General features: G+C 63.1%; 49 protein-coding genes. 17 read left to right on the top strand and 32 right to left on the bottom strand.

All coding sequences use genetic code 11. The features are described from left to right. Positions 1-359: 359 nt before the first annotated feature. The 10 genes from POM99_RS19095 to POM99_RS19050 form a co-directional block, all read right to left on the bottom strand. Positions 360-1,280, bottom strand: coding sequence for an SDR family NAD(P)-dependent oxidoreductase (locus POM99_RS19095; protein WP_277280281.1), 921 nt, complete (start codon positions 1,278-1,280; stop codon positions 360-362). 167 nt (positions 1,281-1,447) lie between these two features. Beyond that, positions 1,448-2,209, bottom strand: coding sequence for an SDR family NAD(P)-dependent oxidoreductase (locus POM99_RS19090; protein ID WP_277280280.1), 762 nt, complete (start codon positions 2,207-2,209; stop codon positions 1,448-1,450). Between the two features lie 109 nt (positions 2,210-2,318). Next, entirely contained in the window at positions 2,319-3,320 is a 1,002-nt protein-coding gene (locus POM99_RS19085; protein ID WP_277280279.1) for an NmrA family NAD(P)-binding protein, read from the bottom strand. Beyond that, the gene (locus POM99_RS19080) at positions 3,268-4,008 is read right to left on the bottom strand and encodes an enoyl-CoA hydratase/isomerase family protein (protein ID WP_277280278.1); all 741 of its coding nucleotides are present in this window, start codon (positions 4,006-4,008) and stop codon (positions 3,268-3,270) included. The genes POM99_RS19085 and POM99_RS19080 overlap by 53 nt, the downstream gene beginning before the upstream one ends. A gap of 280 nt (positions 4,009-4,288) precedes the next feature. Further along, the gene (locus POM99_RS19075; protein ID WP_277280277.1) at positions 4,289-4,894 is read right to left on the bottom strand and encodes a TetR/AcrR family transcriptional regulator; all 606 of its coding nucleotides are present in this window, start codon (positions 4,892-4,894) and stop codon (positions 4,289-4,291) included. Positions 4,895-5,086: 192 nt separating this feature from the next. Continuing rightward, positions 5,087-5,872, bottom strand: a complete 786-nt coding sequence (locus POM99_RS19070; protein ID WP_277280276.1) for an SDR family NAD(P)-dependent oxidoreductase — start codon at positions 5,870-5,872, stop codon at positions 5,087-5,089. A 27-nt stretch (positions 5,873-5,899) separates the two neighbouring features. Continuing rightward, positions 5,900-6,337, bottom strand: a complete 438-nt coding sequence (locus POM99_RS19065; RefSeq protein ID WP_277280275.1) for a nuclear transport factor 2 family protein — start codon at positions 6,335-6,337, stop codon at positions 5,900-5,902. Positions 6,338-6,352: 15 nt separating this feature from the next. Next, positions 6,353-7,195, bottom strand: coding sequence for an SDR family NAD(P)-dependent oxidoreductase (locus tag POM99_RS19060; protein ID WP_277280274.1), 843 nt, complete (start codon positions 7,193-7,195; stop codon positions 6,353-6,355). A gap of 110 nt (positions 7,196-7,305) precedes the next feature. Next, positions 7,306-8,088 (bottom strand): SDR family NAD(P)-dependent oxidoreductase, encoded by a 783-nt coding sequence (locus POM99_RS19055; protein WP_277280273.1) that lies wholly within the window; start codon positions 8,086-8,088, stop codon positions 7,306-7,308. Between the two features lie 95 nt (positions 8,089-8,183). Beyond that, positions 8,184-9,338, bottom strand: a complete 1,155-nt coding sequence (locus POM99_RS19050; RefSeq protein ID WP_277280272.1) for an amidohydrolase family protein — start codon at positions 9,336-9,338, stop codon at positions 8,184-8,186. Positions 9,339-9,418: 80 nt separating this feature from the next. On the opposite strand from POM99_RS19050, the gene POM99_RS19045 reads away from it, so the two are divergent. Next, positions 9,419-10,228, top strand: coding sequence for an IclR family transcriptional regulator (locus POM99_RS19045; protein WP_277280271.1), 810 nt, complete (start codon positions 9,419-9,421; stop codon positions 10,226-10,228). Between the two features lie 8 nt (positions 10,229-10,236). Here the strand turns inward: POM99_RS19045 and car are convergent, their stop codons facing one another. Continuing rightward, on the bottom strand, positions 10,237-13,647 hold the full coding sequence (gene car / locus POM99_RS19040) for a carboxylic acid reductase (protein WP_277280270.1): 3,411 nt from the start codon (positions 13,645-13,647) through the stop codon (positions 10,237-10,239). A gap of 211 nt (positions 13,648-13,858) precedes the next feature. Between car and POM99_RS19035 the strand changes: the two genes are divergently transcribed. The 7 genes from POM99_RS19035 to POM99_RS19005 all read left to right on the top strand — a co-directional run bounded on the left by POM99_RS19035 (position 13,859) and on the right by POM99_RS19005 (position 20,966). Beyond that, complete coding sequence (locus tag POM99_RS19035) at positions 13,859-14,956, top strand: hypothetical protein (protein WP_277280269.1); 1,098 nt, start codon at positions 13,859-13,861, stop codon at positions 14,954-14,956. Between the two features lie 15 nt (positions 14,957-14,971). Further along, positions 14,972-15,460: a VOC family protein gene (locus POM99_RS19030; RefSeq protein WP_277280268.1), complete on the top strand. Its 489-nt coding sequence runs from the start codon at positions 14,972-14,974 to the stop codon at positions 15,458-15,460. A gap of 102 nt (positions 15,461-15,562) precedes the next feature. After that, entirely contained in the window at positions 15,563-16,558 is a 996-nt protein-coding gene (locus tag POM99_RS19025) for a phytanoyl-CoA dioxygenase family protein (RefSeq protein WP_277280267.1), read from the top strand. A 103-nt stretch (positions 16,559-16,661) separates the two neighbouring features. Next, positions 16,662-17,861, top strand: a complete 1,200-nt coding sequence (locus POM99_RS19020; RefSeq protein WP_277280266.1) for an MFS transporter — start codon at positions 16,662-16,664, stop codon at positions 17,859-17,861. A gap of 31 nt (positions 17,862-17,892) precedes the next feature. Continuing rightward, positions 17,893-18,630: an NUDIX hydrolase gene (locus POM99_RS19015; protein WP_277280265.1), complete on the top strand. Its 738-nt coding sequence runs from the start codon at positions 17,893-17,895 to the stop codon at positions 18,628-18,630. 34 nt (positions 18,631-18,664) lie between these two features. Beyond that, entirely contained in the window at positions 18,665-19,426 is a 762-nt protein-coding gene (locus POM99_RS19010; RefSeq protein ID WP_277280264.1) for an SDR family NAD(P)-dependent oxidoreductase, read from the top strand. Between the two features lie 16 nt (positions 19,427-19,442). After that, the gene (locus tag POM99_RS19005) at positions 19,443-20,966 is read left to right on the top strand and encodes an AMP-binding protein (protein ID WP_277280263.1); all 1,524 of its coding nucleotides are present in this window, start codon (positions 19,443-19,445) and stop codon (positions 20,964-20,966) included. Between the two features lie 597 nt (positions 20,967-21,563). On the opposite strand, the gene POM99_RS19000 is transcribed toward POM99_RS19005, so the two are convergent. From POM99_RS19000 to POM99_RS18955, 10 genes are all read right to left on the bottom strand, one after another. Further along, positions 21,564-23,177: a GMC family oxidoreductase gene (locus POM99_RS19000; protein WP_277280262.1), complete on the bottom strand. Its 1,614-nt coding sequence runs from the start codon at positions 23,175-23,177 to the stop codon at positions 21,564-21,566. Between the two features lie 129 nt (positions 23,178-23,306). Then, positions 23,307-23,801 (bottom strand): VOC family protein, encoded by a 495-nt coding sequence (locus tag POM99_RS18995; protein ID WP_277280261.1) that lies wholly within the window; start codon positions 23,799-23,801, stop codon positions 23,307-23,309. A gap of 370 nt (positions 23,802-24,171) precedes the next feature. Beyond that, entirely contained in the window at positions 24,172-24,969 is a 798-nt protein-coding gene (locus POM99_RS18990; protein ID WP_277280260.1) for an SDR family NAD(P)-dependent oxidoreductase, read from the bottom strand. A 147-nt stretch (positions 24,970-25,116) separates the two neighbouring features. After that, entirely contained in the window at positions 25,117-26,292 is a 1,176-nt protein-coding gene (locus tag POM99_RS18985; RefSeq protein WP_277280259.1) for a DUF1214 domain-containing protein, read from the bottom strand. A gap of 74 nt (positions 26,293-26,366) precedes the next feature. Continuing rightward, complete coding sequence (locus POM99_RS18980) at positions 26,367-27,950, bottom strand: GMC family oxidoreductase (protein ID WP_277280258.1); 1,584 nt, start codon at positions 27,948-27,950, stop codon at positions 26,367-26,369. 54 nt (positions 27,951-28,004) lie between these two features. After that, on the bottom strand, positions 28,005-29,468 hold the full coding sequence (locus POM99_RS18975; protein ID WP_277280257.1) for an aldehyde dehydrogenase family protein: 1,464 nt from the start codon (positions 29,466-29,468) through the stop codon (positions 28,005-28,007). Positions 29,469-29,480: 12 nt separating this feature from the next. Next, complete coding sequence (locus POM99_RS18970; protein ID WP_277280255.1) at positions 29,481-30,290, bottom strand: SDR family NAD(P)-dependent oxidoreductase; 810 nt, start codon at positions 30,288-30,290, stop codon at positions 29,481-29,483. Between the two features lie 11 nt (positions 30,291-30,301). Further along, the gene (locus POM99_RS18965; RefSeq protein WP_277280253.1) at positions 30,302-31,069 is read right to left on the bottom strand and encodes an SDR family NAD(P)-dependent oxidoreductase; all 768 of its coding nucleotides are present in this window, start codon (positions 31,067-31,069) and stop codon (positions 30,302-30,304) included. A 51-nt stretch (positions 31,070-31,120) separates the two neighbouring features. Beyond that, positions 31,121-31,591, bottom strand: a complete 471-nt coding sequence (locus tag POM99_RS18960; RefSeq protein WP_277280251.1) for a hypothetical protein — start codon at positions 31,589-31,591, stop codon at positions 31,121-31,123. 2 nt (positions 31,592-31,593) lie between these two features. Continuing rightward, positions 31,594-32,823: a cytochrome P450 gene (locus POM99_RS18955; protein ID WP_277280249.1), complete on the bottom strand. Its 1,230-nt coding sequence runs from the start codon at positions 32,821-32,823 to the stop codon at positions 31,594-31,596. Positions 32,824-33,005: 182 nt separating this feature from the next. Here POM99_RS18955 and POM99_RS18950 point away from each other — a divergent pair, with 182 nt between their 5' ends. Then, complete coding sequence (locus tag POM99_RS18950; protein ID WP_277280247.1) at positions 33,006-33,650, top strand: TetR/AcrR family transcriptional regulator; 645 nt, start codon at positions 33,006-33,008, stop codon at positions 33,648-33,650. 3 nt (positions 33,651-33,653) lie between these two features. Here POM99_RS18950 and POM99_RS18945 read toward each other — a convergent pair whose 3' ends face one another. The 5 genes from POM99_RS18945 to POM99_RS18925 form a co-directional block, all read right to left on the bottom strand. After that, positions 33,654-34,412, bottom strand: coding sequence for an SDR family NAD(P)-dependent oxidoreductase (locus POM99_RS18945; RefSeq protein ID WP_277280246.1), 759 nt, complete (start codon positions 34,410-34,412; stop codon positions 33,654-33,656). A 56-nt stretch (positions 34,413-34,468) separates the two neighbouring features. After that, positions 34,469-35,680, bottom strand: a complete 1,212-nt coding sequence (locus tag POM99_RS18940; protein WP_277280245.1) for a sulfotransferase — start codon at positions 35,678-35,680, stop codon at positions 34,469-34,471. Position 35,681: 1 nt separating this feature from the next. Further along, a complete protein-coding gene (locus POM99_RS18935; protein WP_277280243.1) occupies positions 35,682-36,974 on the bottom strand; it encodes a DUF1214 domain-containing protein in 1,293 nt (430 codons plus the stop codon). Between the two features lie 108 nt (positions 36,975-37,082). Continuing rightward, complete coding sequence (locus tag POM99_RS18930) at positions 37,083-38,297, bottom strand: cytochrome P450 (protein WP_277280242.1); 1,215 nt, start codon at positions 38,295-38,297, stop codon at positions 37,083-37,085. 156 nt (positions 38,298-38,453) lie between these two features. Then, a complete protein-coding gene (locus POM99_RS18925) occupies positions 38,454-39,671 on the bottom strand; it encodes an amidohydrolase family protein (RefSeq protein ID WP_277280240.1) in 1,218 nt (405 codons plus the stop codon). Positions 39,672-39,956: 285 nt separating this feature from the next. Here POM99_RS18925 and POM99_RS18920 point away from each other — a divergent pair, with 285 nt between their 5' ends. Together POM99_RS18920 and POM99_RS18915 are read left to right on the top strand one after the other, a co-directional pair. Further along, positions 39,957-40,802 (top strand): acyl-CoA thioesterase, encoded by an 846-nt coding sequence (locus POM99_RS18920; protein ID WP_277280238.1) that lies wholly within the window; start codon positions 39,957-39,959, stop codon positions 40,800-40,802. A gap of 123 nt (positions 40,803-40,925) precedes the next feature. Next, positions 40,926-41,822 (top strand): crotonase/enoyl-CoA hydratase family protein, encoded by an 897-nt coding sequence (locus POM99_RS18915; protein WP_277280236.1) that lies wholly within the window; start codon positions 40,926-40,928, stop codon positions 41,820-41,822. Between the two features lie 22 nt (positions 41,823-41,844). Here the strand turns inward: POM99_RS18915 and POM99_RS18910 are convergent, their stop codons facing one another. The 5 genes from POM99_RS18910 to POM99_RS18890 form a co-directional block, all read right to left on the bottom strand. Further along, positions 41,845-43,203 carry an NAD-dependent succinate-semialdehyde dehydrogenase gene (locus POM99_RS18910; RefSeq protein ID WP_277280234.1) on the bottom strand — a complete coding sequence of 453 codons (1,359 nt, stop codon included), beginning with the start codon at positions 43,201-43,203 and terminating at the stop codon, positions 41,845-41,847. Between the two features lie 86 nt (positions 43,204-43,289). Further along, complete coding sequence (locus POM99_RS18905) at positions 43,290-44,888, bottom strand: GMC family oxidoreductase (protein ID WP_277280232.1); 1,599 nt, start codon at positions 44,886-44,888, stop codon at positions 43,290-43,292. Further along, positions 44,876-45,988: an NAD(P)/FAD-dependent oxidoreductase gene (locus POM99_RS18900; protein WP_277280231.1), complete on the bottom strand. Its 1,113-nt coding sequence runs from the start codon at positions 45,986-45,988 to the stop codon at positions 44,876-44,878. The genes POM99_RS18905 and POM99_RS18900 overlap by 13 nt, the downstream gene beginning before the upstream one ends. After that, on the bottom strand, positions 45,985-46,437 hold the full coding sequence (locus tag POM99_RS18895; protein WP_277280229.1) for a PaaI family thioesterase: 453 nt from the start codon (positions 46,435-46,437) through the stop codon (positions 45,985-45,987). The genes POM99_RS18900 and POM99_RS18895 overlap by 4 nt, the downstream gene beginning before the upstream one ends. 10 nt (positions 46,438-46,447) lie before the next feature. Beyond that, the gene (locus tag POM99_RS18890; RefSeq protein WP_277280227.1) at positions 46,448-47,218 is read right to left on the bottom strand and encodes an enoyl-CoA hydratase/isomerase family protein; all 771 of its coding nucleotides are present in this window, start codon (positions 47,216-47,218) and stop codon (positions 46,448-46,450) included. 185 nt (positions 47,219-47,403) lie between these two features. On the opposite strand from POM99_RS18890, the gene POM99_RS18885 reads away from it, so the two are divergent. From POM99_RS18885 to POM99_RS18860, 6 genes are all read left to right on the top strand, one after another. Continuing rightward, positions 47,404-48,543 (top strand): acyl-CoA dehydrogenase family protein, encoded by a 1,140-nt coding sequence (locus tag POM99_RS18885; RefSeq protein ID WP_277280226.1) that lies wholly within the window; start codon positions 47,404-47,406, stop codon positions 48,541-48,543. Positions 48,544-48,547: 4 nt separating this feature from the next. Beyond that, positions 48,548-49,522 (top strand): acyl-CoA dehydrogenase family protein, encoded by a 975-nt coding sequence (locus tag POM99_RS18880; protein WP_277280224.1) that lies wholly within the window; start codon positions 48,548-48,550, stop codon positions 49,520-49,522. A gap of 47 nt (positions 49,523-49,569) precedes the next feature. Further along, positions 49,570-50,748, top strand: a complete 1,179-nt coding sequence (locus POM99_RS18875) for an acetyl-CoA C-acyltransferase (protein WP_277280223.1) — start codon at positions 49,570-49,572, stop codon at positions 50,746-50,748. 168 nt (positions 50,749-50,916) lie between these two features. Next, complete coding sequence (locus POM99_RS18870) at positions 50,917-51,903, top strand: thiamine pyrophosphate-dependent dehydrogenase E1 component subunit alpha (RefSeq protein ID WP_277280221.1); 987 nt, start codon at positions 50,917-50,919, stop codon at positions 51,901-51,903. Then, on the top strand, positions 51,900-52,901 hold the full coding sequence (locus POM99_RS18865) for an alpha-ketoacid dehydrogenase subunit beta (RefSeq protein WP_277280220.1): 1,002 nt from the start codon (positions 51,900-51,902) through the stop codon (positions 52,899-52,901). The genes POM99_RS18870 and POM99_RS18865 overlap by 4 nt, the downstream gene beginning before the upstream one ends. Positions 52,902-52,914: 13 nt before the next feature. After that, positions 52,915-53,145 carry a biotin/lipoyl-containing protein gene (locus POM99_RS18860; RefSeq protein WP_277280218.1) on the top strand — a complete coding sequence of 77 codons (231 nt, stop codon included), beginning with the start codon at positions 52,915-52,917 and terminating at the stop codon, positions 53,143-53,145. Positions 53,146-53,687: 542 nt separating this feature from the next. Here the strand turns inward: POM99_RS18860 and POM99_RS18855 are convergent. Beyond that, a complete protein-coding gene (locus POM99_RS18855; RefSeq protein WP_277280217.1) occupies positions 53,688-54,536 on the bottom strand; it encodes an alpha/beta hydrolase in 849 nt (282 codons plus the stop codon). Positions 54,537-54,661: the final 125 nt, after the last annotated feature.

Raw genomic sequence — 54,661 nt, 5'->3', positions numbered from 1 at the left:
GACGGCGCGCGACGGCATGCGCGGGCCCCTCCCATGGACTACCGGGATAACCGCCTGCCAGACCGATAGGGGGGTCAGTTTTACGCGCCGATCAGGGGGTCAACTTTGAACGCCGATTGACAAACAATGTGACAGACAAGCGCTTCTTCGCCTACGCCAACGACAACAGGGGTGGGCTTGGATATGCCAACGCAATCTTCGGCGCGCCCCGCACATTCGGTGCGGACGTCTCGTTCAAATTCTGAAAGAGCAGGCGGATAAGACAGATGGCGGGCCTCAAGGCCCGCCATCCTTCTTCCCAGATTAGATGATTCCGCCCGTTTCGGCCGTAGAATCGTGAATGCCCCCAGCTTCGTCGGTCAGCCGATCGGAGCGTCGCCAAACATGGTGGCGCTGGATTCAATCGCTGTTGCAGGTACGGCAAAGCCATCTCGATCAACGATCTGCGCGAAGTTGTCGCGAATATCTTCGATACTGTGGGCTCGCTGTTTCCACCCGGCGGTCAGACCGATGAACACTTCGCTCACATGCCCTAGGCCCGAAGAGAACACACGGCCGGTGGGTTCGCATGCGCTATGTGCGAGATAGCCGACGATGGGTGCGACATACTCCGCCTTCGCGTTGTCCTTGAACCAGGTGTTGAATGCCACGTCCTCGGAAAACCCCTCGAAAAGGCGGGTGTAAGCAAGCGGACAGACCGCATTCACCTTGATCCCAAACACCGCGCCGTCGATTGCGAGGCCGCGCAGCAAGCCGATCACGCCACCTTTGGCAGAGGTGTAATATGGGTTTGCAGGAATGCCGAACATGCCACCGGCAGAACTCATAAGGACTATTCGCCCTTCGCCGGATCGCTTCAGCCAATCCCACGCCGCGCCGATCAGCAGGCCGACGCCAGTCACCATCAGCGAGAGCTGGGAATTGAACTGGTCCGGCTCGATCTTGTCAGGCGTCGTGCCATAGCCGATCGTTCCGGCATTGCAGACAAGCGCGTCAACCGCACCGAATTCTTCGACTGTCCGTGCGACCAAAGATCTAACCCCGCTTTGCGTGGAGATGTCGCTGTGGTCGGCAATCGCTTTGCCGCCGTGGGCGCGGATGAGCGACGCAACCGCCTCCGCTGGTTCTGGCGAAGGTCCCGTGCCATCAATCGCCACACCGAGATCGTTGATCACTACACAAGCCCCGCGCTGTGCAAGGAGCATTGCATAGGCTCGGCCGAGGCCCCTGGCCGCGCCGGTGACGATTACGACCCGGCCGTCAAAACTCATCGCCGTCATCTCTTCCCTCTCCCGACAAGCCCGACTGGCAGATTGTTGCTCGATAGATTGCAGCCTGCCCCGTGGACATTTCCCCAGCCAGATCACGCAACCAGATAGGACATAGGTATTGATGCCCGACCCGTTGCAGTCGACATAACCAGTCTCAGCCGCACCGGGCCAGGCATTTACAACATGATCTGGCCGCCATCGACCGCAATTGTCTGGCCAGTAATATAGCGTGCGTCATCGCTGGCGAGGAATACAACGGCTGGTGCAATATCAAGATCAGGATCACCTATCCGACCCAGCGCAACGCTGCTCAGGATTTGTTGAGCAGTCTCTGGATTGTCTTCCAGGAAGGTCTTGGAAATCGGGCTGAGTGCGGCAGGGCAGACCACGTTCACTCGAATATTGTATTTTCCCCATTCGCGTGCCGCCACACGCGAAAGGCCCCTGATACCTTCCTTCGCTGCGGCATAGGCGCCGAAACCCACCATTCCTTCGACGCCAGTTCGTGAACCAAAATTGATGATCGCCCCGCCGCCAGATGCTTTCAGATGAGGCATGGCTGCGTTCATGTAACGGAAAGTACCACTTAAGCTCGATTGGATTGTCAATTGGAGCAGGTCTTCGTCAGTGTCCTCGAAATTTGTGCCGGGCCTTGATGTTGCCGCGTTGTTTACCATCACGTGCAGTCCACCAAACAATTCCACAGCGCGAGACACAACACGACCGGCATCGGCTGGCTCTGCAATATCGGCTACGCAGCTTTCAATCACGCCGCCGGCACCGCGAATTTGGGCTGCGGCCTCCAGCAAGGCTCCCTCGGTCCGGCCGGTGATCAGAACTCTGGCTCCCTCCCGGCAGAATGCGCTGGCGACGGCGCGCCCAATTCCCTGGCTACCGCCGGTTACGATGGCGACGCGCCCTTCCAGTCTCTTTTGCACTTTACTTGCCTCTTCCCGTTCCTGCAGGCTGCCCTGCGCCCTGTTTCAAATCAGCATTCTGGCAACCGGACGATCACTCGCATCCCGCCGATCAGCCGAGCACCAGGTCTCATTTCTGTCCGATGCGAAAATCGCCTGCATGCCGCGCAGCAAAATCAGCGAAGGTCGTCAGAACGATTCCATGACTTCCAGCCCTGGCGAGATCGACCTTGTAGCCCTCAACGTCGTTCCATTGCTCGCTCAGCACAAGGCCGGGAATGCAACCACGCCCGATAGCCACCTCCGGGCTGACGCAAGCGGTGGTTACGGTCTTTCCTGTGGCAGCCGAAATGACCTCTGCAATCTCGGCAATCGTGAGTGATTCCGCCGCCAAGTCGATTTCCTGGCGATTGAAGCGCTCCGGATCGGCGAATGCGGCCGCAGCAAACCGGCCGACATCTGCCGCATCGACAAGGTCAAGGCGCGTATCTGGCGCCATGGCCGTCACCAACTCGCCAGTCCTCTCCAGCGAAGGGGCCATCCAATGTACCTTCGGGGGTACGAAATTGTCCATCATATAGGCAGGTTTAAGAATGACCCATTGGTCAAAGCCCGCCGCACGCACGAGATCATTCACCCCTGATTTCGAATTCCAATAGTCAAACCACCAGCGGCCTTCGTGCCAGCCAACGAAATCGGCCTGGTCACCAGCTCGCGCCACGGAGGTATGAACGAACGTGCTGACGCCCGCAGCAAGAGCGGCATTGACCAGATTGCCGCCAGCCCGGACTTCGGCTTCAAGATCGGTTGGCGAGGGGGGGGTCTGCATGGAGAAGACCCCATCTACGCCTTGCATGGCAGCGGCGAGGCGTGCCTCATCATCAAAGTCGCCCACCACAAGCTCAACACCGCGAGCGGCCAAGGCCTGAGCACCATGTGAGGCTGGATCGCGGACCAACGCCCTCACCTTGCGGCCATCGGCCAGGAGGGCGTTGATCGTGGCTCCGCCCTGTGCGCCTGTTCCGCCAGTTACGAGGATGGGTGCTTGGGTCATTGTGGGCATCCTGTTGCTCGGAAAGTCATGCTGACTTTCGCTTTTGGCGATCAATAAGGCCTTGAACGATGCGGCCATGGTCAGGACCCTGTGTCTGGTCGAATTGGCGCGCGAGCTGCGCCTCAAGCACGGTATCCATGACGGCCTTTGGATACATGTTGAGGATAGCCTTCGAACCCGCCACGGCGCTGCGGGGCTGCTTTGCGATCCGCTCGGCAAGAGCCATAGCTTCAGGCAGCAGTTGGACCAATGGCATGGCGCGGTTTGCCAGTCCGTAAGCCACGCAATCGGCGGCGAGGATGCGGTCTCCGGTGAAGACGAGTTCCTTGACCCGGTTCAGCGGCATCAGGAACGGCCAGCTAATGGATATACCGTCACCGATCACGAGGCCAACGTTGACGTGCGGTTCGGCGATAAAGGCGCTATCTGCCATCAACACGATGTCGCTTAAAGCGACAAGCGTCGCACCGAATCCGACGGCGGCTCCATTGACAGCTGCAATAAGCGGTATCGGCAAATCCAAAATCGCCCTGATGTAATCCCGCGAGTTATCAAGCGTTGCGCGGGCGACGGCCGGATCCTGCGCAGTAGCGACGAAGTGCTGGAAATCGCCGCCTGCGCTGAAGGCTTTGCCTGCGCCAGTGATAATCACCACGCGAACAGCTTCGTTTTCAGCCAGCGCACGGAACAACCGTGTGATATCATTCAGCATGCGGGTTGAAGCCGGATTGCGATCTTCCGGTCGGTTCATCGTGATGGTCGCCACCTCACCCGTGACTTCGAAATGGAGGTCATCGCAAAGATCTTGGAGCACGCAGCAAACCTCTCATTCAGTGTCTGCAATCGGTCGAACGTGCACAATTCAAGGAACTGAACATGTTGCCTTCCACCGTTCAGGTCCGGCGCATTGAACTTGGCTATCCCAGCACTTCGACCAGTGCAGATCGTAAGATCATCAACTCATACGATCGTTTGATTTCGTACATAATTGATCTGGGCGACGCAAGGACCTGCCATCACATCGCGAGGGTTCATCGCGTCTGCGGTCAGACCTTCATGCCACGCTGAATTACGGGCACCGCACGCTTGACAAAAAGCGCAATTTCTTCGGACCGACCCGTCCGATGCAGCAAGTTGATTGTCCGAAAGAGGCCAAAGAGCAGCCTCATTCCGTCTTTGACAGTCAAATCGGGGGAAATCTCACGGTTACGCAAGGCGTCAAGGTGAAGCTGCTCAAAGAGCGCCCGCTGCGTGACCCAGCCCGGACGCAGAGCAGCGACCAGTTCTTCCGGTAAATCGAACCATAAACTCGAATACACATCCAGAAAATCCCCGAATTTATTAAGAGATAATTGGTGAGCATCGAACATTGCCGATATACGTCCGTCAAAATCTCTATAGCGATTTAAAGAACTAGAAAGATTACTTGTAACCTCTGACTGTCCGATCATACAGATAGCCAGCAAGGCATCCTGTTTCGAAGAAAAATGATGATAGAGCGTCCCCTGGTTGAGCTTCAGCATTCCAGCCAGCTCTCGCATTCCTACAGCATGATATCCCCGGGCTGCGAACGCTTTGGCAATTGAGCAGGTGATCTCCCATTTTCGCCGTGACATTGGTGGTGTAAAAAGCTCTTTGAACTCAACTTTCATCGACCTACCGCCCCAGTTGCCAACACGTACCGAACTCTCCTCAAGCCTTGCTTGCGGATGCGACTAATACCACCTGCTGGTATCTTTTGCGCGCACCCATGATGGGTGTCCCGGATTTTTGGGGCCGCACCTGTTCAAGACCCTACGATTGCCCACCGAAACCGGCGTCGGATCAAGGGGAGAACTTCGGTGTCAAAGGGGCGTCTTCGCCGCAGCGTGTATTTCTGCCGCAGTAGGATTGCGACGCAGGGTCAGGCCGCCAGTCACGTGAAAAGTCTGTCCGGTCATGAAACAACCTTCTTCCGCCGCGAAAAGAGCAGCATTCGCGATGTCGTCGACCGTCGTGATCCGGCCAAGCGGGTACTCCTGCGCGAAGCGGTCAATCATCGCTTTGGAGAACGCACCGCCGAGCATCGGAGTATCGGTCAGACCCGGTGAAATGATGTTGGCGCGAATACCGAACTTGCCGAATTCGTTGGCGATGGCCCGGGTCATGTGATTGAGGCCCGCCTTGGCGCCCATGTAGGCAACGTGGTTCTCGAACATGATGTCCGCCACTGCCGAACTGACGTTGATGATCGCCCCGCCCCCTGCGGCGCGCAGGGCAGCAACGGCCGCTTGCATGAACCAGATGCCGCCCTTGAAGATGATCGCGAGCATCTCGTCGATCTCGGCCTCGGTCATGTCCTCGAACGGGCCGTACTGACCCGTGGCTGCGGCATTCAACGCGATGTCCACCCGCCCGAACTGCTCCTGTATCTGGCGGAACAGATCGAACACGGCATCACGGTTCGAAACGTCGGCAGCGATCGGGGTTGCGCCGCTGATGCTCGCAAAGGCTTGCAGACCTGCCAGCGAGCGGCCCGAGACGACAACGGTGGCGCCCTCCTCGATGAACCGGCGTGCGATCGCCTGCCCCATGTTGCCCTCGCGGGTCGCACCCATCACGATGGCGACCTTGCCCGACAATCTTCCCATGTTTCTTCCTCTCGCGAATTGGCTCGATCAGGCCGGAACGACATCCACCCGCAGGCGGGTCACCGCCCAGGCGACGATTTTCCAGGCGCCATCGACCCGGACGTAGGTTTCACGATAATGGCCCATGCCGTGCAGGCTGCGCAGCGGGCTGGACGAGCCTTCCTCCCACCGCAGCATATCCTGCATCGCCCAGACACCCTCGGCCAGATCGGGCGCGGTGAACTCGATCTCGGGATTGTGGACGTGGTGGACGCTGACGCAACCGGCCAGGCCCGCCGCGGCCTCGGCCACGAACTGGTCACGCCCGGCGATTTCCCCCATGCCGCCGCCCGAGCCATCGAAGCGGCAATCGGGCGTGAACAGGTTCTTGAGGGCATCCCACTGCTTCGTGTCAACAAAGCGGCAGTAGCGCGCCTTGACCTTGCGGATCTCTTCCAGCGCGTCCAGCTTCTCGGCAAGGTCCATCGGCGTCACCTCACTCTAGTTGATCGACTGGCAGAAGCCGCCGTCGACGCGATAGTTGGATCCGGTCATGTAGGATGACAGCGGACTGGCGAGCAGCGCCGCCATGCGGCCGATGTCGTCTGGCCGGCCGAACTGCCTGATCGGCTGCGGCAGCACTTCGGAGGTGAAGCGCCGCTCGATCTCGTCCCATGACGTGTCATCCCATCCCAGCTGTCGGGCCCAGCCGGTGAATGTGGACTGGACCGCCGGGGTGAGGATGGTGCCCGGGGTAATCGCGTTCACGGTCACCCCGCTGCCGCCAAGGGTCTTGGCCAGACCTACCGTCATGTTGACCATGGCCGCCTTGGCCGGTGCATAGTCCGCCAAGTCAGGCGGCGGTTGCGTGGCAGAGGCGCTGGCCACGTTGATGATCCGCCCGAAGCCGCGCTCGACCATGCCAGGCGCGAAAGCCTGGATCAGCCTGACCGCGGCGCCGACGTTCTGGTCATAGGTCCAGCGCCATTCGTCCCACGGCGTTTCCAGCCAGGCCGCGTTTGCCGGGCGAGCGACCCCATCCTGCTTGTGGCTGCTGGTCTTCCCGCCAGCATTGTTGATCAGGACATCGACCCCGCCGAGCATTTCATTACAGCGCCTTGCGACCTCGGCACATCCGTCAGGATCGACCAGATCGCCCGTGACAGCAAGGACTGGCTGGCCGCGCCCACCGATCGCCGCGGCCACTGCGGCAGTGCGCTGCTGGTCCCGGCCATGAACGATGACGCTTGCGCCCTCGGCGGCAAGGGTGTGGGCAATGCCTTCACCGATGCCGGAGCTGCTGCCGGTGATCAGGCAGCGCAGCCCGGCAAGTTGCAGATCCATGTTCGCCCTCTCTCAAATCTGTTTGATCGAGAAACAACACCAGACTGCGTCGGGCGGCAAACTTTCTGTCAACCGGGGCTTGATCCATCACAATGGCGCTGCCCGCAGCGTCAGCTCACCAGAAAACCGCCATCCACGGCGAGCGTCTGGCCAGTGATGTAGGCCGATGCGGGCCCGGCAAGGAACAGGCAGGCGGCGGCGATTTCCTCGGGCTGGGCCGCGCGGCCGAGCGGTAGGCGCCCCGGTGCCATGATCGGCCCGGTCGTGGCGAGGCCGTCTGCCGCCATCTTCGCCGTGGCAGCTGCGGCCCCCTCGGTCATGACGCCGCCGGGCAGGACGGCGTTGACCCGGATGCCATCGCCACCCACTTCGACCGCGACCGATCGGGTGAGGTTGGTCAGCGCTGCCTTCGACGCGCCATAGGCGGAATTGTGATGGACCAGCGCCCGCTCGCCGCTGGCGGATGAGACATTGACGATCGCCCCGCCCTCTCCCCCGGGTCGGATGGCCTTGACCGCTTCGCGCAGGACCAGAAAGCTGCCGCGAGTATTGACCGCGTGAAGCTCGTCCCACTGCGCAGCGGTCATTGTAACGAAAGCGCGCTTGGGGAAGATGGCGGCAGCGTGGACTATTCCGTGGAGCTTGCCGTGATCGCCGAGGATCCGGGCAAAGCAGTCCTCGACCTGCGGTTCAGCGGAGATATCGCAGACATAGGGCGTGATCCCCGGCACCTCTGCCGCAAGTGCCTCAAGCCCGCGCGCCGCAATATCGATCGCCGCAACCCGTGCCCCGGCTTCGACGAACAGGCGGACAACCGCACGGCCGATCCCCTGCCCGGCACCCGTGACGGCGAAAACCTTCCCATCCAGCCGCAGCAATCGTTCGAGGCTCATTCCGCTTCTCCGCCAACAGTTGCGCCAAGGTGACAAGAAAAGACCCGGCCCGGCAATGGCCGGACCGGGTCAAATCATGCATGCGAACGATGCGGTCAGAGGTTCCAGAGCTTGGCGGCGTTGCGTCCGACGACGTCCTTGCCCTTTTCCTCGCCCAGCACGTCGAAGATCTTCTTCACTTCGTTGCGCGATTCGCCAAACACGCTTTCGCCATGCGGATAGTCGCACGACCACAGCATGTTGTCGGTCAGGTTGTATTCCTTGGCGAGCTTCAGGCCGACGTCGTCGGACATGATCGCGGAATAGCACTGGCGGCGGAAGTAGTAGCTCGGCAGTTCCTGCAGCTTGGGCTTCATTTCGGTTTCGTAGACCTGGTAGATGCGGTCCGCATCCTGCAGCGTCCATGGCACCCAGCCGAAGCCGCCTTCGCAGAACACGACCTTGAGGTTGGGGTGGCGTTCAAGGATGCCCGAGAAGGCAAGCAGCGACCACAGCGGGCGATAGGGCCCGAGGTTCTTGGTCAGGTTGGCACCGGTCGCACCCTTGCCGCGGAACTCGAGATAGGCGCCGACGTGGAACATCACCGGGATGCCGCTATCGGCGATCGCTTCCCACATCGGCTCCATGGCAGAGGCGTTGTAGGGCACGTTCTTCGGCGCCGAGGGGATTTCGAGCGCCTTCAGGCCAAGGCCCTTCATCTTGTCGATGTAGGCGGCGGTGTCTTCGGGCTTGTAGATCGTGGGCAGGATGCCAACGCCGATCAGGCGATCCGGATTGGCGGCGCAGGTTTCGGCCAGCCATTCGTTGTAGGCGTCCATGCAGCGGGTAAAGAACACCTTGTCCTCCATGCGGACCAGCGACATGGCGCGCGAGTGGAAGAACAGCGACACGTCGATGCCTTCGGCGTCCATGTCCTTCAGGCGCTCCTTGGCGTCCCAGAAGCCGGGACGGCCTTCGCCGATCAGGCCTTCGATGCCGGGCACGTCATAGCTCATGCCGTCGACCGACATGTGCCAGCGGTTGTCTTCCTTGTCCTGCCACAACTTGGGCGCGCGCTCCTTGTCGGCAGCCGACAGGCGCTTTTCCCACAGGCCTTCTTCTTCCATCCCGTGGTCATCGACCGAGATCACGCGGGTGCCGGCAGGCGGACGCCAGCCGCTGTCGTTCACTTCGCGGTTCATCGGCCAGTCCACCGCGCTGATCGGCGTATCCTGGGTGAAGGTGGTCTCGAAAGTGTCGAAGCTGTCCACGGCCATTCTCCTCAATTCCGGCTTGCTATCGCTTATTCATTATGCGAATAATGTATTCGCTATGTGATTGGAGTACCATGATGAGCGATTCGGAGTCAACCCAAACCCCCGCCAAGCGCGAAAGTGGGGTGACCGCGCTCGCCAGAGGGCTTTCGATCCTGCAATGCTTTGACCGGCCGGGCGCGCAGCTGACGGTTTCGGAGATCGCCCGGCAGGTGGGATTGAGCCAACCTACGACGTGGCGGCTGTGCAGCACGCTGATCGATCGGGGCTTTCTGGTGAAGACATCGGGCGGGGCGGCGCTGCGGGTCGGCGCGCCAGCGATGACACTGGGCTATGCCGCGATCCAGGGGCAGGACCTTCCTGCCCTCGCCCGGCCCTATATGGAACAGCTGACCCAGCAGATGCGCACGACCACGTCGCTCAGCCTGCGCAACGGGGTCGAGATCCTGTCGGTCGAACAGACCATTGGCAGCTTCGTGGTGCCGGGCCAGCCGGTTGGCTGGCGCGCATCGCTGGCTTCCTCCTCCGGCGGGCTGGCGGTCCTCACCGTTCTGCCCGAGGACGAACGCCGGGCTGTGCTTGAGGCGATTGCCACGCGTAACCCCGATGCATGGCCGCGTCGCAAGGAACGGATCGAGCGGGCCATCCATCAGTACGAGGCGCATGGCTTCATCCTGTTTCCCGACATGTTCGACGGCCAATATGCCGCAGCCGCCGTGCCCTTGATCGAGGGCAGCGGGCCGGACCGACGCTACTGGGGCCTCGCCTCGAGCGGACTTAGCGCCACCTGGACGGCGGAAGCCCTCGAGCCGGTAGGCAAGGAACTGGTCCGCATCCGCTCATTGCTGCAACCCGCCGCATCGGTGCTGCCCGCGGCACGGGCCTGAACGCGCCGTTACAGCAGACCGGCAACGCGGATATCCGCCAGGTACTTCGCCATCAGCTCCGGCCCGAGATGCGGGATCGTGCCGCCCTCGACCCAGTTCGCCACCCCCTCGGCAAACCGGTTGCTGCTCATCCGCCTCCCCGCAACCGCTGGGGCCGGGCGACTGAACGCCTCCATCAGCGGCAGGAGCGAAGCCTGGCGCTTGCTTTCGGGCAGCGCGCGCAGGGCCGTTTCGAACCGCTCGCGCCAGTCCTCGAACGGAGCGACCTTGTGCACCGGCACGCCCGCCTGGGCGATCCAGTCGACGAAGCTGTCCAGCGACACGCCGTCGTCATGCGGGTTGAGCACGTGGAAGCTGTACAGGTCCTGACGGCGGTTCTCGCCGATTTCCACCACCGCTCGGGCGATGAAGTCCACCGGCAGGCCTTCGTAATGGGCGCGGGCAGCGTCCCCCGCATAGAAGCTCTGCGGCGCAAGGCCCGTCTGGGCAATGCTGAACACCCACCGCGTGAACATGTCCGGCACGTTGAGCTGGCCGGTATAGCGGCTGTGCGCAAGGATCATGTTCGAACGGAAGTTGGCGACTGGCAGGCCGAACCGATCGTGCGCGTCGGCCAGCAGCACCTCGCCCGCCCACTTGCTGGCGGCATAGCCATCGGCATAGGCATCGCTGATCGTCCAGCGCGGCACGGCTTTGCGGATCGGCGTGTCCTCGTCCACCGCGTGCTGCTGCATGGCGACGGCCATGGTCGATACGTTGACGATCCGCTTCAGCCGGGTGGTCAGGGCGAGCCGGATCAGCTCGGCCGTCCCCGCGACATTGGGGCCGAACAGCTGGCGATAGGGCAGCTTGTGGTTCACCAGCGCCGCTGGGTGGACGATCAGGTCGACATCCCCCGCGAGACGCGTCCATGCCTCGTCCGCAAGGCCAAGGCGCGGTTCGGCCAGATCGCCGGCCAGGACTTCCAGCCGGTCACCCAGACGGGCAATCTCTGCCGCCAGGGCATCGTCGCCGCTGGCAAAGGCATCGAGCAGCCGCGCCCGGGCCGAGGCATCATCGGCACCGCGCGCAATGCAGGTCAGCCGCCCGCCGGTGCGTTCCAGCCGTTGCAGCCATTCAAGGCACAGGAACCGGCCGAGGAAGCCGTTGGCGCCGGTCAGCAGGACATGCGAGGGCTCCTGCGCAGCCGGGGGCGGCAGGGCGCTGGCAAGGCCAAGCGTCGTCATGTCGATGAACTGATCGAGCGTCAGCTGCGAGGCTTCCAGCACAGTGGCCCCTTCCCCGTGGACCGACACGAAGGTGGCGCGCTGCTGCCCGGCACGGTCGCGCTCGATCTGCCGGGCGAGCTGATGCAGGTCGCCGGTCGGATGCATGATCGCACCGGCCTCCACCGGGATGCCGTAGATGTCTTCGAGCAGCAGCGAAAACTGCACCGCTGACAGGGAATCGCCGCCGAGATCGGCAAAGGACACCGGCACGGCAGCGTCCAGCGTTTCCATCCCGAGGACCGACCGCGCGGCCCGGTACAGCGTTTCCAGCACCGGACCGCCCGCGCCCTCGCGCCGCAGCGCGACCAGTTCGGCGTCCTGCTGCTGCGCCATGGTGGAATAGAGCAGTTCCAGATCATCGGCATAGCGGGCCTTGAGCGCCGGGCGCAGGACCTTGCCGACACCGGTCAGCAATCCGTTGTCAGGGGAGAACGGCGTGCGCTCGACAATGATGTCACGCGGCACTTCGAAGGCCTGCAGATCGTTCGCCGCCGCCACCTCGCGCAGGGCGGTGAGCAGGCGGGCCTTGACCTCTGCTTCGGGCAGCGTGGGCGGCACCACTTCGGCATTGGGAACGACGACTGCGAGCAGGTAGGCCCGGCTGCTGCTGCCATAGACGAAGATCTGGGCGATGTCCGGGTGGCCACCGGCATAGAGCGATTCAAGCCGCGCCACGGCCACGAATTCGCCCTGCGACAGCTTCAGCACGTTGTTGCGCCGGTCGAGATAGCGAATCCGGCCCGGCTCGATCTCGGCCATGATGTCGCCGGTGTGGTAGAACCCTTCGGCGTCGATCAGCGAGGCGGTCAGTTCGGGCTGGCCGAGATAGCCGGCAAAGACCCGTGCCGACTTGACGATCAGTTCCCCGCGCGGAAACGGCTTGTCGGTGGTGAAATAGCCGAGTTCGGGCACGTCGATCAGGCGATAGTCGATCACCGGCGGCTTCTGGACATAGCCGTTGACCGCCACCATCCCCAGCTCGGTCGCGCCATAACCGTCGACCAGCGGCATGCCGAGCAGTTCCTCGACAAAGGTCTGGAGTTCGGGCGACAATGGCGCGGCCCCGGTCACCGCATCGCGGATGCGCCCACCCAGCGCCTTCTCGCGGAACCGGATCAGTGCCGCTTGCGCCGTATCGCCGCCGATGGCCATGGCTTCGCCATGCTCGGCGTGGAAACGCTGGTAGAGCAGTTCGGAAATGCGCGGGACCAGCGCCAGCGTGGTCGGCCGGACCACGGCCATGTCGTCCAGCAAGGTCGATAGATCGCTGCGCGCGGTGAAGTAGGTCGTGCCCCCCGATGCCAGTGCCATCGAGATGTACGACTTGCCGAAGCTGTGATTGAGCGGCTGGTAATGCAGGACGATCACAGAATGATCGCGCGCCATGGCCCAGGTCGGCTGGACCAGCCGCTCGGTATACATCGCCCCCTTCGGCGCACCGGTGCTGCCCGAGGTATAATAGACGATCGACAGCGGATCAGCGCCAGGTTCCGGCTCGAACGGCGTGGCTTCGGGCAAGGTTGCACCGGCAGCGATCGCCTCGCGGAAAGTGACGAGCGTCCGGCCGCTGCGCGAAAGGGCGGCGCGGGCGGCTTCGACGGCATCGAGCAGGGCAGGCGAGGCGTCATCGAGATCGAAGATGATCACGCAGGTCACCGCCGCGGCGCCTTCGGCCATGGCCACCGCCATGTCGAGGTGTTCGCTGCTGATGCACAGGACGCGGGTGTTCAGCTCGGTGACGATCCGGGTGAGTTGCTCGGTCGTGGCATTGGTCTGGAGCGGTACGATCGGCAGGCCGGTCAGGCCGAGGGCAAGGTCGATCGCGACGAACTGCGGACCGGCAAAGGCCAGCGTCACCACCGGGTCTCCCGCCTTCAGCCCGGTGCTGCGATGATGGGCGAGGAAGGCGGCAATGCGCCGCGCCTCTGCCCCCAGTTCGGCGAAGGTCACGGTCGTGAACTGGGCCGAGTGACCTGCCGGACCGGCCGGGTCCAGCGGCCGCCACGCCAGCGCGGGCCTGTCGGCATAGACCGACAGCGTTTCGCGGATCATCCTGCTGAGCGGCCACTGCCCGGACCGGATGCCCTCCAGCAAGGACGCGTCCGGCATCAGCAGTTCGCCGTCTCTCTCCTTCGCAGCAAGGACGTCCATGGCAGCTCTCCTCTTTTTATCGAGGGTATTGTCCCGTGACATGTCTTCGGCTGACAACGGGTGTTTGGGACATAGCTTGTCTTAGATGCCTCTGTTCCGCTTGGCATCGTGCCGCGATCATGCAGGCGATGGGTACGACGTTGGTCTAGGCCTGCTGCTCCGATCCCATAGGATGACGGCAAGAACACAATTTGACGGGAGAACAGTCGCGATGCCCGGTCAGGCAGAAAAGCACACATTACCGAACGGCAAGGTCATTCCAGGCATGGGGGAATATGCCTTTCAGCCCGTTGCCGGGGCGTTCCAGCCGACGCTCGAATCCATGGCCAACCTCGAACCGATGATGGGTATGGATCCCGAAGGGCTCTATCTGTGGGGAACCCTGCGAGACGACGAGGGCAACATGTTTTGCCCGATGCGCCGGATACCATATGGCCTGCCGGGGTCCAAGAAGGACACGCGGCGCTACTTCTACCTTCAGCACAACGTCGGCACGGACCATTTCAAGATGGACCCGGTCGGCCGCAGGTCCGCTCCGAACGACGGGCACCTGTTCGGCCGCGAAGGCGACAGCATCGTCTGGCGCAGCCACCCCGACGTACCCGGCAATCCCTTCCGCGCCGAATGGACGCCCGAAAGCTGCCGCTGGGTGGAAGAAGGCGTCATGGATATCAGCGGCACACTGATCAAGCCGGGCCTGCAATGGTACATCCCCAGCCGCACCGCCGCGATGTCCTACGTTGCCTGCATCATGAAGATGGAAGGCACGATCATGGGCCGCAAGGTTCGCGGCCTGATCGGCTTCGACGTCATGTACATGTACACCGGCGGCGAATGCTATGTGACCAAGGACGCGCTGGTCCAGGAAGAGCTGGAACTGGCCTGGTATACCTGGGCCACGATCTACAAGGACGGGACGCTTGAAGGCGGGCACTTCTTGATCGGCAACGACCTGATGGGATTCGGCATCCTCACCAACGAGAAGGGAGAAGTCCGCTTCACCTATGACGTGGACTGCGAGGTGACTTACGGCCCGGACAATTACTGGCACACAGGGATCAAGGCGACAGTATTCGGGGAAGAGTTTGAGTTCCTGCCGGACCCGCGCGGGCGGATGCCAGACCTTGGACCGATCCCCAATCCCCAGCTGGATGGCCGCTGGCGCAAGGTGGGCGACACGCGCGAGCCGGACATCTGGTTCGCCTGGGGAGAGGCCGCATCGGCACATGGGACCAAGCCGGTCCAGCGCCTAGCGGGCGTGGGCCAGCGCATCATCACGCCGCTGGACCGGTTCAGCCGCGACTACTGACAGAAGGAAAACGGGATGCTCGTTGCAGGCGACTTCTTCCAGATCGGCGTCGTGGTGCGCGACATAGACGAAGGCATGGCGCGCTATCAGCAGACCATGGGGGTCGGGCCGTTCTGGCGACTCGATACCGATTATGAGGGGCGTTACCGCGATTGGCGGGGCCGGTTTGCCAATCGCAACGCCTTTGCCCGGTGGGGCAACGTCTACCTCGAGATGGTGCAGCCGGTGATTGGCGAGGGCAATGCCAAGGAATGGCTGGAGACACGCGGGGAAGGCATCTTCCACCTTGGCTATGCCACGGACGACCTTGCCCAGCGGCCCGCAGGCGCCGAATGCGTGTTCGAAAGCTGGGGAGCCCGGACGCCCGATGGCGGCGCCGCGGTGATCCACCTCGATACTGTGGCGCATTTCGGCTATTATCTGGAGCTTACGCACCGGCCCATGGCGGTGGGGCTCAACGCAATGATTGACCGTGAACTGGAGAAGCTGGCTGCGGAGAATTGAACAGCAACATCCGCATGATGCGAAAATTCATCCTGTGAAGCGCAGGTGGCAGATGTCATATTCTGCGCAAGGGGCAAACCCCACGAGAGGATGACATCCGCCATGAACGCGCAAGCCCTTCATCTGCCCGAAGCTGCCGATTTCGATACCGCCTCGATCCGGCCCAGTCGCACGTTCGAGATCTGCAACCACCTGCTGGATGATCATGCCGCGCTCGAGCGGTTCTATTCGGACAACGGCTACCTGTTTTTCCGGGACGTGCTCGATCCGCGATCGGTCCGCGATGCGCGGCAGGCCATGCTCGATATTGCGGCTGACGAGTTCGGGCTGGTCGAGAAGGGCGATCCGCTTGGCCGCTGGACCGGCAAGGCCCATGTCGCGTGGAGCGAGGAACTGCCGGTATTCGCCGGAATCTCGCGCAAGCTGGTGGAGCATCCTGCCAATCAGGACCTGCTGGCGAAGATCCTCGGCGAAAAAGCCTGCATGGTGCCGATGGTGCAGTACCGGCTGTACCCGCCGAACGGGCCAGTGACGATGGTCCATCAGGACGGGTTCTACAGCCCCGGCATCCAGGATTACCGGCCCTTGTGGATTCCGCTCGTCTCCTGCCCGCGCGAAGTTGGCGGCCTGACCGTGGCGGTGGGCCAGCACAGGAAGGGCTATCTCCACAACGTGGCCAAGCCCAACCCCTTCCCGATCCCGGAAGGCGCGATCGAGGAGGATTCGTGGGCAACCATCGCCTACGAACCGGGCGACCTGCTGGTGGTTCATCCCTGTTCGCCGCACGCAGGCCTGCCCAACACGTCTGACCGCCTGCGCATCTCGTTCGACACGCGCGTCCAGTCCGCAGCCCGGCCAAGCGCCTTTGCGGCCACCGTGGCAAGCGTCACCCCATCTTCGGTGACCGTAACCGCCGACGATCCGGTCGTCGGCACCATCACCCTGTCCGTCGACCCTGAAAGCTATCTGCGCCCGGTCAGCCGCGGTCGCCGCGAACCGTTCGAGACCTTCACCGAATACACGGTTCCGGGCATGCATCTGGTGGTCGTGCGCGAAGGGACACGATGCGCCATGCTGCGCGAAGGATCGCAGCCCTGATAATTGCCGGCTTTTGACCCGGCCAGACCGATCTGGGCTTTGCGCGGTCCGATCCTTCGATACACTCCCCTTTACAGAGTCAAAATGACCGGGAGAGACTGTGATGGATCAGGCGGCGGACCCATGGTCCAGGGTTGGCGTTGTGGGCAAGGCGGCGCTGATCGCGATCGGCCCATTCGTCGCAATCGGCCTCTTCTCGATGGGTTCGGTCCTGCCGCGCCTGGGTCAGGAATTTGCCAGCGTCCCCAATGCAGCGCTGCTGGTGCAGTTGATCGGCTCGATCGTCGCGCCGGTCTTCGCGCTTGCCTCGCCGCTCGCGGGCAGGCTGATCAACCGCTTCGGGTTGCGCACGGTCTATATGGCGTCGGTCGTCCTGATGGCGATCGGCGGTGCCGGGCCGGCGCTGTGCGATGACCTGACTGCCATCCTGGCGCTGCGCGTCGTCCTGGCGATAGGCGTCGCTGGCGGGCTCACCGCCGGCATGTCGGGAATTGCGCGCCTTCCCGAAAGCCAGCGCGCGACCGTGCTTGGCCTCAACAGTTTCTTCGGCGGGGCGATCTGCCTGCCGCTGTTCCCGCTTGTCGGGATGCTGGCAGAAGACAGCTGGCGCCTGGCCTTCCTCACGCACCTCATCCTGCTGGTGGCCATCCCGCTGGCCCTTGCCCTGCCCGGACATTCCGCGCCGAAGGTCGATACCCCCCATGCCGGAGCAGCGCCAGCCAAGGCAGGGATTCTTGCCGGCCTTCCGGTCATCCTGGCCATCGTGACTGCCCTGTCCGGCCTCGCGATGGTCGCAAGCTCGATGTACACGCCCTTCCTGCTCGCCTCGATCGGGGTGACCGAGCCAGCCAAGATCGGCCAGTTGCTGGCCATCATGTCACTCTTTTCGCTGGCCGGATCGGGCAGCTACGGCTTCATGCACAAGCGCATCGGCACGCAGGCCCTGCTCAAGCTCGGCCTTGTCAGCATGGTGCTCGGCTGCCTTGTCATTGCGCTGGCTCCGAACGTGGTCATGGCGACGGCGGGCATGAGCCTGCTTGCCATCGGTGTCGCCGTCTACGTGTCGTCGGCCTATGCCGCCGCGATCGAAAGCGCAGGCAGCGAAAGCGCGGCTCCGGCAGCAATGGGCGTCCTCACCTTCTGCCTCTATGGATCGCAGATGGCCTTTCCGTTCATCAGTGGCCAGGTGGGCGAAAGCGCCGGGCCGGCGGCAGTGTTCATGCTGCTGGCGGGGCTGATGGTGCTGGGCCTTGTTATGATCTTCGCCCTGCATCGCCGCCAACCAGCGCCTGCTCCGGCTTGATTGTCCTCCTGTTCAGCGAACCCCTGCACCCATGACCACCGCCGCTCCTCCCCGGCCTTCAGCCACGATCCTCGTCCTGCGCGACGATCCGTTCGAGGTGCTGATGATCGAACGCCATGCCGCACAGGATTTCTCCTCCGCGCTGGTGTTCCCCGGCGGCGTGGTCGATCCCGGCGACGGCGATGAAAGCTGGTTGCCACATCTGACCGGGGCGGAAGACCTGAGCCAGCAGGAGCGCGCGCTGCGCATCGCCGCATACCGTGAGACGTTCGAGGAGACCGGCCTGCTGCTGGCCCGGCTGCGCGATGGCACTGCCATCCCGGAAGATCGCGCTGACATCGCGGACTTTGCTGCCATCGTGCGGCATTACGATGCGGTCCTCGCGCTGGATGATCTGGTGCATTTCGCGCACTGGATCACCCCCGAAGGCAACACCAAGCGCTATGATACGCATTTCTTCCTTGCTGCCGCGCCGGAACGGCACGCCGTCTGCTGCGACGGGAATGAAGCGGTAGAGGCAGTGTGGGTGCGGCCTGCCCAAGCGCTGGAGCATGCTGCATCGGGCGCGCGCAAGATCGTTTTCCCGACCCGGATGAACCTGTCCGTCCTGGCTCGCCATGCCGACCGTGCCGATGCGATGGCAGTTGCGCGGCAAAGCACCGTCCACACCGTGCTGCCCCGTGTGGAAAAGCGCGAAAACGGCATTGCCGTCGTGATCCCGACCCATGCCGGATACGACCAGACCGAAGATTTTCGTCCGGCGCGCTGACGCCTAACTGAATTTGACTTGAGGATATCAGACAATGACCGACACCCACTTCAGCGGAAAGACCGCCCTTGTCACCGGAGCCGGCTCAGGCATCGGGCAGGCATCTGCACTGGCCTTCGCGGCCAAGGGCGCGCGGGTCATGGTTACCGATATCAACGGCGATGCCGCCGAGGAAACCGTCAGACAGATCACCGCCGCCGGGGGAGAGGCCGCCGCAAGAAAGGTCGATGCCACCAGCGCCGAAGAGGTCGAAGCCTTGATCCAGGCCACGCTCGACCGGTTCGGCTCCCTCGATTTCGCGCACAACAACGTCGGCTGCGGCACCGGCAAGGCGCTGGAGGACATCGGCCCGGCGGATTACGATTTTACGATGAACCTGTCGTTCAAATCGGTGTTCCTCGGCATGCGCTACCAGCTGCCGGTGATGCGCGAACGGGGCGGCGGCGTGATCGTCAACACTGCGTCGATGGCTGGCGTAAGCACGACTCAGGCGGCGGACATCGTCTATTCGGGCGCCAAGGCGGGGGTCATCCAGATGACCGCACACGCCGCCCGCGCCTATGGCCAGCACAACATCCGGGTCAACTGCATCGCGCCCGGCCTTGTCGCAACGCCGATCATCAGCCAGATGTTCACGCCGGAACAGCAGATCGAAATGGCGTCCGACCATATCATCAAGCGGCCGGTGCGGCCCGAGGAAATCGCGGCTGCCGTGATCTTCCTCTGCTCTGCCGAAGCGGCGATGATCACCGGGCTGGTCCTGCCGGTCGATGGCGGGCAGAATGCGATGCGTTGAGCCGGACCGGGCTGGAATGGATCAGGCGACACGCGCCATCGACGCATTGCTGGACGAGGCGGGGCTCCCTGTCGCCGGTGCACCAATCGGCGCGCTTTTGAGTGCTCAGGCGGCACGGCAGCCCGATCAGCCCGCCTTTACCTTTGCGGGACGCACGCTGACTTTCGCGCAGATGGATGCCGGAGCCAACCGGATGGCCCGGGCCTTGGCCGCCCGCGGCGTCCAGCCCGGCGACACGGTGGCCATCACCATGCCGAACCGGCCGGAATATGCGCTGGCTGTCTATGCCGCATGGAAGCTGGGGGCGACTCCCTGTCCCATCTCGCAACGCCTGACCGCGCCGGAAATGGCGGAAGTCCTTTCTCTCGCCCAGCCCCGGCTGGTGATCGGAACCGGGGCAACGCCCGCAGGCGACTGGCCACTGCTGGAAATTGACGATCCGCTGCCCGACACGTTGCCGGACGGTCCGTTACCGCCCATCGTCTCCTCTCCCGGCAAGATCCTGGCCAGCGGCGGCAGCACCGGACGGCCGAAGCTGGTCGTCGATCCGATCTCATCCGGCTGGGGTCCGGACAAGACCGTGCCGTTTCGCCCCGCGTTCAGCACGGTGATCAACGCCGGGCCGCTCTACCACACCTCGCCCTTTTCCTTCGCGATCGTCGCCCTGGCGGAAGGATGTCATGTCGTCTGCATGGAGCGGTTCGATCCCGCTGAATGGCTGGAACTGGCCGGGCGTCATCGCGTAACCGTGGCCCCGATGGTGCCGACAATGATGAGCCGGATCGCGCGGCTCGACCCTGCGGTGACGGCGGCGGCAGACCTTTCTTCCCTGAAGTTCCTCATGCATTCCTCCGCCCCCTGCCCGCAGGACGTGAAACGCTGGTGGCTCGATCGGGTCGGGCCGGACGTAGTCTGGGAAGTCTACGGCTCGACCGAACGGCTCGGCTCCACCCTGATCAGGGGCTCCGAGTGGCTGGAACGACCCGGCTCGGTAGGCCGCGCGAACCCGGGAGATACGATCCTGATCGTCGATGGTGCGGGCAATCCGCTGCCCCCCGGCGAGATCGGCGAAATCCTGTTCCGGCGCACCATCGGCGTCGGCGTGAACTACCGCTACATCGGTGCGGGCACGCGGATACAGGGCGATCTAGACGGGCTGGGTGACATGGGCTGGGTCGATGGCGATGGCTACCTCTACATCGCGGACCGACGCACCGATATGATCCTGGTCGGCGGGGTCAACGTCTACCCGGCCGAGATCGAAGCTGCGCTTGAGCGTGTGCCCGGCGTACTTTGCGCTGCGGTTATCGGCCTTCCTGACGCTGATATGGGCAACCGCATCCATGCCATCGTCGAACTGGCCGATGGTGTCGCAATACCTGCATCTGATCAAGCACTGGCGTTCATTAAAATCGCGCTGGAGCGACTGGCTCCGTACAAGCGACCCCGCTCAGCCGAGTATACCCATGAGCGGGTTCGCGACGACGCTGGCAAGGTGCGCCGCGCCGCACTGCGGGCCGCCCGTCTTGCCGAAGGCTAGAGTGTGACGACACTACAATGCGCCATAGCCTGTGTCTCGGCTGTAGTTGGCGCATTCATTCGGCTGCATGCGTCGGTGAATGATCTGATCAGTTGTCATGCGATTTCCGATGATTGTTCGACGACCTTTCGGAAAAATGATGTTACCGAAGGTAGCCTCGCCGTGCGGTTCTGATCTCTGCGCACTCGCCTGATTGGTGGATCGTCTACGGGTTGTGCCGCACTCATCGATCGATGCCGGCCGATGCCGGTGCCTTTTCATGCATCATTGCAGACTCGATCTCATCAGTGCGGCCAGTTCGACCCATTTGCGCTATTCTGCCGGCAAAGCTTTGGGTTAGCCAGAAACCGCGACAGCAATACCGGGCGAAGTCGCCTCCCGAATGATCGATACCCGAACACAACCCGAACTTAAGTTTCTCGTGGTCCACCCCTCACGAGGATGTGCGACAAATTCTGGACCAAGATCGAGGCAGATTTCGCGTCGGGCGCATTAGAGTTTGAAGTGGAGGAAGATCGGGTGGTCACGTCAAAGGCGACCGCTAACGCCAAAGCGCGCCATCGATAGCTGTAGCCAACGGGACGGGGCCTGTGTGGCTTAGTTGCGCTGACGACGATCCTCGTGGATCAGTCGGGCGGCACGCATCGCCATTCCCATTGTTGGCGCATTGGTGTTGCCCGCGATCATTTCGGGGAAGACCGAACAGTCGACCACCCGTAGCCCTTCGATCCCGCGCAGGCGGAGGCGGCCATCCAGCGGCGCAGAATTGTCCTTGCCCATCCGCACAGTCGCCGTGGCATGATAGCCGGCCTGGCCATAGCGCCGGAACAGGTCGAGGATTTCCGCGTCGGTCTGGGCGCCAGCGGTAAAGGCCGTTTCGCCGTGGATGAAAGGCTGCAGGGCGGGCTGCGCCATCAGGGTACGGACAAAGCGGAACTGGCCAATGGCCGCGCGCTGGTCATACTCGTCCGTCAGGAAGCGGGGGTCGATCTCCAGCATGGCGGCGGGATCATTGCTCCGCACGAGCACGTGGCCTTCGCTGCGCGGGCGCAGGGTCATGGCGTAGACCTGCATGCCCGGTTCCTGCTCCATCGCCATGCCCTTGTCCGTGGCGACGCTGTAAGGCGAATACATCAGCTGGCTGTCCGGTCGTTCGCTTTCAGGCAGGACCTTGACAAAAGCCGCGGCTTCGGACGACCCGTAGCTCATGATATTCGGCTTGCCCGCAACATGTTTCGCCACGTTGGCGAGCAGGCGCGGCCCGGTGAACTGGTTGTTGACGCTGTCCCGCATCCGCTTCAGCCGCCAGTTCATCAGGATCAGCGAATGTTCGCGCATGTGGCGACCGACGCCTTCGCTATCGAGTACCACGTCGATCCCTGCTGCCTTGAGGTCCTGGCCCGAACCGATGCCGGACAACTGGAGGATACGCGGCGAACCGATCGCGCCGGCGGAGAGGATGACTTCTCCCTGCGAGCGGAATTCGACCGGCGTCCCATCATCGCGGACGCCGGCGATGCCGACTGCGCGGCCGTTCTCTACAATCACCCGGTCTGTCCGGATACCGGTTTCGACCTTGAGGTTGGGCCGTCGCCGTGCCCGCTTGAGAAAGCCCTTGGCAGCCGAGACGCGCCGGCCCTTGGCATCGATGTTCCATTGCAGCGGGCCGGTGCCTTCCTGGCGGGGATCGGAATGATCCTGCTTCACCGGCAGGCCCATTTCGCGCCCGGCTTCGACCCATGCCTTGAGCAGGGGAGATGGGGCAGGGTGGGTCTTGACTTCGATCGGCCCGCCCACGCCACGGTCTTCGCTGGGCCCGCTGGCGTGGTTCTCCAGCGCGAGGAAGGCCGGACGCATGTGTTCCCACGACCACTGGTCGCCGGCAAGTTCGGCCAGCCGGTCATAGTCAGCTGCGACGCCGCGGTTCCAGACCATGCCGTTAACTCCGCTGGAGCCACCCAGCATCTTGCCGCGGATCCAGACTTCCTGTCCGCCGCCATCCTCGCGGGCGTTCACTGTCGGATAGAAATGTGCGGTGGTGGGATCGGCCAGAGTCTTGCCGAAGCCCTTTGGCATGTTGATCACGAAGGTGTCGCCAGAACGCCCTTCTTCAACCAGCAATACATTGACCGAGTGGTCAGCAGAGAGCTGTTCCGCCAGGACACAGCCCGCAGAACCGGCGCCAACAATGATGTAATCGAACGTGGTCATGGTCGGTTTCTGCGAACCAGAGCGCTGCTTGGCAAGGAGAAAGGCGGCTGTCGACGATCGCCGCCAGCGCCTTATCTCCTATGCGATGTTAGCTGAGAGCAGCCTTTTCCAGGGGCCCTATGCTCAGTTTCAATTGGCGGCGCACTGCGTGTAGAAGTGGCGACCTTCCTCATTGGGGTAGATGTATTCGAGGAAATGGCCGAGCTCAGGCGCTTCGATGTAGATGACTTTCATCGTTCCGGTATCGACATCCATCCACAGCTTGCGGCCGGCAGCGGTGATCTGGCTCCGGAGGAGTTCCCATTCCTCGTCCGAGTTGACGAAGTAGCCGAAGTGATGGTGGCGAATGACGAAATCGCCAGTCCGGTCAATCCAGTCATCGTAAAGCGGCTGGGTCTGGTCTCTAGCAGTCTCGATCACTTCGTACTGCTGGCCGTTGGACCAGGCGAGAGCTATGCGCATGACGCCAGCATCGATGTAGGACCAGTTGGCAAAGCCATAGGCATCGCCGATGACCTGGACCGCGCGGTCCAGGTCATTCGACACATAGGCGGTCTGGAACAGCTCGTAGCCCAGTAATCCCGCCGGCTTGGCAGAGCTTGGGGGGCGAACAACTCTGGTCATAGGCTATCCTCCTTGGTTTTGCTTGTTTGAATGGGTCAGGCTAGGGCTAACGTTGCCCGATTGCGGAAAGACCAGTCATTGTGCGAATACCGAGGCATCGCGCAGGAACAGTCGCGGGCGAAGCCAGCCTGATCCCCTTCGAGCGTGGCACAAGACCCCGTCATCGCGCTATCCAAGCTGGCAGGATCATCGAAGTTGCCCCGGATGACGGTAACGCCGCCTTCCACTTGCGCACGCGCTGCAAGTGACCGAGGAACCCTGGCGCCAACCGGGAAACCGGCGTTCAGCGGGGCATCCACCGTGGCTTCGCCCTGCCTGTTGTTCGCCAAGATTACCCGTGCAGCATGATCTTTCGCCATTGTCCGATGTCCTAGGCCACGTAGCGGATCGTCTGGCCGCCATCGACGGCGATCGTCTGTCCATTGACGTAGCCGCCCGCATCGCAGGCAAGCATAACGACTACCCCGGCAATTTCGTCTGGAGCGCCCATCCGACCCACGGTGGACCGCGCCATTTCCTTGGCCAGTTCATCAGGATTGTCGATCAATCCCTGGGCCATGTCGGTCTGGACCAGTCCCGGCGAGACCGTGTTCGCGCGGACCCCGGCTTCGCCATGTTCAACCGCGATGTTGCGCACATATTGCATGCCAAGCTGCTTGCTCAGCGTGTAGGAATGATAGACCCCGCTGCCGAAATGCGCAGCAATGGTGCCGATGTTGATCACCCGGCCCCAGCCCTGGCCGACCATGCCCGGCAGCAGCCGCTGGGCCAGCCGGTGCAGGGCGCGAAAATTGCCGTCGATGGTCTTTTCCAGCACCGCCTCGGTCATCTGCGCACTGGGGCCGACGTGGATGTGCAGCCCGGCGTTGGTGACGAGGATGTCGATCGTGCCAAAAGCCGCCTCACCCGCGGCGACGAGCGCTTCGAGCTCATCGGCGCGGGTGATGTTGGCGGCCACGGCAATGGCACGGCCGCCCTGCCTGGCGTTGATCGCATCCGCCACGGCTTGCGCACTGTCGAGCTTGCGCCCGGCGATGATCACGTTCGCGCCGTGCTGGGCCAGCCGTTCCGAAATGGCCCGCCCGATCCCCCGGCTGCCACCGGTGACCAGCGCCGTATGGCCTGACAGGTCGAACAGGGTGCCGACGAAGGGGTTGGGTGCGCTCATCTCGGTTCCTGCCTGTGAGTTGTCGCGCCATGACTGCGGGGAAGCGAGTGCCTGCGCAATGGCTGGCAGGCACTCGCTATCGAAGATCACAGGGCCGATAGATCACAGGGCCGACAGATCACAGAACTGACAAGCGTCAGCCGCAGATCACCACTTGCGGCGCATCTGGTTGCCGATCAGCCGCTGCCGCAACTGCGCTTCGCGTTCTGTAGGGGTGGCGCGCGGGGTGGCATCGCCGAGGTGGCTGGCAAGATCGGCGAACTTGACCTTGGTGATCTGTGGCGTGGGCGTGGACGAGCAGCGATACCATCGCCCGATCAGCATCCCGTAGGTGTTGTCGCCCGTGTCGAGCCAGTTGTAATAGCCCGGATCCTGGTGCGACAGGACCGCGCGGAACTTGCCATCGGCATCGACTTTGGCCGTGTGGCCGTTGAGGCTGCTCTGGCGATAGGGGATATCGACCTGGTTCCACAGGCCGTCGATCACCTGGACGTTCCAGTAAGTGCGGGTTTCCGGCAGCTCGCTTTCGATCACCAGCGCCTCGTCCTGCGCGATATCGAACACCATCTCGAAATAGGCCTGCGGCCAATCGTTGCCGTTGCCCATGTCCTGGAAGGTGTGGATGTGCATCTTGTTGATGAACCCGCCATCGTGTGGGCGGCGGATCGAGTTCATCGCGACGCGGGTCACGTCTCCCATATAGGCGAAAACGTGGCGCAGCCTGGCATCGACTTCGTCCGGGGTCAGGCGGGCGCGCACCGTGGCCGGCTTGTCGAGCCGCTCGATCGCCATCCGGCAGTCTCGCTCGTTGCCCCAGTCGTAGGAAAACTGGCGGACGAGGATGAAATCGGCCTCCGGGTGGAGGTGCAGCCAGTCACCCTCGTAGCCCGCCGGGCGTTCGGCGCTGAAGATCACGTCGAATCGGCCATCGGCGTCGAGCGTCAGGTCGTTCAAATCGTAGTTGCCGAAGCCCTTGCCGGGTTGCGAGCCGTTGGTGCCGAACAGCTTGTTGCCAGTGGCAAAGCCGACGACCGGCGCATTCCCCCGCTCTCCGATGATGCGGTAGGTGCCCGTACCGTCCACGCTGGTCACATAATAGATCGAGTCCGGGTTCGGTTGAAGCAGGAAGGCCGAATTCTCGAAAGGGACGAATTCGGGATAGCGCGGGTCGGTCATCATCAGCAGGAAATAGGCCTGCGACAGGTTCATCGAGAACTGGCGGTACAGGTCCGCGCGCAACTGTTCATCCACCGGTGCGGTGGTATTTTCAAGGATATCGCCCGCCGGTTTCAGCAGGTCGACATATTCGGCCCAGGTCTTCATTGCCTTCTCCCAATGCGGACTTTTCGTCTCCGTGATGAGGCAGGTATCCCGTGGCCGTTAACGCCCCGATATCCTCATTTGGTGATTAGTTCCGCAGCCCGTTCGGCAATTGCGATAGTAGCGGCGTTGGTGTTGCCGGATACGACCAGCGGCATCACCGATGCGTCGCACACCCGCAGCCCGACTACGCCACGTACGCGCAGTTCCGGGTCGCACACGGCATCGGCCCCGCCCATGCGGCAGGTGCCCGCAGGGTGATAGCCGATGCCGACCATCGACCTGATCCAGTCGCGCCGCTCGTCATCGCTGGCCAGCGGCCGGTCGGGCAGATTAAGCCCGGTGACGTGGCTGGCCAGGGGTTCGGCCTCCCACACCTGGTCAAACATGCGGGTCAGGATGACCAGCCGCTCCAGATCGCGCTCGTCAGACAGCAGACGGTGGTCGATGATTGGCTTGTCCTGCGGATCGCGGCTGCGCAGGCGGATCTCACCCCGGCTGTAGGGGCGCATGTTGTTGCCGCCGATAGTGATGCCGGGCCGCTTGGCCATGCCGGGCGCGCCGCTGCTGAAATCGAGCGCCAGGGCAAGGACGCTGACGGAAAGGTCCGCCTCGTCCAGCGATGGATCGGACTTGAGCCCGGCCATGACGTGGACCGCCGGACTGGCCATCGGCCCGTCCTTGCGCAGGAACCAGCGCAGGAGATCCCGCCCGATCGTCCAGGGGCCGAAGGGGCTGTTGTAAGTCGGCATGTCGATGAAGCGACTGGTCGAGACGCCGTTGTGATCCTGCAGGTTCTGGCCGACCGGGAGATCCGCGACAACCGGGATGCCAAGGTCGGCAAGGTGCGCGGCGGGCCCGATGCCTGAGCGCATCAGCACGCCGGGGCTTTGCAGGGTGCCAGCGGACACGATTACCTCGCGCGCAGCGAAATCGCGGACCTCGCCCCCGACAGTGGCCCTGACGCCGACTGCCCGGCCATCACGGATCAGAACCCGGTCAGCCATGGCATCGGTGACGATCCTGAGGTTGGGGCGGCCGCGTGCCTGCTGGAGGAAGGAAACCGCAGTGCTCTGGCGCATGCCGCCGGGGGCGGTGGAGTAGATGTCATAGACGCCGAACTGGTCCCCGGCGCAGTATTCATCGAGGTGCGGGACGCCGCAGGCCTCGAACGCGCCGATGACCGCATCGCAGATCGGGTGGCGCACGTTCGCGCGGCCAACCTTCATTGGCCCGTGCTTGCCATGCCACTGGCTGTCGGGTCCGATAAAGTTTTCGGACTTGAGGAAGTAGGGCAGCATGGTGTCCCAGCCCCACCCGGTCGCGCCGGCCTCTACCCAGCGATCATAATCGCGGCGGTTGCCGCGCACATAGACCATGCCGTTGATCGAGCTTGATCCGCCCAGCATCTTGCCGCCCGACCATCCCGTCACCCGTCCGCCAATCGTGGGATCGGGCTCGGTCATGTAGGACCAGTCATACCGCGGGCGCTGCATCATGGCGTAGGAGCCTGCCGGCATCCGCACGAACAGCTCCTTCGTCCGATCCTTGCCCGCTTCGAGCAGGATAACCCGGGTCTTCGGGTTTTCGCTGAGCCGGGCAGCGAGGACAGCGCCCGCGCTGCCCGAACCGACGATCACGAAATCGGCTTCGTCATTCACTTGGCGGCGTCCTCGTCCATTGTCGCTATTGTCCGGCATGCATCGCAGGCGGTGTCATCCCATTGCCATCCAGATATTCTTGGGGCGCAGGAATTCGCGCAGGCCATGAATGCCACCAAGCCGGCCTACCCCGCTTTGGCCGACCCCGCCGAACGGAATTGCAGCCGGAATCCCGGTGAAGCCGTTGACCCAGACATTGCCCGCAACCAGCGCCCGGGCGCAGCGGTGGGCCCGCTTCAGGTTCTGGGTCCAGACATAGCCCGCCAGCCCGAATTCGGTATCGTTCGCAAGGGCGATCGCCTCTTCCTCGGTATCGAACGGCATGACCGCCAGCACCGGGCCGAAGACCTCGCACTGCGACAGCTCGGACTTGTGCGCGACGTCAGCAAAGACGGTCGGCTGGATGAAATAGCCACCCGCAAGATCGCCACCCATGCGCTCGCCACCGGCCAGCAGGCGCGAACCATCGGCCTTGGCGCGCTCGATCATGCCCATGATGCGCTGAACCGCGCGATCATCGATCACCGGGCCGATAACCGAGGCCGGATCGGTGGGATCGCCCACCGGCAAGGCCCTCGCCGTGGCGGCAAGGCGTTCAAGCACGGCCTCGTAGATCGCGCGCTGGACCAGCAGCCGGGTGGGGTTGATGCACCCCTGCCCGGCATTGTTGACGATACCGGCCAGGCCCATTTGCGCGAACGCATCGAGATCAGCATCGTCGAAAACGATCGAGGCCGATTTGCCGCCCAGTTCCAGTTGCACCGGGGTCATGTTCTTTTGCGCAGACGACAGGATGTGCCGTGCCGTCGCCCCGCTGCCGGTGAAGCTGATCTTGTCGATCCCGGGATGGCTGGTCAGCGCCGCGCCGCCTTCCGGCCCGCCGGGGACGATGTTGACGGTTCCTGCCGGAAGACCGGCCTCAAGGCACAGTTCGCCAAAGCGCAGCGCCGCATAGGGGGCGAGTTCCGGCGGCTTGACCACGATCGCATTGCCCGCCGCCAGTGCCGGGGCCAGAACCATGCCAAGCGCATAGACCGGGCCATTCCACGGGATGATGACGGCAACGACGCCGTAAGGTTCGTCAAGTGTGTAATCCAGCGCATCGCCCGGCCAGGTGGAAATCACCTCGCCGCCGATCTTGTCGGTCCAGCCGGCATTGTAGAGGAACAGGTCGGCAGCGACGTGCGGGCCATATTGCTGGGTGGCCACGACGACGCCGTTGTCGATCACGGACAGGCGCGTGAGTTCTGCAGCATTTTCGCGCAGCAATCCGGCCAGGCGGATCAGGCAATCGCGCCGCTGGTCCCGCGGCATTCCGGCCCAGAGCGGGGCCGCCTTGCGGGCTGCGGCCACGGCCTCGTCAATCTCTCGCGCGCCTGCCAGCGGGACTTCGGCGGTGGGTTGCCCGGTCCCGGCGTAGACATGGGTATGCGTGCCGCCACTGGCACTTTCGACGTGCCGGTCCCCGATCAGGAGAGCGCGGCGCGGAAGGGTGGCGCTGTCAGGATGCGTGATCATGCTGGTGCCTCCTCAACCTACAAGATAGCCGCCATCGACGGCCATGATATGGCCGGTCATGTAGCTCGACGCAGGGCTGGCAAGGAACAGGATCGCACTAGCCAGCTGGATCGGCTGGGCAATGCCAAGCAGCAGGCGGCCCGGCATCATGATCGGCCCCTTGGGAACGAAGTTGCGCGACGGGTCTGTCTGCATCTTCTTGGCACCGCCCGTGTCGACGCCACCGGGCATGACCGCGTTGATGCGGATGCCATCTGCGGCAAATTCCGTGGCGGTCGACTTGGTGATCGAATTCACGCCGGCCTTCGAGCTGTCATAGTGGACGTTGTTAACGATGGTCGGCAGGGCCGTGCCGATGGTGGAGATATTGACGATGGCACCGCCCCGTTCCTTGCCCTGGTCACGCATGACCTTGATCACTTCGCGCATGCACAGGAAAGTGCCGCGGGTGTTGACCGCGTGCATCTTGTCCCAGTCTTCGACGCCCATTTCGAAGAAGTCCGCCTTGGGGCGGTAGGCCGCATTGTTGACCAGAATGTCGACGCCGCCAAAGGCCTCGCGCGCCTTGGCCACCATCGCCTTCACCTGGGCTTCGTCGGACACGTCGCAGGCGACGGCGATCGCCTCGCCCCCTTCGGCAGCGATCGCATCGGCCACCCGCTGCCCGTCGGCTGGGACGAGATCGGCGATGACTACCCTGGCCCCCGCCTTGCTGAACAGGTGGGCGGTTGCCTCGCCAATGCCGGAACCGGCGCCGGTAATGATCGCGACCTTGCCGGGAACCGAAAACAGATCGCAGATTGCCTGGGTGTCGACTGCCATGGGAATGCCTTTCAGGAAACGAGGAAGCCGCCGTCGACTGCGATCAGCTGGCCAGTAATGTAGCGCCCGGCCGGCGCGGCGAGCAGCAGGGCAAGGCCGGTCACGTCATCGACCTTGCCATAGCCGCCAAGATGACGGGCGGGATCGGCACCCGGCCCGGTGGGGCGCAGGCCGGACGGGATTGTCTCGGTGATGATCGCACCGGGCAGGATGGCATTGGCCGTGATCCCGTCCCCGGCAAAATCCAGCGCACAATTGCGGGTGAACTGGTTGAGCCCGGCGCGCGATGCGGAATAGGCGCCGTTGCCGTTCAGGACCGGATGGACCGAGCCCATCGTGGTGATGTTGATGATCCGCCCGCCGCCGCGCTGCTGCATCGATGGCACCACCTCACGCGTGACGACAAAGGCGCTGCGCAGGTTGATCGCCTGAACCCGGTCCCATTCCTCTGCCGAGGTTTCGAGGATCGGCTTGTTGTGGTTGACCACCGCGCCATTGATCAGAATGTCGATGCCGCCATGAGCAGCGATGACCGAGACAACCAGCTCCTGCAGCGATGCTTCGCTGGTGATGTCGCAGGCTTTGGCAGAAACACCGGCAGGGAGATCGGCCAGCGCGGCCACGCGATCGGCCTCGTCGGCAAGGACGACGTTCGCCCCGGCTGCTGCCATGGCGAGGCCCGCCCCCTTGCCCATCCCCACGGCACCGCCGGTGACCAGCGCCACCTTGCCGGACAAGTCGAACATCGGCGCAATCTGCCCCGCGAAATCAGCATTCATGGCACTCTCCCCACGCCGGGCCAGCGGCTGTCCGCCGTCAGGCCCTGCGGTTCATCCGTTTTGCGGCACATCGTCGTAGATGCGCAACGCGTCCCCGCTAAGCATCACATATTCGGTGTAGAGGCCCAGCATCTGGCGGGTATCGACATAGGCGTAGCGCAGCTGGCCGTTCATGACCGACCCCATCATTTCGGTGCGCAGGCCCTTGGCTGCGGCGACCCGCTCCATCCCCGCCCAGGTCTCCTCGTCCATGATCCGGCGCCCCAGATGGTGAAGCACCAGATCACCGGCGGGCGGCAGCGGAAAATCGGTGTAGAGCGCAGGTGCGCCTTCACCGCAGACGATCACCTCAACCATGGTTTGCCCGGTCCAGGCGTGAAGCGTCTCCATCCAGTCGCTCGATCGCTTGCGCCGGACCTGCGTGATGCCGAAGCGGTCACGCAGGGCAGCTGATGCGGCATCGATGTCCCGCGACAGGTAGCCGAACTGGTAGAAGTGCCCCATCGGCAGCACGTCTGCCACGGTCAGACATCCCACAGCAGGTGAAGCTGGGACACGCCGTTGACACTGCCCATGTGCGAGACTGGCGGCCTGGCGGGATCGATCCGGAATTCGGGCACCCGGCGCATCCACTCTTCAAGGAAGACCTTCAGCTCGGCCCGGGCCAGGGGCTGGCCGAGGCACTTGTGCGGGCCATTGCCGAAGGTGTTGTGGCTGCCGCCACCGGGTGCAAAATTGCCCGGCCGGTCGAAGTCGACAGTGAGCGGATCGGGATAGCGCCGCTCGTCGATCGAGGAAGCGCCGATCGGGACCATGACCATCTCGCCCGCCTTCATCGTGACCCCGTCCCGCTCGACATCTGAAAGGATCAGGCGACCGGTGTTGGACAGGCCGAAGCGGCGGAAGTATTCCTCTGCCGCTGCCGGGATGATGTCCGGGTCGTCGCGCAGGCGGCGCTGATGCCCGGGATGTTCGGCCAGATGCCAGGCGACGAAGGACAGAAGGTTGGCCACAGTGTCCAGCCCGCCAAAGTAGACCAGCAGGGCCATGCCGATCACTTCGTGTTCCCCGCCGAAGCGCGGATTGTCACGCCAGCGGGTAATCGCAGTCAACATGTCGTCGCCGTCGCCAGCGTACCGTTCTGCCATGACCCCGTTCAGGTACCCGACGATCGGCCCGAGCGCAGCCATGCGCGCCTCGGCGTTGTCGGCATGCATGAAAGCCTTGCCCCACTCGACGAACTGCTCGCGCTTTTCGGCCGGGAGGTCGACAATGCCGAGGAACATGGCCGGCGGCATTACTTCGGCAAAGTCCTTGCGAAAATCGCACCGGCCGGTGGCAATGACCTTGTCGATCAGTTCGTTGGTCAAAGCACGCGCCTGCTCACCCATCTCGGCCACCTTGCGCGGGGTGAAAAAGGGGTTGAGCACGGCGCGATAGCGGGCATGCAGCGGCGGATCGACCGTCAGCGGCGGCATCTTGATCGGCGATGCCTCACGCGGGATCGTGAATTCCTCGTGGCTGAAGATGGCGAAATTGTCCTGCACCCATTTCACGTCCTCGAACCGGGTGACGATCCAGTGCCCGCCGTAGCGCGGGGTCCAGACAATGTCGGGGCCGTTCTGGAGTTCGCGCAGCACATCATAGACAGTGCCGTTTTCCAGCCCCGCAGGATGCATGTAATCGAAATCGACGACCCGATCTGTGGGGACGTGTTCAGGCTTTCCCACCGTGGCGAATGATGTGCCGCCCATACCGATGCTCTCCATCCGGCTGAGTCGCCGCGCCGGCGCCAGCTCTCAGCCGGAAAGCTACAAGACACATTTCTTAATTACAATGCCTGCAGCGCTCTTGCGCGTCGTTTGCGCTGTTATCGTCAACGCGATATGGGCAGCGAGTTATGCCGAGCAGCCAGCCCGAGAACTCACTTGCCCCCTTGACCGAAGCCTTCTCGCCGGGCGCGCTTGCGATCATGCGCGCGGCAGAGCGACTGATGGGCAAGCACGGGATCGAAGGTGTCTCGATGCGCCAGATCACACTTGCAGCAAAGATGGCCAACAATTCAGCAATCGCTTATCACTTCGGCGATCGCAACGGCTTGCTGCAGGCCATTTCCGAATGGCGTGCCGAGCCCGTTGCGGCGGAGCGGGACCGGCTGTATCGCGCTGCACGAGACGAAGGCACGCTGGATAGTCCTCGCAGCTTGGTGCGGATCATAACGCGTCCGGTCCTGTCGATTCGGGACAGCGATGGCACACATCCCCATGCCGCCTTTGTCAGCCAGATGCTGCGTTCGCGGCTTGGGCGTGAGATCAGGCAAACCCTGTTCCGGCCATCTGGCCTCATGGACGAGTTGCTGCACCGCCTGCGCAGTCACTCCCTTGACCTGCCGCGCACGTTGTTCGACTTTCGCCTGCGGACAGCTTCGCTTGCGTTCTACGATGCAGTGGGCGAACGCGACCGTATGGCCGAGGATGACCCTGCATGGCTCACCAGCGATAGCGAAGCCTTCCTCAATGAACTGGAAGACATGGTCCTGGCGGTCGTGTTCCGACCGCCAGGACCAGCACTTGAAAGCTAGCGATCAGAGCATGACCATCCCGCCATCGACGTTGATGGTCTGGCCAGAGACGTAACGGCTTTCATCGCACGCCAGAAATACGGCCACCGGGCCGATGTCGGTTTCCGCATCGCCCCAACGGCGCAACGACACCTCAAGCAGATTCTTGGCCGCTTCCTCGGGAAAGTCGGCCAGCCACTTCTTGGCGGCAGGTGACATGGCTGAGGGGTTGATCACGTTGACACGGATATTGTCGGGCCCCCATTCCCGGGCGACCGTTCGGCTGAGGCCGCGGATGGCCTCCTTGGTGGCACCATAAATCGAATAGCCCGGCGGCGCGACAATGCCCTGGCGCGAACCGAAATTTATGATCGACCCGCCACCGCGCGCCACCATATGCCGGCGCACTGCCTGCATGTAGTAGATTGATCCATAGAGCCCTGATTCTACGGTCGCAGCGATCGCCTCGTCGTCGTAGTTGTCGAACATCATGCCGGGGACCGTCGTCTGGGCATTGTTCACCAGGATATCGATTCCGCCGAAGGTCTGGACGGTAAACTCGGCCACTTTCTGCGCATCGGCCCGCGAGCGGGCATCAGCCGGATGCAGTGCGACCGTGGCACCCCGCGCTTCCAGGTCAGGCACTACCGCCTGCAACTTTTCCGGTGTACGCCCGGTCAGCACCAGCGATGCGCCTTCGCGGGCGAATGCCTGGGCAATGCCTAACCCCACCCCCTGCCCGCCGCCGGTGATGATCGCGACCTTTCCGCTCAATCGTCCCATGTCGTCTCTCCTTGTCTGGTAATCACGCCATGTATGGTAGTCGGGCGTTGTCCGGGTCAGGCCTGGTGAGCCACGGACGGCTGACCCAGAAACCGCTTCCGATAGGCATCGAAGCCGGGGCTCACCGCCGTCCAGTCCACGCCGAACGGTTCGAATGTGTATTTGTGACGGCCATATCGGTCGGAATCGTTGGCCGGATCCGTCAGCCAGGCCCGCATCGCTGCCTCGGCCTCTTCCGTCCAGGCGAAGCCCCAATCGGCATAGCATGCCCGCAACGACCCGATCGGTTCGGCAATGAATTCCGAGAACCTGATGTGCCTGACGCGGGGATCGGCCATAGCCGGCTCAGACAGGACAGCATCGATCCGCGCGGCGAAGTCAACGAGGTAGCCTGCCGCCAAGGTCCGGCGATCAAGCGCACCGCCAGTGATCCCATCGTAGACCACAGCTGCTATTGCGAGGTTGGACGGAAGGAATGCTTCGGGTTCCCGATGCGGAAACAGGCAGCGGGCATCGGGGAACACCGTGAACAGTTCCGTGAGATGGCGCTGGTGCTCGATCCCCTTCAGCACCCACCGCCGCTTTGGCTGGCGCCACTGCTGATGCTGCAGGAACTGCTTCATGAAGCGATAGGCCTCGGTAAAGTCGCCGCCCCCTTCACGTATGGCGAGCGTGGGCGCATCACACAGCGCAACGGGGTAATTGTCGAACAGGGCAAGGGTGAGGACCTCCTCGTCCTCGATCAGCGTCTCGGCGCCTTCGTCCCAATAGGGATGGAGCGACAAGATGCCCGGACAGCGATCGCAGAAATGCTCTGCCACGCGCGCTGCGGCGGCCTTGCGCGCTGCCGTGACGGGGCGCTCGCCCGGTGGTGGGGATGGCTCGTAGACTTGCCAGGCATGCAGCGCGCGGTTTGCCGGATCGGCAGCCAGCAAGGATTGCTGGATCGAGGTACCCGTACGCGGAAAGCCGATGATGAACACCGGATCGGCGATCACCTCGTCCAGGATTTCGGGATGCGCGGCGATGTCGCGCGCGATTGTGAGACGCCGTGCGAGCAGCTTGACCAGCTGGCGCCTCGTCGCGAGCGCCTGGGCAACTGAAAAGCTGCCCCCGGAGCGCAGGGCAGAGATCAATGACGCCGCGCGGATTTGCAGTCCTTCATCGACCAGCCCGAGAGTGCCGGACGCGATTTCGGCTGATGCCAGGATCGATTCCGTGGCGAGCAGCCGGTCGATCTCGGTGGGACCGCGGCCCAGTCCCGCCACGTCAGACCTCCAGCCGACCGAGGTAACTGGCGCGACGTCTGGCGACCTGTTCGGCGCGCTCTTCGAGCGTCACCCGCTTTGCGCCGGCAGTCGCCGCTGCGACGTCCTTCAGCTTGACCAGGCTTTCACTCAACAGGACGGGCAGCTCGTGGGCAAGCGTGGCGCGGGGAACACCTTGCCAACGGTGCAACAGGATGGTTTCGTTAAGACCGCCAGTGTCAAGCCAGTTATGAATCCCGGGATCGCGAGGGCCGATGACGAAGGTGAAGTTACCGTCCTGATCCGGCGCCATCTGTGCATTGTTGAGCGAGCCAAGGGCGCGATCAGGCGCGATGCTGCGGTGCCACCAGTCGTGCACAACGATGTCCCGGAACGCCGCATTGCCGGAATTGACCTTGATCACATAGGCTTCGTCGTCAGCAATCCGCAGCGTGCCGTAGCAGCCGAACTGTGAGCGAAGGCCGCCAACACCCCCCGATGGGGTCGGCGGGATCAGGCGGTTGGCCGGCTTGCCGTGCGTCAGCATGGTGAACCAGAAATAGAGCGGCACATCCGCCAGCATCCACTGGATGGCCCGATAGGCCATCTCGTCCTCGCTGATCGGGGCTACCCCGCCCGGGTTGAGCCGCGTGACCCGCAGCGCATTAGCCCGCTCGGTGTCCCAGTCCCCTAACGCATCCCGCACGAACAGGAACATGGCGCCGCGCTGCGTCTGGAGGTGATTTGGCCGGCCATTCGCGGGCTGGTCGTCTACCGTCACGGTGAAGCTGCCATCCGGCGCAACGACCAGATCCTCGTTGTCGAGACTGGCAAGAGTGACCGACGTGCCGCTATTGCCCACCACGGTCCACGAGACGTCGGCCGGTCCGGTGCCAAGCCGCCTGCCGTCGACGCGGTAATGGCCGCCATGCTCAACCGGAATGAGGCGGTAGCCGTTGTCCGGATTGTCCCCGCCAATCCGCGCCGAGGGCACCCGATGGCCGAACCATTCGTGCTCGATCATCCAGTTCTGGAAAATCCGCGGATGTTCCGGATCGCTGTTGCAGGCCTTGTTGATGTAGTTCAAGCCCCACTCGGGGATGAAATCGTCCAGCAGCGAAAGCGCCTGCTCGCTCGCGTTCTGCGAAACGGCCGACCAGAGGAATCGGGCTTGTTGCATGGCCGCCCGGACATCATCACGCGCCAGCAGCTTGAGCGACTTCTGCTCAACCCAGACCTGATCGGCCGTGGCAATCGGATTGGTGCGCGACAGGAAGTAATCGTCCGTCGCGATCCATTCGGGAATCGTTGCCATTCGTGCACTCTCCAGCGATTGTTTTGCGCAGGATCATGCGGGCAGTCAGCCTAGCCCGCAATGGCATCCCGCTGTAATCGCATGTGCAATGGCAGCCTGCCTGGTTGGTCAGGCCACGTCCCATTCCAAGTGGAGACCACTCATCGTATTGATGATGCCGGTTGCCATCCGGGGCGAGGTGCCCTCAACAATGCGGCAATCAGGCATGGTTCCGATCCACTCTTCGAGAAAGATGCGGATCTCGCGCCGTGCGAGGCGGGCGCCGAGGCAGGTGTGCGGGCCAGAGCCGAAGTTGACATGGCGCCGTTTCTGCCGGCGCGGATCGAAGCGCATCGGATCGGGATTCACGCGTTCATCCAGGCCGGAGAGCGGGAAGATGCCAAGGATCTGATCGCCCTTGCGCAGCAACACACCGGCAAATTCCAAGTCTTCGCGCACCAGCCGAGCAAGATTGCTGGTCCCGAAGCGGCGGTTGATCTCGTCTACTGCAGCCTCATGCAGTTCAGGATGCTCGCGAAGATCGCGCTGTAGTTCGGGATGTCGGGCAAAGTGGTTCATCGCGAAGCTGGTGGTGTTGATCACCGTATCCAGCCCGCCGGTGACGACCAGCTGGACCACGTTGTGCCGCTCGGTCGGCGTGAGATCGCGACCCATTACCTGTGCACTGACCAGCATGGACACGAAGTCATCGCCCGGCCTCGCCTGCCGGTCCTGGATCAAATCGGCGATATAGGCGTGTGCTTCGGCCTGCCCCGCCTCCATTTCCGGCTGCCCCGGGACCATCCGCTTGGCCAGATTGAGCAGATAGGGGGCTTCGCTCTCGGGCATGCCGAGCAGGTTGAGGAAGGTGATGATCGGCATCACCCCGGCGAAGTCGTTCATGAAATCGCAGCGCCCCAGCGGGCGCAGGCGTTCAATGATCTCGACCGCCGCAGCCCGGGCGCGGATGCTCGCCTGGTTCAGGGAGGCCGGGGTGAAGGCCTGCGAGACGAGCTTGCGGAATGGCGCGTGCTCAGGCGCGTCCAGCTGGCTTGGCCCGGTGTGCGGGATGATGCCGCTCGGCACGAAGGGTTCGAGATTGGAGAACGCTGCCGGGTTGACCAGCATCGCGGCCATGTCGTCATGCCGGGTAAGTACCCAGTGGCCGCCGTGGCGCGGGGTCCAGAAGATGTCCGGATGGCTGTCCTGAACCGCTTTCCACGCGGCGAAGATATCATCGGTATAGCCGTTCACCAGCCCGGGGATGTTGTAGAGGTCGAAATCACGGACCAGATCTGCTGGCACGTGGTCAGGAACCGCCGCAAGGCTGCTGTGAATGTTCATGGCTGATCCTCTACCTTGTTTTTGAGGTACGCTAGGCAATGTGACGCAGGTTTCGATCCCCAATTATGGATGGGCCAGCATCGCGGCGGAAAAGCAAGCGGGCTGGCCACATCGCCGTACTGCGGCCAGCCCATATCACGACGGTGATGCCGGCAGTCAGACGCGCATGAAGCGCTTGCCGTTGTCGTACATGATCGCCCGCGCATCTTCATCGGACAGTTCGGTCAGGGCTTCGATGAAGAAGTCACGCGGTTCGGGCACGCCTTCAGCATGGGGATAGTCCGAGCCCATGAGGATGCATTCGGACGTGCCGATCTTGTCGACGATGCCTTTCACATCGTCTTCCGGATAGGCGACCGCAAAGCAGTGGCGCTTGAAGATCTTGCTCGGCCGTTCCGACAACTGGCCGCACGGCCAGTAGCCGTTCTTTGCCATGCCGCGCATCTTGTCCATCTTCTCGAGGAACCCGGGCACCCAGTTGGCGCCGTTTTCGACGCTGGCGATGCGGATATTGGGAAAGCGCGCGAAGAAGTTGTGGTAGATGATGTTGGCCAGCGTGATCTGCACTGGCAGTTCGGAATAGCAGAACATCCACTGCCACGCGGTCTGCCCGGTGCGGCGCGACTGCAACGGCTTTTCGCCGAATTCGCGGATCAGCGGGTGCATGAAGTTGGCTTCGGATACGTGGAAGGTTACCGCCACGCTTGCGTCGTTGAGGATCTGCCAGACTGGATCGAAATAGGGATCGGCCGGTGACTTCCCACCCGCCGGGCCCATCGGCATGCAGACAACTCGTACCCCGCGTTCCACCAGCCACTTGGCCTCGGCAATGGACGTTTCCAGATCCCACAGGCTCAGCAGGCCGGTGGTGAAAAGGCGGTTTTCGTAGGCGAAGCCCCATTCGTCATGCACATATTCGTTATAAGCGTGGAGGATCGCATTGCCCGTGGCGTTCTGCGGATAGTATCCGAAGGTGGAGACGAATTCGCCGACGAAGACGATCGAGCCTTCGACTCCGAATTCATCCAGCTTGGCCACGCGGCCAGCGGGAGTCATCATGTCCTCGGTGGGCTGGAGCCAGCCTTCGACGTTGGACTTGCCCTCCTTCATGGCTTGCAGCCATTCCTTCAGTCGGCCGGGCGGGGGAACCAGCCCTTCCGCATTCGCTTCGGCATTTTCTACCATCCGGTCACCCAGATGGAGGCCGAAGCGACCGTCGGGCCCGACCTTGCGAGCCGGCAGCCATTCGGCATGCAGTTCGGCAGGCAGGTACTTCTTCATGAAGTCATAGTTGCGCTCATGAATGTGGCTGTCACAATCAAATATCGGTCCGGTATAGACCTTGGTCGGCTGGAAGGTGGGGGCGGTGGCCATGTATCTCTCCTGTCGCGTCTGCGCTGGGTGCAGCATATGCCTCCTCCCCATCCGGCGGGAGGGGCCATTGCCCTTTGGGGTGTGCGCGGCCAATCATGATCGCATGCATGATCGCCAGCTCTCATTGGTGCGATATCGCCACCCCCTCGCCTTTCCTCTTGATGAGGCGGGCCCTAAGTCCGAGGCGGACACTGGGAAAATGCTGTCAGTAAAGGGCAGGAAGTGGCGCGAATGGCTGAAATGATACCTGTCCAGCCTTGGGACGGAACAGACGCTGGGCGCCTGATGCAATTGGATGAAATGAGCCCGGACAGCTTCACGAACCCCTTCTCCGGCGTCCGAACGGACAGGCATCTCTATGGTGGCCAAGTGCTCGCCCATGCTCTGCTGGCGGCCTCCCGCACCGCGCCCGACCGCGCCATCCACTCGCTCCACGGCTACTTCCTGCGCGCCGGCGATGGACAGCACCGGGTGTCATTCGATGTCGAACGGACCCGCGATGGCCGCAGCTTCAGCACGCGCCGCGTGGTGGCGCGGCAGCGGGGTGAAGCCATCTTCCACATGGAATGTTCGCTCCATGGGCCCGACCGGCGCGGGCTGGAACACCATATCGCCATGCCCGACATTCCGCCGCCCGAAGACCTGCCGACTCTCCAGGAATATGCCCAGGCGACCGGCGAACCCAATGCCGTTCGCGCCTGTATACGCCTTGGGCCGATCAGTCTGGTCGAGATCAAGCTCGTCAACCCGGAGTCGCTGACACGCCGGGAACCACACCCCCGGCGGCGGATCTGGGTGCGCATACCAAGCGCCGCATCGACCGCCGATCCGCTGATACACACCGCCTTGCTCGCCTACCTGTCAGACTTCTGGCTTGCCGGAGCTACTCTTGCGACACATGATGTTTCGTATGGCCTGACCGACCCGCACATGGCCAGCCTTGACCACGCCCTGTGGATCCATCGCCCCGGCAGGGTCGATGACTGGCTGTTTTACGAGATGGACAGCCCATCGGCCTGTAACTCGACGGGGCTGGCGCGCGGGCTGATCTACAATCGAGACGGAGTCTTGCTGGCCAGCAGCGCGCAGGAAGCGCTGCTGCGCGTGGCTCCCGAATTGGATGGAGCCTGACCCGACAAGCCGATGCTGCTGCATCGGTGATGCGATCACGCGCGCACGTTCTTTCCTCATGACGCCAGTCGCGGCAAGGTTGATCATTGGCCGGGCTGACCGGGAAAGGCACCAGGAGAAGACATGTCCGAATATCGCGGCAAATGGCTGTATGAACCGCAGCAGATTCTGTTCGACGTTGAAGACGCGGTCGCGACGATCACTTTCAACCGGCCGGACAAGCGCAATTCGCTTAATGGCCAGATGCTCAAGGAAATGCGCGACGCCCTTCTTGAGGCGGATGATCGGCTGGACATCAACGCCATCGTCCTTTGCGGCGCGGGCAAGGATTTCTGTGCTGGCTATGATCTTGAACAGGCCTACGAAGGGCGCGGCGAAAAGACCGAACTGGGCAACTACCAGTATCGCCAGGCCGGGCAACGCTTCGATGATGACTGCTTTTCGATGGAACGGACCCAGGAGAACGCCTTGGTCATCCCGGCGATCCACAAGCCCGTCATCGCAAAGGTGCATGGCAACTGCCTGGCTGGCGGAACCGACATCGCACTGCAGTGCGACCTCGTCATCATGGCAGACGATGCGCGCATCGGCTTTCCCGCCACGCGCGCCAACGGCTCACCGCCAGCGCACATGTGGATCTATCACTGCGGGCCGCAGTGGGCCAAGCGGATGCTGTTCACCGGCGACAAGATGAGCGGTGCGGATGCAGTCAAGATCGGTCTAGCCCTTGAATCATGGCCGGCCGAAGAACTGGACGAGGCTGTCACCCTCCTCGCCCGCCGTGTTGCGGCGGTTGATCAAGAACTGCTTGCCGCGCACAAGCGGATCGTGAACCTGGCGCTCGAACAGATGGGCGCCAATACGATCCAGCGGCTCGCCGCCGAAGTGGATGCTCGGGCTCATCTCGCCACTGGGCCGCGACGAATGCAGTTCAAGTCCGACATGAAGGAGCACGGCCTCAAGACAGCGCTGACTAACCGGGATGCGCCGTTCGGGGATGGCTTCGTGCGGGTGCGTTGAACGGAGCACCCGGCAGCCACACTCAGCCGAGCGTGGCAAGCTTGGTGTTGAGATAGGCCTGCAGGCCTTCCACCCCACCTTCCGAGCCATACCCGCTTTCCTTGATGCCGCCGAAGGGTGTTTCCGGGGTCGACACGGTCAGGTTGTTGATGCCGATCATCCCGGTCTGCACGCCGTGCATGATGCGGTGGGCAGAGGCGAGGCCAGTGGTGAAGGCATAGCCGGCCAGCCCTGCTTCAACCGCATTGGCCCGCGCGATGACCTCGTCGAGCGAGGCAAAGGTCTGGATCGGCATGATGGGGCCGAAGCATTCATCGGAAAACAGGAGCGAATCCTGGTCCAGCCCGGCGATTACGGTCGGAGCAAAGTAATTGCCCGCTTTGCCGCGCCGCGTGCCGCCGGCCAGCACTTTGCCACCGTGCGCCTCGGCATCGGCGACGAACCGCTCCATCGCCTCCACGCGCCGGTCGTTGGCCAGAGGGCCCATCTGGGTCTGCGCATCGAGGCCGGAACCCAGCTGCAAGGCATTTGCACGGGCGGCAACGTCTGCTGCAAACCGCTCTGCCAGGCTTTCATGCACGAAGAACCGCCCGGGGCTTACGCAGACCTGTCCTGCATTGCGGAACTTGGCCCCGGCAAGGCTCGCCACGGCAAGATCATAGTCGGCGTCGGCGCAGACGATAACCGGGGCGTTGCCGCCCAGTTCCATCGTTGCCCGCTTCACCCCGTCTGCCGCAAGGCGCAGGAGGTGCTTGCCGACAGCGGTCGACCCCGTGAACGAGATCTTGCGGATCGCAGGGGCAGCGATGAGCCGGGCTGAGACGTCCGCCGGATTGCCGAACATCAGCTGGGCGCAACCTGCCGGCAGGCCTGCATCGTGCAGCGCGCGCATCATGGCAACGGCGGTGCCGGGGGTTTCCTCTGCCGCCTTGAGGATAACGGTGCATCCTGCGGCGAGCGCGCCCGCCACCTTGCGGGCGGGGGTCAGTGATGGGAAGTTCCACGGCGTGAAGGCAGCGCAAGGACCGACCGGTTCGTGCAGGACGATATGTTCGACCCCGGTCACCCGACCGGTGACGACGCGACCATACACGCGGCGACCTTCTTCGGCATACCAGTCGAACAATTCGGCCGAATGCGTAAGCTCGCCGCGCGATTCCGCCAGCGGCTTGCCCTGTTCCAGCGTCAGGATGCGGGCGTGGTCGTCCATCCGTTCGCGCAGTAGATTGGCGGCGCGGCGCAGGATGTTGCTGCGTTCGAACGGGCTGATGGCGGCCCAGGCCGGAAAGGCGCGGTGTGCGGCGGCAACCGCTTCGTCAAGGTCTGCGGCGGTGGCATGGGGCAGTTGCGCCAAGGTTTTGCCCGTTGCCGGATCAAGCACTGGTTCACCTGCGCGGCCAGGCCCTGCCGGAATGAAACGGCCATCGATGTATAAAGCAAGTTCGCAGTACATCACCATTCCCTTGTTCAAACGCCCGAGCGGATCAGGTCGGCAGCCTTTTCGCCGATCACGATGGCCACGGCATTGGTGTTGCCCGATGGAACGGCGGGCATGATCGAAGCATCTGCAACCCGCAAGCCTTCGATGCCGATGACCCGCAGCGAGGAATCCACGACCTTGCCCATGGCTGCTGTACAGCTGGGGTGATAGATCGAACCGGCCGTTTCCCGTGCATAGGCCAGCAAGCTCTCGTCATCATCCCGCCCTGCCCCTGGCAAATACTCACTTTCGACGTAGCCGGCCAGTGCCGGTTGGCTGATAATTCCCCGGATCATCCGGAGGCCCGCCACGACGTCGCGCCGGTCCCGCTCACAGCCAAGGAAGTTTGCGAAGATCTCAGGCGCTTCAGCCGGATCCGGTGACAGGGCACGCACGTGACCCCGGCTCTCGGGCCTGAGGGGACAGGCCGACGCGGTGAAGGCCGAGAACGGGTGGAGCTTGTCGCCCATCTTGTTGGTGCTGAAAGTGATGAACAGCAGTTGCATGTCTGGCCGATCGTCGACCGCTTCGGACGAGCGCAGGAAGGCGCCAGCGTAACCTGCTGAAACAGTCAACGGACCCTTGCGCAGCAAGCCATATCGCAGCCCCACGCCAGCCATGCGAAGGAGCGAGGCCATGTCATCGTTGAATGTCAGCTTGCCCTTCGCCTTGTAGACCGTGCGGACCTGAAGGTGATCCTGCAGGTTGGCCCCGACCTCGGGGTTGTGATGAACCACCGGAATGCCGAGTGATTGCAGGTGCGCCCCGTCACCCACGCCGGAAAGCTGCAGGATATGCGGGCTGCCGAAGGCCCCGGCCGACAGGATGACCTCACGCCGGGCCGCAGCGGTGCGCAGGGTTCCGACCTCTGCCCATTCCACGCCCGTCGCACGGGTTCCCGCGAACAGGACACGCCGGACAAGTGCTCCAGTCACGATGGTCAGGTTCGTGCGGCCACGGGCCGGGTTGAGGTAGGCCACGGCCGTGCTGATCCGCCGCCCGTTGCGCGAAGTGGTCTGGTAATAGCCGACCCCTTCCTGCCGCTCTCCGTTGAAATCGGGATTGGCCGGGTAGCCTGCCTCCTGCGCCGCCGCGATGAACGCATCGCACAGGACATGCGGCTCGGTCGCATCAGATACGGCCTGTGGCCCTCCAACACCATGCCACTGGTTCGCGCCGCGCTGCTGGTCTTCGGAGCGGATGAAGTAAGGCAGGAGATCGTCATAGCTCCAGCCATGATTGCCGAGCCGCGCCCAGGCATCGAAGTCTTCCTTCTGGCCGCGGATATAGATCAGCCCGTTGATCGAGGACGAGCCCCCCAGCACCTTGCCGCGCGGCTGCCCAACCCGTCGATTGTTCAAGTTTGGCTCCGGCGCAGTCTCGTAAAGCCAGTTCAGCCGCTTGTGCTTGAACAATTTGCCATAGCCGAGCGGGATATGGATCCACGGATTGAGATCACGTGGGCCTGCTTCAAGCAACAGAACGCGGACAGAAGGATCCTCGGTCAGGCGGGCCGCTATCACGCAGCCTGCACTTCCGCCGCCAACCACGATATAGTCATAGGCTGCATCACTCATTTCAGGCATTTCAGCGCTTCCATGACTGCGGCGGCGATCGCCATGCTGGCGGTGAGGCCAGGCGATTCGATCCCGAACAGATTGACAAGGCCCTCCTGGCCATGGACGGCAGGGCCCTGGATCATGAAATCAGCCGCCGCTTCGCCCGGTCCGGATATCTTGGGGCGGATCCCGGCATAGCCAGGCTGCAACCGGGCAGGATCGAGGGCAGGCCAGATCCGTTGCGCGGCCGCGGCAAACTTGCTGTGGCGAGCGGGATCGACGGTGTAGTCGATCCGGTCGATCCATTCGACGTCGGGACCGAACCGCGCCTGACCGCCAAGGTCGAGCGTCAGATGCGTCCCCAGACCACCCGGTTCGGGCACTGGATAGATCAGGTGCGAGAAAGGCACCTTCCCCGAATGAGTGAAGTAGACCCCACGCGCCAGATGCAGCGGCGGAATGAAGGACGGATCAAGCCCCTCGATCGCACTGGCAAGGGCCTGAGCGCCCAGCCCGGCGGAATTCACCAGTATAGGGGCGCAGACGACGGGGTCGGCCTCGCCAGGGATGTGAACTTGCCACAGGCCTTCCGCGCGGCTGATCCGCTCCACGGGGGAATTGGCGACCAGCATCCCTCCATGGGCCTCTGCCTCGCCCAGCAAGGCTTGCATCAGGCTGTGGCTGTCAACTATGCCGGTCGATGGCGAAAGTAGTGCTCCAGCACAGGACAACTCGGGCTCAATAGCGCGGACTGCCGCCTTTTCCAACCAGACGAGGTCGTTCACACCGGCTGAAACAGCCGCCGCCTGGATCTTTTCCAGTTCTCCGAACTGTTCGTCATTGGCGGCAAAGATCAGCTTGCCCACCTGCCGATGCGGCACGCCACGTTCGACGCAGAAGGCATAGAGCATGTGCTTGCCCATGACACAGAGCCGTGCCTTCAGCGATCCTTCGGGATAGTAGATGCCGGCGTGGATCACCTCGCTGTTTCGGCTGCTGGTCCAAGAACCGAAGTCAGCCTCGCCTTCAAGGATCAGCGGTGCATGGCCTGCCAAAGCGAGCGCACGGCCAACTGCGAGACCGACCACGCCGCCGCCGACGACGATCGCATCGACCCGGTCGGTCATTGCCCGTTCTCGGGCACGCGGTGCTCCACATGGATCACGGTCATCGTCATCGTGGCGCAGAGGTGACGTTCGCCATCGCGCAGGACATAGACGTCCGCCGCCGTGGTGCTGATCCGGCGTCCGGCCGTGATGACCCGGCCTACCGCTTCTAAACGGTCACCACGAGCCTGACCGGTGAAGTGGATCGACTGCTGAAGAGTCATGCTGTCGCGTTCGGGCGCCATAGTTCTGCCGCTCAGCGAAGCGGTATACTCGGCGAGGGCGGAAGTGACAGTACCTTGGAACCAACCCGGCTGGTGACCAAATTCCGGCCTGCGGTCCAGCCCCAACACTACCCGTCCGGGCTCTACCGAGACCAGATCGATCCCGAACAGCTGGCGCAGCGGCGGGCTTTCCATCACTTGGCGGACTGTCGCTTCCGCCGCATCCTGATCGAGCCTTGAAGCCACCTTGCGTTCCTCATGCCCCTCGATAGACCGGCTTTCGCTTTTCCTTGAAGGCGTTGGTCCCTTCGCGGAAATCCTCAGTCCAGGTCATCAGGGCCTGGACCGCCGCCTCATATTCCAGGGCCTCATCATAGGACTGCGTGGGCGCGCTGTCGAACTGGCGCTTGATGTGGGCAAGGGCGATAGTCGGTGCGGTTGCGAAGCTGTCAGCCAATGCGCGGGCGCGGGCCTGGACCTCTGCCTGCGGCAAGGCCTCCAGCGCAAAGCCGAGCCTGACGGCCTCCTCGCCACTGACGAAGCGGCCGCTGAACGCAATTTCTTTGGCGCGCATGATGCCAACGTGCCGTTCAAGCAGCCAACCCGCGCCCCCGTCCATGGCGAGCCCGATGTGACGGAAGGCGAACTGGAAGCGGGCATTGTCGGCACAGATGATGAAATCGCACCCCAACGCCAAAGCGAAAGCCACGCCGATACACACACCCTCGACCGCCGCAATCACCGGCTTGTTGGTATGGACGACGCTGCGGGTCATCCGGTGCAGGGTGCGGTACTTGATCACGTTGCCGCGAACGCCGCCCGTGCCCATCTCGCCAACGTCAGCCCCGGCCGCAAAGTCTCCGCCTGCCCCCGTCAGGATAATCGCGCGGACATCGTCATCGTCCTGCAGTTCCTGGAACACGGTCTGGAACTGGTTGCGCATGGCCATCGTGATGGCGTTCTTGCGCTCGGGCCGGTTGATGGTGACGGTGGCGACACCGCCATCGCGGGTGACGTCGATCGACATCGCTGCATACTCCTGATTGTCCTGATTGGACCTTCTGGCCCATTCATGGCGGCTGACTAGCAGGGGCTGCACCTTCGGCCAGCCCGGAAGCCCCGCATATCGCCGCTGCGATAATGGGCAAAGGGGAGTTGGCGGCCCGGGCCCCCATCCCCACTAGATGCTTCGAAACTTGAGCGGGAACTGCAGTGCAGACTTTTGCGATTGAACCCCTGTCGTGGCCGGACCAGTCCGCCGAACTGCGCCGTAAGGTAAGGGATCTTGTTGCCCGGCATGTCCATCCGGCGAACCCGGCTGACCGGACCAATTGCTGGGCCGTTGCGGACCCGGCGTTCAGCCGTGTTCTGGGCGAGGCGGGTCTCCTGGGCATGACCTGGCCCAAAGAGTATGGCGGCCACGAACGCAGCCCGCTGGAACGCTATATCGTGCTAGAGGAACTGCTCGCTGCCGGCGCGCCCGTGGGAGCGCACTGGATTGCCGAGCGGCAGACCGGCACACTCCTCATGCGCTATGGCCACAAGGATGAATGCCGCCGCTGGGTGCCCGGCATGGCGCGCGGCGAAATCTACGCGTGTATCGGTCTGTCCGAACCGAATGCCGGATCGGATCTTGCCGCCGTGCGAACCACGGCGCGGCGGGACGGCGGCGAATGGGTGATCGACGGGCAGAAGGTTTGGACCACCAATGCCCACAATGCCCACGTGATGATCGCGCTGGTCCGCTCCGAGGAAGGATCGGAGCGCAATGCCGGACTGAGCCAGTTCATCATCCCGATGGACACGCCCGGTCTCACTGTCCGGCCGATCTATGACCTCACCGGCGGGCACGATTTCAACGAGGTGTTCTTCGATGGGGTGCGCCTTCCCGCAACCGCGCTGCTGGGGGTCGAGGGGGAGGGTTGGAAGCAGGCAACGGCAGAGCTGTCGCTTGAGCGCTCCGGGCCCGAACGGTACCTTTCGTGCCTCACCCTGCTGACCGAGCTGATCCGCGCCGTTGGGCCAAACCCCAGCGATTCGGTCCGTGCGCTGATCGGCCGGCTGGTGTCCGAGACATGGACCCTGCGACTGATGTCTGCCTCGGTCGCAGCGCAAATCGCCCAAGGGGTTGATCCGGCGCTGGAAGCCACGATCGTCAAGGATCTCGGCAACAGCTTCGAACAGGCCATGCCCGCCCTGATCCAGGCAGCGGTGGAAACCGACCTGTCGAGCGACACCGCCCTGCCGATCATGCTGGGGCACCTGCTCCAGGTGTCGCCATCCTTTTCGCTGCGCGGCGGGACGCGCGAAATCCTGAAGGGCATCATCGCCCGCAGTCTGGGACTGAGGTGATCCGATGAACGACCAACAGAACATGGTTGCCGACATGGTCAACAGCCTCTTCGCAGGCCTTGGGCCAAAGGCGACCGTCGCAGCAGACTGGCAGCAGATAGAGGAGTTGGGCCTTTCCACGCTGCTTCTGCCGGAAGCTGACGGCGGATTTGGCGGAACGTGGCAGGACGCTTTGATTGTGTTCCGGTTGGCGGGCTATCACGCCCTCGCCCTGCCAGTGCCCGAAGCAGTGATCTCCGCGCGGCTGGCAGCCGGCACATGCCTTTCCGGACGGGGCACCATCGCATCGCGGGCTGAGGGCACTATCGACGGCACAACTTTTACCGGCACGGTGCACGGGGCGGTCGCCAGCGAAGGTGCCGGTTTTATCGCTGCACCCGACAATACCGGGGGTACGATCCTGTTGGATACCGCCAACGCAAAGCGCACGGCGGCCACCAACCCGGCCGGGGAAAGTCGCGACGTCTGGCAGTTCGACGCTGCGCCCGCCGTGCGCGTTGCCGACGATGTCTTCGCACTCGGCGCCTTCGCCCGGGTTGCGCAGATTGCCGGCGGGCTGGACGCAGCGCTCGGCTTGTCGGTCGGCTATGTGAACGACCGCAATCAGTTCGGACGCCCCCTGGCCAAGTTCCAGGCGGTGCAGCAGTCACTTGCCACCTTTGCCTGCGAGTCGGCTGCAGCCAATTGCGCCGCGATGGGCCTTGCTCAGGCACTGGATCGTGGGGCGGCGAGCTACGAGGTTGCGGCCGCAAAACTTCGAGCCAACCGCGCTGTCGGCGTGGGCACTTCGGCGGCACATCAGGCTCACGGGGCGATCGGCTTTACCCAGGAGTACGCACTGCATCCGATCACTCGACGGCTATGGTCGGCTCGGTCGGAGTTTGGTGGTGACAGCCACTGGGCTGCGATTCTTGGCGGACTGGTCGCGGCTGCAGGCGCTGACCGCTTTTGGGCGGACCTGACCGCGCTTACCGATTGAACCAGATACCGACCGACCGGGTGAAGCCCGTACTAACAGGACATCTCATGGCACAAGCAGTCATCGTCTCCACCGCCCGTACCGCAATAGGCAAGGCGGGTCGAGGCGCGCTCAACAATCTTGATGGTGCAGACCTTGGCGCGCTCGTCATTCGAGAGGCAGTGAAACGCGCAGGGCTCGAAGGACCGGAGATCGAGGATGTCCTGATCGGCGCTGCAAGGCTCGAAGGACCGCAAGGGGGTAATGTCGCCCGAATGGCTGCATTGCGCGCCGGGCTGCCGATAACGGTCCCGGGCTTCTCACTTGATCGCAAGTGTGCCTCGGGCCTCAACACGATCGCCCTTGCCGCACAGCGTATCATGGCTGGCGAGGGAGACATCTATGTCGCTGGGGGACTGGACAGCTGCTCCCTTGCCCTTCCCAACACGCGCACGGACCGGCTCGAAAATCCATGGCTGAAGGAGAACGTGCGGGGCATTTATGACAGCATGATCATGACGGCCGAGACCGTGGCCAGCCGCTATGGCATTCGTCGCGATGTTCAGGACGAATACTCCTTGCTCAGCCAGCAGCGCATCGCTGCCGCGCAGCAAGCCGGGCGGTTCGCTGCCGAGATCGTCCCGATCACCGTAACCAAGCTGGTGAAGGACAAGAGCGGCACCATCACCGGTGAAGAACAAGTGACCTTGTCGCAGGATGAAGGTAATCGTCCCGAAACAACACTCGAAAGCCTCTCGTCCCTCCGCACTGTGGTCGAAAACGGCTGCATCACGGCAGGCAATGCCAGCCAGCTTTCCGACGGAGCAAGCGCCTGCGTGGTGATGAGCGATAGCGAAGCTGCTCGGCGCGGGCTCCAGCCCCTGGGCATTTTCCGTGGCTTTGCCGTCGCCGCCTGCCAACCCGATGAAATGGGCATTGGCCCGGTCTATGCCGTCCCGAAGCTGCTCAAGCGCGCTGGCCTGTCGAATGACGACATCGGCATCTGGGAGCTGAACGAAGCCTTTGCCGTCCAGGTTGTCTATTGCCGCGATCAATTGGGCATCGACCCTGCCCGCCTCAATGTCGATGGCGGCGCGATTGCCATCGGTCATCCATTCGGTATGTCCGGATCGCGCATGACAGGCCATGCGTTGATCGAAGGCAAGCGCCGGGGCGAAAAGTACGCAGTGGTCACCATGTGCGTTGCAGGTGGAATGGGCGCTGCCGGTCTATTCGAGATTGTGTGATCCTGCTCGCCAGCGCCTGACGGGACGGTGATTTGGCAATTATCAGCCATACGATGGCTGTCGTGACCCACTCGACAGAGGAACGGTCGCTTGGCATCGCTCGGTCGATGCCTGATAAGCGCAGGCGCACCCGATGGGCGCGCGGTAGGTCACAGGGAGTCTAAACGCATGACGAGCAACTACGCCCCTGATGGCGCGACGCAGTTGGAGATTTACAAGCGTGTAGCACTGCTGAAGGCTAACGACGAGCGCAGCCGCAAGGTGATCATGTCCGGGCGGCTTGTGATGCCCTATTACAGCTATCGCGGGCAGGAGATCATCCCCTCGGCCATGGCCACGGCGCTGACTGACGATGATTACTGGGTGACGATCTATCGCGGCATCCACGACATGCTGGCCAAGGGCATGCCGCTGAACGATCTTTGGGCCGAGATTGCCGGGCGGGTAGATGGGACCTGCAAGGGCAAGGGTGGACCGATGCACCTGACTTATCCCAAGAAGGGGATCATGGTCACCACCGGCATCGTCGGTTCATCCATGCCGATTGCCAACGGCATTGCCTGGGGCTCGCAGCTTTCGGGCAATGGCCGTGTAACGGTGGCCACCTTCGGTGACGGGGCATCGAACATCGGCGCCTTCCACGAAAGCCTCAACCTCGCCTCGGTGTGGAAGCTGCCGGTCATCTTCCTGTGCCAGAACAATCTTTACGGCGAACACACGACGTATGAGAAGGCGACTTCGGCCAAGCGCATCGCTGATCGTGCCGCAGCCTACAACATGCCGGGCGTGCGGGTGAACGGGAACGACCCGATCGAGATGTTTGCCGCCGCCCGCGAAGCGGTGGAGCGCGCCCGCGCTGGCGAAGGCCCCACCCTGATCGAGGCGATGACCTTCCGCTTCCACGGCCACGTGTTTGGCGACGCCGACGCCTATATGGACAAGGCCCAGAAGAAGGCAGCGATAGAGGCCGATCCCGTGCCGATCTTCCGCGCCCGCCTGATCGCCGAAGGCATCGCGACCGAGGAGGAACTGGCGGCAATCGAAGCCGGGATCGAGCAGCAGATCGATACGGCGGTGGACTTTGCCCTTGCTTCCCCCTTCCCCGATCTGTCCGAGCTTACCACCGACGTCTACGCTGAAGGAGCGGCCGCATGAGCGACACTGCAACCAAGGTCAAGCCGGTGACCATCCTCCAGGCGATCAACACAGCGATCGCCGATGCCATGGCTGCTGACGACACGGTCCTTGTCCTAGGCGAAGATGTGGCCGATCCCGAAGAGGGCGGCGTTGTGGGCATCACCAAGGGATTGTCGAGCCGCTTTGGTGAAGCGCGCGTCCGCTCGACCCCGATTGCCGAGCAGGCGATCATCGGCGCAGCGATTGGGGCAAGCCTGGTCGGCTACAAGCCCGTCGCCGAAATCATGCTGATGAACTTCACCACCGTGGCCATGGACATGATCGTGAACCACGCGGCCAAGCTGCGCTTCATGTCCGGCGGGCAGACCCACGTGCCCATCGTGATCCGCACCATGACCGGCACCGGGTTCAGCTCTGGCGGCCAGCACTGCGATTATCTGGAGGCATGGTTCGCCCACACCGCGGGCATGAAGGTCGTTGCCCCGTCGAACCCGGCCGATGCCTACGGTCTGATGCGTGCAGCCATCAACGATCCCGATCCGGTGCTCTATATCGAGAACCTGCCCGCCTACTGGACCCCCGGCGAAGCGCCCGAGACGGGCCATACGGTACCGCTGGGCAAGGCCCGTGTGGCCAAGGAAGGCACCGATGTCACCATCGTGAGCTATTCGCGCACCCTCAATGAAGCCGTCTCCGCCGTTGCGGAAATGGAAGCCGCCGGGGTGTCGGCTGAAATCATCGACCTGCGCACGATCTCGCCGTGGGACAAGGAAACGGTGTTCGCCTCGGTCGCCAAGACCGGGCGGTGCCTGATCACGCACGAAGCCGTCACCCAATTCGGCGTTGGTGCGGAAATCGCCGCAGTCCTGCAGACGGAGTTCTTCGGCAAGCTCAAGGCGCCTGTCGCCCGGCTGGGCGCGCCCTATGCGCCGGTGCCCTTCTCGAAGCCGCTCGAAGATGCCTTCGCGCCCAATGCGAAGCGTATTGCCGCAGCCGCAATCGCCCTCACCAAGTAGAAAGTTCCCATACATGGCAACCGAAGTTCTCCTGCCCAAGATCGGCTTCTCGATGAACGAAGGCACGCTGGCCGAATGGCTCGTCGCCGATGGTGGACAGGCCGTCGAAGGCCAGCCCTTGTTCGCGTTGGAAAGCGACAAGTCGACCAACGAAGTCGACAGCCCGGCCACCGGCACGCTCAGGATCATTGCCCAGATCGGCGAGGTCTACGAAGTCGGAACCGTCCTCGGCGTCATCGAGTGACACCAAACGGGATCCCCCGCGTCCGGACGTCATGGACGAGACACCGACGGGAACAACCTGCCACAGCAACAAGGTTGGGCGCTCACGCAACAGCGCCTAAACACTAAGGCGTTCAATGGCATGGATTAACGATCACACTCATTGACGTCATGCGCTGCAACCGGATCGATGCCCCAGTCGGATTCGACTGGCCGATAAGTCCCGCCGCATCCTCGCCATGGGTCGAAGACCAGTTCCGCCCATAGGCCGCGCCCGACTGGATCGGTATCCTCGTCAATATGTCCGGTCGCAAGAAGCCAGCCAGCAGGAACGGCGCCCGGGCATACTTCCGGTTCCACCCGCCCAAAGGTCACCCATCTCCATGCGCCACTCCTGCGCGCACGGAATCGGCTTCGTCACCCTAAGTCTAAGCCTTGAGCCGCAACTCGCGATGTTGCCAGCTATTGTTGCCTGGCCGGCCCAGGAGACGCTGAAAAGCGAACTCGGCCATCACTGTGCCATGAATGGCCTGCCCCGCTGCGGCCCACCAAGACTGAACCCAGTCAGGAGGTGGGGCTTGTTCCCGCCGCTGCGGCAGCCTGCATTAACATCCAATCGGCAGTGCGCTGCCACAGGCGTTGCCGTGTCGGGGCAAAATTGTGCATGTGAGCCATCCGTGGCACCACAAACACGCTGATGTCGTTCGAATTGATGAAGGCAGTGGGCTCTCGCCGGATATCGGGGGAAACGTCGCGCTCGCCGCAGGCAATCAGCACGGGCACTTCCACCCGCCCGGCATCGGGCGTGATGAAGGCGGGTGACATCATCGCCACGGCATAGCGCGGCACTGTCATGCTGCCGAACCGCGGCGCGTTGTGGCGGATCGGATAGCCGCCTGCCATGTCGGCATCGGTGATATCCTGTGGCTGTTCGGGCCAGTGGAACGGATAGACGAAATCGGGGATCAGTTCTGACGTCAGCTGAACCGAAAGCTCATCCAACGGGGTAGTCCGGGTGAAGTTGAAGATCGACCGCTGCACGGCAAACAATTCGAAGGTCGGTTGTGGCAGAACCGTGTGCAGTGCGCTCTTGCCCAAAGCCATGATCGCCTGGAATGTCCGGTTCCGGCTCTGCATGACGATCGTCACCCCGCCACCAAGCGACTGTCCCGCGCCGACCACGAAGGCGCCCACTATCGCTGGCAGATGCGGCACAGCAGTTCCCGCCAAGAACCGTGCAACCATTTCGTCCACGAAGGCCGAATTGGCATCGGCGGCCTGCTCGATGGTCAACGTGTCCTTCAGTTCAAGACTGCTGTCGCCCACGCCGAGATGGTCATAGGCCACCACGACGATGCCGCGTGCCGTGTGATACTCCGCCTCGGAATAGCCCTCGTGCCCCGGAAAGCTCATGTCTGTCAATCGGCGTTCAAAGTTGACCCCCTGATCGGCGCGTAAAACTGACCCCCCTATCGGTCTGGCAGGCGGTTATCCCGGTAGTCCATGGGAGGGGCCCGCGCATGCCGTCGCGCGCCGTC

Source organism: Novosphingobium cyanobacteriorum (assembly GCF_029436685.1).
In the GTDB taxonomy this organism is placed as follows: domain Bacteria; phylum Pseudomonadota; class Alphaproteobacteria; order Sphingomonadales; family Sphingomonadaceae; genus Novosphingobium; species Novosphingobium cyanobacteriorum.
This window is presented reverse-complemented; position numbering and strand designations above follow the sequence as displayed.

What these genes read in the sequence shown, in the direction of transcription:
- POM99_RS19095 (WP_277280281.1), bottom strand. Translation starts at nt 1,280, where the DNA reads ATGACGGCGATGAGTTTTGACGGCCGGGTCGTAATCGTCACCGGCGCG.
- POM99_RS19085 (WP_277280279.1), bottom strand. Translation starts at nt 3,320, where the DNA reads ATGGCCGCATCGTTCAAGGCCTTATTGATCGCCAAAAGCGAAAGTCAG.
- POM99_RS19075 (WP_277280277.1), bottom strand. Translation starts at nt 4,894, where the DNA reads ATGAAAGTTGAGTTCAAAGAGCTTTTTACACCACCAATGTCACGGCGA.
- POM99_RS19070 (WP_277280276.1), bottom strand. Translation starts at nt 5,872, where the DNA reads ATGGGAAGATTGTCGGGCAAGGTCGCCATCGTGATGGGTGCGACCCGC.
- POM99_RS19065 (WP_277280275.1), bottom strand. Translation starts at nt 6,337, where the DNA reads ATGGACCTTGCCGAGAAGCTGGACGCGCTGGAAGAGATCCGCAAGGTC.
- POM99_RS19060 (WP_277280274.1), bottom strand. Translation starts at nt 7,195, where the DNA reads ATGGATCTGCAACTTGCCGGGCTGCGCTGCCTGATCACCGGCAGCAGC.
- POM99_RS19055 (WP_277280273.1), bottom strand. Translation starts at nt 8,088, where the DNA reads ATGAGCCTCGAACGATTGCTGCGGCTGGATGGGAAGGTTTTCGCCGTC.
- POM99_RS19045 (WP_277280271.1), top strand. Translation starts at nt 9,419, where the DNA reads ATGAGCGATTCGGAGTCAACCCAAACCCCCGCCAAGCGCGAAAGTGGG.
- car (WP_277280270.1), bottom strand. Translation starts at nt 13,647, where the DNA reads ATGGACGTCCTTGCTGCGAAGGAGAGAGACGGCGAACTGCTGATGCCG.
- POM99_RS19035 (WP_277280269.1), top strand. Translation starts at nt 13,859, where the DNA reads ATGCCCGGTCAGGCAGAAAAGCACACATTACCGAACGGCAAGGTCATT.
- POM99_RS19030 (WP_277280268.1), top strand. Translation starts at nt 14,972, where the DNA reads ATGCTCGTTGCAGGCGACTTCTTCCAGATCGGCGTCGTGGTGCGCGAC.
- POM99_RS19025 (WP_277280267.1), top strand. Translation starts at nt 15,563, where the DNA reads ATGAACGCGCAAGCCCTTCATCTGCCCGAAGCTGCCGATTTCGATACC.
- POM99_RS19020 (WP_277280266.1), top strand. Translation starts at nt 16,662, where the DNA reads ATGGATCAGGCGGCGGACCCATGGTCCAGGGTTGGCGTTGTGGGCAAG.
- POM99_RS19015 (WP_277280265.1), top strand. Translation starts at nt 17,893, where the DNA reads ATGACCACCGCCGCTCCTCCCCGGCCTTCAGCCACGATCCTCGTCCTG.
- POM99_RS19010 (WP_277280264.1), top strand. Translation starts at nt 18,665, where the DNA reads ATGACCGACACCCACTTCAGCGGAAAGACCGCCCTTGTCACCGGAGCC.
- POM99_RS19005 (WP_277280263.1), top strand. Translation starts at nt 19,443, where the DNA reads ATGGATCAGGCGACACGCGCCATCGACGCATTGCTGGACGAGGCGGGG.
- POM99_RS19000 (WP_277280262.1), bottom strand. Translation starts at nt 23,177, where the DNA reads ATGACCACGTTCGATTACATCATTGTTGGCGCCGGTTCTGCGGGCTGT.
- POM99_RS18995 (WP_277280261.1), bottom strand. Translation starts at nt 23,801, where the DNA reads ATGACCAGAGTTGTTCGCCCCCCAAGCTCTGCCAAGCCGGCGGGATTA.
- POM99_RS18990 (WP_277280260.1), bottom strand. Translation starts at nt 24,969, where the DNA reads ATGAGCGCACCCAACCCCTTCGTCGGCACCCTGTTCGACCTGTCAGGC.
- POM99_RS18985 (WP_277280259.1), bottom strand. Translation starts at nt 26,292, where the DNA reads ATGAAGACCTGGGCCGAATATGTCGACCTGCTGAAACCGGCGGGCGAT.
- POM99_RS18975 (WP_277280257.1), bottom strand. Translation starts at nt 29,468, where the DNA reads ATGATCACGCATCCTGACAGCGCCACCCTTCCGCGCCGCGCTCTCCTG.
- POM99_RS18970 (WP_277280255.1), bottom strand. Translation starts at nt 30,290, where the DNA reads ATGGCAGTCGACACCCAGGCAATCTGCGATCTGTTTTCGGTTCCCGGC.
- POM99_RS18965 (WP_277280253.1), bottom strand. Translation starts at nt 31,069, where the DNA reads ATGAATGCTGATTTCGCGGGGCAGATTGCGCCGATGTTCGACTTGTCC.
- POM99_RS18955 (WP_277280249.1), bottom strand. Translation starts at nt 32,823, where the DNA reads ATGGGCGGCACATCATTCGCCACGGTGGGAAAGCCTGAACACGTCCCC.
- POM99_RS18945 (WP_277280246.1), bottom strand. Translation starts at nt 34,412, where the DNA reads ATGGGACGATTGAGCGGAAAGGTCGCGATCATCACCGGCGGCGGGCAG.
- POM99_RS18935 (WP_277280243.1), bottom strand. Translation starts at nt 36,974, where the DNA reads ATGGCAACGATTCCCGAATGGATCGCGACGGACGATTACTTCCTGTCG.
- POM99_RS18930 (WP_277280242.1), bottom strand. Translation starts at nt 38,297, where the DNA reads ATGAACATTCACAGCAGCCTTGCGGCGGTTCCTGACCACGTGCCAGCA.
- POM99_RS18925 (WP_277280240.1), bottom strand. Translation starts at nt 39,671, where the DNA reads ATGGCCACCGCCCCCACCTTCCAGCCGACCAAGGTCTATACCGGACCG.
- POM99_RS18920 (WP_277280238.1), top strand. Translation starts at nt 39,957, where the DNA reads ATGCAATTGGATGAAATGAGCCCGGACAGCTTCACGAACCCCTTCTCC.
- POM99_RS18915 (WP_277280236.1), top strand. Translation starts at nt 40,926, where the DNA reads ATGTCCGAATATCGCGGCAAATGGCTGTATGAACCGCAGCAGATTCTG.
- POM99_RS18905 (WP_277280232.1), bottom strand. Translation starts at nt 44,888, where the DNA reads ATGCCTGAAATGAGTGATGCAGCCTATGACTATATCGTGGTTGGCGGC.
- POM99_RS18900 (WP_277280231.1), bottom strand. Translation starts at nt 45,988, where the DNA reads ATGACCGACCGGGTCGATGCGATCGTCGTCGGCGGCGGCGTGGTCGGT.
- POM99_RS18890 (WP_277280227.1), bottom strand. Translation starts at nt 47,218, where the DNA reads ATGTCGATCGACGTCACCCGCGATGGCGGTGTCGCCACCGTCACCATC.
- POM99_RS18880 (WP_277280224.1), top strand. Translation starts at nt 48,548, where the DNA reads ATGAACGACCAACAGAACATGGTTGCCGACATGGTCAACAGCCTCTTC.
- POM99_RS18875 (WP_277280223.1), top strand. Translation starts at nt 49,570, where the DNA reads ATGGCACAAGCAGTCATCGTCTCCACCGCCCGTACCGCAATAGGCAAG.
- POM99_RS18870 (WP_277280221.1), top strand. Translation starts at nt 50,917, where the DNA reads ATGACGAGCAACTACGCCCCTGATGGCGCGACGCAGTTGGAGATTTAC.
- POM99_RS18865 (WP_277280220.1), top strand. Translation starts at nt 51,900, where the DNA reads ATGAGCGACACTGCAACCAAGGTCAAGCCGGTGACCATCCTCCAGGCG.
- POM99_RS18860 (WP_277280218.1), top strand. Translation starts at nt 52,915, where the DNA reads ATGGCAACCGAAGTTCTCCTGCCCAAGATCGGCTTCTCGATGAACGAA.
- POM99_RS18855 (WP_277280217.1), bottom strand. Translation starts at nt 54,536, where the DNA reads ATGAGCTTTCCGGGGCACGAGGGCTATTCCGAGGCGGAGTATCACACG.